The sequence below is a fragment of the Pseudomonas gregormendelii genome (genome assembly GCF_017114825.1).
Lineage (GTDB): Bacteria > Pseudomonadota > Gammaproteobacteria > Pseudomonadales > Pseudomonadaceae > Aquipseudomonas > Aquipseudomonas gregormendelii.
The window spans coordinates 1-56065 of the sequence record NZ_JADEVO010000026.1 but is presented as its reverse complement, the minus strand read 5'-3'; the positions used below and the strand labels follow the sequence as shown (position 1 = coordinate 56065).

The following is a 56065-nucleotide window of genomic DNA, read 5'->3' as shown; positions in this document are numbered from 1 at the left end:
AACTCCGGGCCGCCGTGGCGCGGGCCCGCAGTGAAGGCAAACGTATCGGCTTTGTGCCCACCATGGGCAACCTGCACAGCGGCCATGTCGCACTGGTGACCAAGGCCACCCAGCGGGTGGATTTTGTGGTCGCGAGCATTTTCGTCAATCCGCTGCAATTCGGCGCCGGCGAGGACCTCGACAAATACCCGCGCACCCTCGCCGCCGACCAGGAAAAACTGCTCCAGGCCGGCTGCCACCTGCTGTTCGCGCCGAGCGTCGAGGAAATGTACCCCGATGGCATGGCCGGGCAGACGCGGGTCAGTGTGCCGCAACTGTCCGAAGGCTTGTGTGGCGCCAGCCGCCCTGGGCATTTCGAAGGCGTGGCAACGGTCGTCAGCAAGCTGTTCAACATGGTTCAGCCGGACCTGGCGATCTTCGGCCAGAAAGACTTCCAGCAGCTGGCGGTGATCAAGTCACTGGTTCATGACCTGAATATGCCCATCCAGATCATCGGCGAGCCGACCGTGCGTGCGGCCGACGGCCTGGCATTGTCATCGCGTAACGGGTTCCTCAGTGAAGAACAGCGGGCCGTCGCGCCGATTGTGTATCGCACGCTGAGCGAGATCGCCGAGGCGATCAAGCAAGGGGATCGCGACTATCCGGGGCTGATCCACGCCAAGTTGCAGCAACTGCAAGCGGCCGGGCTGCGCCCTGATTACCTGGAAATTCGCCAGGGGCAAAACTTGCGTCCCGCTACTCCCGAGGATCGGGATGTGGTGATTCTGGTCGCAGCGTTCCTCGGCACAACCCGGTTGATCGACAACCTGCACCTGAACCTGGACGCGCCCGCCTAAGCACCGCGCGCCCCCTGGGAGCGGGTTTGCTCGCTTCCACATGGGATCTGCCTCAGCTTTCACTACCCAATTTCGACCCGGGATAACAAAAAAATGCACGCCATCATGCTCAAGGCCAAGCTGCATCGCGCCGAAGTCACCCACGCTGTTCTCGATTACGAAGGCTCTTGCGCCATCGACGGCGAATGGCTGGACCTGTCCGGCATCCGTGAGTACGAACAGATCCAGATCTACAACGTCGACAACGGCGAGCGCTTCACCACCTACGCGATCCGCGGGGAAGAAGGCTCGCGCATGATATCGGTCAATGGTGCCGCTGCCCACAAGGCCAAGGTCGGCGATCGAGTGATCATCTGCGCCTACGCCCATTACAGCGAAGCCGAGCTGCTCAACTTCAAGCCGCGCATGCTCTACATGGCACCAGGTAACGAACTGAGCCACACCAGCAACGCCATCCCGGTTCAGGTCGCCTGATCGAACCAGAAACACCTTTTCCTTCCGTTTGTCGGCTCGCCCCAGTCTTCATGTATAAAAAAGTACCGGGGACGGGTCAGACAAAGTCAAGACAGATTGCAGCGCGAGAGTTACTGTATTCGCCCTGCGCCACGAAAACGTGACGACGCAGTTGACCGGACGCCCACCCGCAGCGATCCGGTATTTTTAGTGTTCAAAAGCCGTTCAAGTAAAAAGGAAACCCGCAGCGATGGCGTACTACCGCACTCCTCACGACGTGACCGCTCTGCCCGCCTGGCAAGCGTTGAATGATCACCGCCAAGCCATGCAGGATTTCAGCATGCGCGAAGCGTTTAATGCCGATCCGCAGCGCTTCACGCAATTCACCCTCAGCAGCTGCGGCCTGTTTCTCGACTATTCAAAGAATCTGATCAACGCCGAGACCCGCAACCTGCTGGTGGGCCTGGCCAATGAAGTCGACCTCAAGGGCGCGATCAAGTCGCTGTTCGAAGGCGAAATCGTCAACTCGTCCGAAGGGCGCCCTGCATTGCACACCGCCCTGCGTCGCCCCGTAGGCGACAAGTTGTCGGTCAACGGCGTCAATGTGATGCCGGAAGTACATAAGGTGTTGAACCAGATCACCGATCTCGTGGGCCGCATCCACGACGGTCTGTGGCGCGGTTACACCGAGAAGCCAATCACTGACGTGGTGAACATCGGCATCGGCGGCTCGTTCCTCGGCCCGGAGCTGGTGTCCGAAGCACTGTTGTCCTACGCCCAGAAAGGCGTGCGCTGCCATTACCTGGCGAACATCGACGGCAGCGAATTTCACGAACTGACCATGAAGCTGCGGGCCGAGACCACGCTGTTCATCGTCTCGTCCAAATCCTTCAATACCCTCGAGACCCTGAAGAACGCCCAGGCTGCACGCGCCTGGTACCTCGCCCAGGGTGGTTCGGAAGCCGAGCTGTATCGCCACTTCATCGCGGTTTCGAGCAACAACGCCGCTGCCGTGGCCTTTGGTATTCGCGAAGAAAACATCTTCCCGATGTGGGACTGGGTTGGCGGGCGTTACTCGCTGTGGTCGGCCATCGGCCTGCCGATCGCCCTCGCCATTGGCATGTCGAACTTCAAGGAACTGCTGTCGGGTGCCTACACCATGGACCAGCATTTCCAGAGCGCACCTTTCGAACAGAACATGCCGGTGCTGCTGGCATTGCTCGGCGTCTGGTACGGCAACTTCTGGGGCGCGCAGAGCCACGCGATCCTGCCGTACGACCACTACCTGCGCAACATCACCAAGCACTTGCAGCAGCTGGACATGGAATCCAATGGCAAGAGCGTCCGCCAGGATGGCACGCCGGTTAACACTGACACCGGGCCGGTCATCTGGGGCGGCGTTGGTTGCAACGGCCAGCACGCCTATCACCAGCTGCTGCACCAGGGCACTCAACTGATCCCGGCGGACTTCATCGTGCCGATCGTCAGCTTCAACCCGGTATCCGACCATCACCAGTGGCTGTACGCCAACTGCCTGTCCCAGAGCCAGGCACTGATGCTCGGCAAGACCCTCGCCGAAGCCGAAGCAGAACTGCGCGACAAAGGCGTGAGCGAAGAAGACGTACACAAGATCGCGCCGCACAAGGTGATACCGGGCAATCGTCCGAGCAACACCCTCGTGGTAGAGCGCATCAGCCCGCGTCGTCTCGGCGCGCTGGTGGCGATGTACGAGCATAAAGTCTTCGTGCAGAGCGTGATCTGGGGCATCAACGCCTTTGACCAATGGGGTGTGGAGCTGGGCAAGGAGCTGGGCAAAGGCGTTTACAACCGTCTGGTTGGCAGCGAAGAAACGCCGGCTGACGATGCCTCTACACAAGGTCTGATCAACTACTTCCGCGGTCGTCACCGCGGTTAACCTGACGCCGTTCCTGCGGGGGTACTAACCTTATAGGAGCTGCCGAAGGCTGCGATCTTTTGATTTTGCTTTTGAAGACCAAAAGATCGCAGCCTTCGACAGCTCCTACGAGGGTCGCGCTGCTCCCCTCTTGTCGTGCAAACAAGAATAAGGAACCGTCATGTTCGATATCAGCACGTTCCCCAAAGCCGATGCCGTCCGCCGGGCTGCGAATCTCAGTCAAGACGACTATCAGCGCCTGTACCGCCAATCCATCGAACACCCCAGCACCTTCTGGGCAGAACAAGCGACACGCTTCCTCGACTGGAGTGCGCCATGGGAGACCGTGCAGCGCTACAACCTGAAAACCGGCGAAGCCAGCTGGTTCGCCGGGGGCCGGTTGAACGTCAGCTACAACTGCATCGATCGTCATCTGGCACAACGCGGCGATCAGGTCGCCATCATCTGGGAAGGCGACGACCCGGTCGACTCCCTCCAGATCACCTACCGCAAGCTCCACCACCACGTCTGCCGCCTGGCCAATGTGCTCAAGAGCCGTGGCGTGAAGAAAGGCGATCGGGTGTGCATCTACATGCCAATGATTCCGGAAGCCGCCTACGCCATGCTCGCCTGCACGCGAATCGGCGCGGTGCACTCGGTGGTATTTGGCGGATTCTCCCCCGACTCCGTACGCGATCGTATCCTCGACGCTGATTGCCGTACGGTGATCACCGCCGATGAAGGGGTGCGCGGCGGCAAGGTCGTGCCGTTGAAAGCGAAAGTCGACAAGGCGCTGCAAAGTTGTCCTGACGTCAGCACGGTCATCGTCGTCGAGCGCAGCCAGGGTGATGTTGAATGGGTTGAAGGGCGCGACCTGTGGTATCACCAGGCCGTGCGCGAGGTCAGCGACGATTGCCCGCCCGAGCCGATGGACGCCGAAGACCCGCTGTTCATCCTCTACACCTCCGGCAGCACCGGCAAACCCAAAGGCGTCCTGCACACCACCGGGGGCTATCTGCTGCAAGCGGCGATGACATTCAAATACGTGCTCGATTATCGCGACGAAGAAGTCTTCTGGTGCACCGCTGATGTCGGCTGGGTCACCGGCCACAGTTATATCGTCTACGGCCCGCTGGCCAATGGCGCGACCACGCTGATTTTCGAAGGTGTGCCGAGTTTTCCCAGCAGTTCGCGCTTCTGGCAGGTGATCGATAAACACCAGGTCAATATCTTCTACACCGCACCCACCGCCCTGCGCTCGCTGATGCGTGAAGGCCCCGAACCTTTGAAGGAAACCTCCCGCGCGAGCCTCAGATTACTCGGCAGCGTCGGTGAGCCGATCAACCCGGAGGCGTGGGACTGGTATTTCAATACCGTGGGCGAACAGCGCTGCCCGATCGTTGATACCTGGTGGCAGACCGAGACCGGCGGCATCATGCTCAGCCCCCTGGTCAGCGCCCAGCGGATCAAGCCCGGCTGCGCCACTCAACCGATGTTTGGCGTGCAACCGGTATTGCTCGATGACACCGGCAAGGAAATCAAAGGCGCCGGCAGCGGGGTGCTGGCGATCAAGTCCAGCTGGCCGGCGCAGATCCGCAGCGTTTACGGCGATCCGCAGCGCATGGTCGACACCTACTTCAAGCCCTACCCCGGCTACTATTTCACCGGCGATGGCGCGCGGCGGGACGAGGATGGCGATTACTGGATCACCGGGCGCATCGACGACGTGATTAACGTGTCGGGCCATCGTATTGGCACCGCAGAAGTCGAGAGCGCCCTGGTGCTCCACGACAGCATTGCCGAAGCGGCGGTGGTCGGCTACCCGCACGACCTCAAGGGCCAGGGCATCTACGCCTTCGTCACGCCGATGAATGGCACCGAAGCCAATGATCAACTGAAGAAGGAACTGCTGGAGCATGTCAGCAAGGAAATCGGCAGCTTCGCCAAACCGGACCTGATCCAATGGGCTCCGGCCTTGCCGAAAACCCGTTCAGGCAAGATCATGCGGCGTATCCTGCGCAAGATCGCCTGCAATGAGCTCGACAGCCTGGGCGACACTTCGACCCTGGCCGACCCGAGCGTGGTTGAGGATCTGGTGGATAAACGCCTGAACCAATAACGTATTGCCTGTTACCGCGCGTGGTGGGATCCGCCCTGTAGGAGCGAGCTTGCTCCTACAGTACGCGCGCGCACACCCATTTATTTTCCTCAGAGTCACCATGGAATTCATCCGCACCCGCATCGAAACGCAGATCATGAGCCTCACGGGCCTGTCGCTTGGCACGCTCGACCTGGAGAACCCCAAGGGCGATCCTGGCTTGTTTGGCCCCGACTCGGTGAGCTGGCAGGTGCATGGCGACTTCAGCAGCATGTTGATCGGCGGTATCAGTGCACTCATGTTGCAAGCCCTGCATCCCCTGGCGCTGGCCGGAGTATGGGACCACTCAAATTTTCGTGAAGACATGCTGGGTCGATTGCGCCGCACGGGCCAATTCATCTCTGGCACTACTTTCGGCTCGCGAAAGGATGCCGACTGGCTGATCGAGAAGGTTCGCACCATCCATTTGCAGGTCACCGGCACGGCACCCGATGGACGGCCTTACGCCGCCAGCGATCCGTCTTTGCTGACATGGGTTCATGTGGCGGAAGTCAGCAACTTTCTTGCGGCGCATCTGCGTTACCGCAACCCACAGTTGTCGCTGGCCGATCAGGACCGTTACTACGCCGAGATCGCGCTGATCGCCGAACGCCTGGGTGCCCGGGATGTGCCCCGCTCCCGGCTGGAAATATCCCACTACCTGGAGAGTATTCGCCCGCAACTATTGTGCGATGAGCGCAGTCGCGAAGTGTTGCAGTTGCTGCTCAACGCCCCAGCTCCGAGCCGCCTGGCCAAGCCCTTTGGCGGCCTGATGATGCAGGCCGGAATTGACCTGCTGCCCGATTGGGCCAGTGACATGCTAGGCGTAAGTCAAAGCCCGCTGCAACGCAAGCTGATCCGCGCCAGCATCAATCGAAGTGCGCCGATGCTGCGCTGGGCCGTGCGTAATGGTTCGGTGCAGCGGGCAAAGCGGCGGATGGGATTGCTAAGCTAAAAGCATCGCGAGCAGGCTCGCTCCCACAGGGAAGAATAGTCAAAAATCCAACGTGGGAGTGAGCCTGCTCGCAATGGCAGCACCTCGGTTAACAGCCAAGCTGTTAAACTCCCGCGCCAAATTCCCTCTGCAAGGCGCACAGCATGTCTTCCTTGAATCAGGCGCTGCGCGCCGCCCTCGATCATCGCCAGGACCTGCTCGCCGAGCTGCATCAACAAGGCACCGATTGCTACCGCCTGTTCCACGGTAGCCAGGAAGGCGCCGGCGGCCTGACCATCGACCGCTATGGCCCGCAACTGCTGGTGCAAAGCTTCCACCAGTCGCTGGAACGCGAAGCCCTGCTTGGCCTGCACGCGACCATCAACCAGCACCTGGGCCTGGAGACGTTGCTGGTCTACAACGACCGCTCCCGGGGCAATTCGCGCATTGATCGCGAAGACACCGTCTACCGGGCCGACGAAGCAGCGCTGCAGGACCTGATCGGCCACGAGTGGGGCCTCAACTATCGAGTTCGCGGCCGTCATGCCGGACAGGATCCTCTGCTGTTCCTCGACCTGCGTAACACCCGCAGCTGGGTCAAGGCGCACAGCCAAGGCAAAAGCGTACTCAACCTGTTCGCCTACACCTGTGGCGTCGGCCTCTGCGCCGCAGCCGGCGGCGCGCGGGAGGTGTGCAACCTGGACTTCGCCGAGGGTAACCTGGCGGTCGGGCGCGAGAATGGTCTGCTTAACCCGCAACTGCCGACCATGGAATTCATCCAGTCCGATTATTTCCCGGCGATCCGCCAACTCGCCGGCCTGCCCATCAGCCAGCGTCGCGGCCACAAGCTTCCCGCTTACCTGCGCCTGGAGCAGCGTCAATACGACCTGGTGCTGCTCGACCCACCCGCTTGGGCCAAGAGCGCTTTCGGCACCGTCGACCTGCTGCGCGACTACCAGAGCCTGCTCAAGCCGGCGTTGCTGAGCACGGCTGATAACGGTGTGCTGATCTGCTGCAACAATCTGGCGAAAGTCAGCATGGAGGACTGGCGCGAACAGGTTTTGCGCTGCGCGGAAAAGGCCGGCCGACCGGTTCGCGAATGGACCGTAATGACCCCTGGGGTGGACTTTCCGTCGATGGATCAGCAGCCGCCGCTGAAGACCTTGATCCTGCAACTCTGAAATTCTTCGACATTTTCATATAAATCCTGCAAAGCGCGACCACTTCGGAACCAGAATCGCGTGCCATACTCCAAGGCACTCCGATTCAGACAGATGAAGCCGCACATGCCCAAAGGATTGATCCGCGCCATTGGCGCCTTGTTGACTGCTCTGGCTCTCTACAGCCTGCTGGGGTTTCTGGTTTTGCCGGGCATCGCGTTGCGGGTCGCCAATCAACAATTGGCCGATTACGCAACGGTGCCTGCGCACATCCAGCGCATCGAACTCAATCCGTTCAGCCTGGAATTAACGCTGTGGGGACTGATCGTTGGCGAACCGGGCAAGGAGCAGGTCGGTTTCGAACGGCTCTACGCCAACCTGCAGATCGACAGCCTGTGGACCAAGGCGCTGCACCTGTCCGACATTGAGCTGAACAAACCCAAGAGCGAAATCCTGTTCGACAAGGAAGGCAAACTCAATCTGCTCGGTCTCTTCAAAATTCCCGCCAGCGAACCGGTCCCGTCGGATCCGGATGCAAAGCCGTTTCCGCTGCGAATTGAACGGATCAAACTGGCTGATGGCGTGGTGCATTTCAAAGATGCCCGACCCAGCGAACCTATCGAGTTTCTCTACGACAAACTCGACTTCGAACTGAAAAACCTCAGCACCCTGCCCGAAGACAGTGCCGACATGACGCTGGTGGCCGCCGGTCCCAACGGCGGGCAGATCGACTGGACAGGCAACTTCAGCCTCATCCCGATCGCCTCCGAAGGCAAACTGAAGATCACCGACGGCAGGATGAAGGCGTTCTGGCCTTATGTGCGCGATTCGGCACCCTTGGTGCTGGAAGATGGCGTCTACAGCCTGAGCACCGACTACAAGCTCAACCTGTCCAAGCAAACCGAGCTACTGCTGAGTAACCTCGCGCTCAGTGTCTCCCCCTTCGCCATCAAGGCCCCGGACGGGCGGCAATTGGCAAAGCTGCAACGACTGGACGTCACTGAAACCACCATCGATCTGGCCAAACAACAGGTTGTCGTCGGCAAGATCCGCAGCAACAAACTGGAAACATGGGCCGCGCTGGAGTCCGATGGGCAACTCGACTGGCAAAAACTGTTCGCCAGCCAACCGTCCAAAGCGGCCGCCAAAGCCAAGGCCGAACCCGCCAGCACCCCGGCGGCCGCGGACTCGCCGAAACCCGAGCCGGCAGCGCCGGGCAAACCCTGGCAAGTGCTGCTCAAGGACGTGCAACTGCGCAATTACCAGGTGCATCTGGCGGACCGCAAGGCACAGCCCGCCGTAGAGCTGGACCTGAGCCCGCTGAACGTCGACCTGCAGAATTTCGACAGCCTCAATGGCGCGCCTTTCAACCTCAAGCTCGACACCGGCGTCGGCAAGCAAGGCAAGCTCACCGCAGACGGCGTGGTCAACCTGGCCCCGGTCACTGCCAACCTGAAGGTGCAGACCAAGGACATCGATCTGCGGGTCGCCCAGTCTTACATCAACCCGTTCATTCGCCTGGAACTGCGCAGCGGCATGCTGGGCAGTGATCTGGCGGTCGACCTGAAAAGCACCGAGCCGCTCGCTTTCAGCGTCACCGGCCGCGCCCAGGTCGATCAACTGCATACCCTCGACACCCTCAAGACTCGCGACTTCCTCAAGTGGCAACAGGTGGTGGTCGAAGGCCTGAACTACCAGCATGGCGACAGCCTGTCGATCGACAAGGTCAACCTGTTCCAGCCGTACGTGCGTTTCATGATCAATGATGACCGCACCACCAACGTCGATGACCTGCTGATCCCGCAACCGGCCGATGCGAGCACCAAGGGTGCAGCCGCCAAACCGGCCAGCAAGGACAAGCCGCTGGGCATCCATGTGGGCGGCATCGCCATCAATGATGGTTCGGCCAATTTCGCCGACTTCAGCCTGACCCCGAATTTCGCCACGGCCGTCCAGCAGCTCAACGGTTCCATCGGCACCATCGACAGCCGCCAGGCGAAACCCGCCAGCGTTGACGTCAAGGGCAAGGTCGATCGCTACGCGCCGGTGACCATCAAGGGTGCAGTCAACCCATTCGACCCGATGGCCAGCCTCGACATTGCCACCAGTTTCAAGCGGGTGGAACTGACCACGCTGACGCCCTACTCCGGCAAATTCGCCGGGTATCGCATTCGCAAGGGCCGGCTCAACCTCGACCTGCACTACATGATCACCAAAGGCCAGCTGAAGGCCGAAAACAAGGTGGTGGTCGAGCAACTGCAACTGGGCGAAAAAGTCGACAGCCCCGACGCCGTCAGTCTGCCCCTGAAACTGGCGATCGCCCTGCTCAAGGATGTCGACGGCAAGATTTCCATCGAGCTGCCGGTGACCGGCGATTTGAACAATCCGCAGTTCAGCGTGATGCCGATTGTCTGGCAAACCCTGCGCAACCTGATCGTGAAAGCCGCTGCCGCGCCGTTCAAGCTGATCGGCGGCCTGGTCAGCGGTGGCGGCTCCCAGGACCTGGGCACCGTCTCCTTTGCCCCAGGTTCCAGTGAGCTGAGCAAGGACGCCGAGGCCGCCCTGGTCAAGCTCTCGCAAGCCCTCAAGGAACGCCCGGCGCTACGCCTGGAAATTGAAGGCACTGCGGCCGCCAGCAGCGACGGCCCACTGATCGCCGAGCAACGGCTTGAGCGGGAATACCAGTACAACTACTACAAAATGCTCCAGCGTCGCGGCGACAAAGTACCGGCCAACGCCGGGTTGCTGCAGGTACCGGACAGCGAGAAAGGTCCGTTGCTGGAAGGCATCTACCGCACTCGCCTGAAGACCCAGCCGCCTGCCGAATGGAAAGACCTGGGCAAGGAAGAGCGCACTGCGAAGATGCGCGAGGCCGTGATCAGGTTCTGGAGTTCCAACGAAGTGCTGTTGCGTCAGCTTGGTCAGGATCGCGCCAGCAGCATCAAGGATTACCTGGTCGAAAAGTGCCAACTGGCCGACGACCGTGTGTACTTCATCGACGCCACGCTCGGCGAACCGCAGAGCGACGGCCGAGTCATTACACCCCTGCACCTGGATGCCGAATGATGATCCGAATACACGTCCTTGGCCTGGCTCTGCTGGCATTCGCCGGGCAGGCCTGGGCAGCCGACACCCTGCGCTGCGGCAGCCAACTGATCAGCGTCGGCGACCGCACTGCAGAGGTTCTGCAAAAATGCGGCGAGCCGGTCGCCCGGGATTCGCTGGGCTACAAGCGCAGCGTGAACCGGCGCGAGGAGTATCAGGTAGAGGAATGGACCTACGGGCCGAACGGCGGGATGTATCAGTTCTTGCGATTTGAAGGTAATCGCCTGGTGCAGATCACCAGCAAACGCGGCCAGTAGAGGGCGTAGGACGTAGGACGTAGGAAGCTGTATAGGAGCTGTGTAGGAGCTGTCGAGTGAAACGAGGCTGCGATCTTTTCCTACCGACTCAATAGAAATCTTTTCCTCCCGACACAATAAAACAGGCCCCGACACGAATGCCGGGGCCTGTAATGGTCACATCCTTATGACCTTTCGCATGAACTCCAAAGCAGCAACAGACGTATAGCTCGGCCCGTCTGTCGCGCCTTCTCCCGGTCCAGGCGAGAAGCCTTGCCTTACTCGGCTTTCAGGCCATCAGCGGAGACCGCTTTGACGCCTTTGATTTTCTTGGCGATAGCTACGGCCATATCTTTCTGAGCGTCAGTCACAGCAACGGTGGACGACAGGGATACCACGCCTTTGTTGGTCTCGACTTTGATGTCGGTACCAGGAATGCCTTTTTCGGTAACCAGGTCAGCTTTGACTTTGGTGGTGATCCAGGTATCGGAAGTAGCTTCTTTGGCTTCGGTCATTTCACCAGCCGCCAGCACCATTGGTGCTTGGGTAGCCTGGGTAGTTTGTGCAAATGCGGAACCGGCCATGGTCAGGGTCAGCGCGGTAGCAGCAGCGGCAGTGATAGCGAACTTCTTCATACGAGTAACTCCTGTTTTTCTGGAAAGTCTGCTGCGTGTCTTGTCAGCAGGGTTACTGGGTATATTGCGAACGCTGTGCCAACTTTGAAACGAACAAAAAATCCTTATATATCAATGGCTTGGTATTTTGGACAATTTTCGAAATCATGCAAATTGCATGAGTTGGAATTTATCGACATGCAAGTTGCGGGTTTTGGCGTGGGCCTAAGGCCATGAATTGTCGGGTTTTTTTGAAGTCACCTAAAGCGCGCGCAAAAAAATACCCCGCCTTCGTAAAGAATGCGGGGCAGTCGAAGAGCCAAGCAGACGATTAATTCAAGACTTACGTATCTGCGACACCTGTGCAGCCCTTAGGCGCGTATTGCTGTTCGACCTCGGTCGCACAAGTCCAACCAGTTGTAGCCGAGCGTGTGAGCGTGATTTTTTTACCAACGACAGGCGCCGGAGCGTTTGCAATCGTGCATGCAATGGTGCCCACGCCTGAACTGCCTGTACCCGACGATGCCGTGACGCAATTTGAGGTCGTGGCGTTGAACGCAGTATCTGCTGCAGCGATGTTCGTACCTTGATTCATCAAATCTTCAAAAGGAACCTTCAACGCGGAAATCTCCGCCAGCCCCGCCGTCACTTTCGCCTTAGCCTGATACTTCGAATAAGCCGGAATCGCAAACGTCGCCAGAATCCCGATGATCGCCACCACGATCAACAGCTCGATCAGGGTAAAACCTTTTTGGTTATTCATAGACAAGCCCCATGCATGAGTCGGAATCTCATGATCTGGATTATCTCCAGCACAGCCCATGCCAATTGCCGACTCCCCCGCCGGCTTGGGCGCCGGCTTCTGTCAGGCCCTTCCGAAGCCCTGGAAAACCGCACTAACTGACATTTTTTGTCACTTCAACAGTCATGGTTTGGCTCCGTCCCTTGACTAGGCTATAAGTCATGAACTGTCTGCGTCCGGTATCCCAATGAATGACATCGCTCTTAGCGGCCTGGCCAAACAATTGGTCCTGGCCGAACTGCTGACTGATAAAAGCGCGCAACAGGCGTATCAGCAAGCCCAAAGAAACCGTACCTCGCTGGTCACCCATCTGGTGCAGAACAAGCTGGTGAAGAGTCGACAAGTCGCCGAAATTGCTTCCGAGCATTTCGGCATGGCCCTGTTCGATCTCAATGCCCTCGACAAGGAAGTCCTGCCCAAAGGGCTGGTCAGCGAGAAACTGGTTCGTCAGCACCACGTGCTGCCTCTGTGGCGGCGCGGCAACAAGCTGTTCATCGGCGTGTCCGACCCCAGCAATCACCAGGTCATCAATGACATCCAGTTCAGTACCGGGCTGACCACCGAAGCCATCCTGGTCGAGGATGACAAGCTCAGCGACGCCATCGACAAGCTCTTCGACACCCAGTCCACCGGGCTGGAAGACATGGCCGACGTCGACCTCGACGGCCTGGACATCGAATCTGCCGATGACAGCCAGGACTCCGTTGGCGGTCAGGATGCCGATGACGCGCCCGTGGTGCGCTTCGTTCACAAGATGCTGCTCGACGCGATCAAAAGCGGTTCTTCCGACCTGCACTTCGAGCCCTACGAAAAGAGCTACCGCGTGCGCATGCGCACCGACGGCATGCTGCGCGAAGTCGCCAAGCCGCCGATTCAACTGTCAGGACGTATCGCCGCACGCCTGAAGGTCATGGCCAGTCTCGACATCTCCGAGCGCCGCAAACCCCAGGACGGGCGGATCAAGATGCGCCTGTCCAAGAGCAAGTCCATCGACTTCCGGGTCAACACCCTGCCGACCCTGTGGGGCGAAAAGGTGGTGATCCGGATCCTTGATCCCTCCAGCGCGCAGATGGGCATCGACGCGCTGGGTTACGAGCCGGTACAAAAAGACCTGTACATGGCCGCGCTGAAGCAGCCACAGGGCATGATCCTGGTCACCGGGCCCACGGGCTCGGGCAAGACCGTGTCGCTCTACACCGGCCTGAACATCCTCAACACCGTGGACATCAATATCTCCACCGCCGAGGACCCGGTGGAGATCAACATGGAAGGTATCAACCAGGTGAACGTCAATCCCCGGCAAGGCCTGGATTTCGCCCAGGCCCTGCGCTCCTTTCTGCGCCAGGACCCGGACGTGATCATGGTCGGCGAGATTCGCGACCTCGAGACCGCAGAAATTGCCATCAAGGCGGCTCAGACCGGACACCTGGTGTTGTCGACCCTGCACACCAACAGTGCGGCAGAGACCCTTACCCGCCTGCAGAACATGGGCGTACAGGGTTTCAATATTGCGACTTCGGTGAGCCTGATCATCGCCCAGCGCCTTGCGCGCAAGCTGTGCAGCCATTGCAAGAAACCCATTGATATTCCCCGTGAAGCCCTAATCAAGGAAGGGTTTCCCGAGGACCGCATCGGCTCCTTCACCATCTATGAGCCGGTTGGCTGCGATCTGTGCAATGGCGGCTACAAGGGACGGGTGGGGATTTACGAAGTGGTCAAAAACACCCCGGCGCTGCAACACCTGATCATGGCCGAAGGCAACTCGCTGCAAATCGATATCCAGATGCGCAAGGACGGTTTTGATGACCTGCGTACTTCCGGTCTGCACAAGGCCATGCAGGGTATTACCAGCCTTGAAGAAATCAACCGGGTCACCAAGGACTGAACATGGCGGTCAAAGCAGCGAAACTCAGTGTCTACGCCTGGGAAGGCACGGACAGGAAAGGCACGAAGATGACCGGCGAACTGAACGGTCAGAGCCCGGCACTGGTCAAGGCGCAGTTGCGCAAGCAAGGTATCAACCCGGGCAAGGTACGCAAGAAGTCGGTGTCGATTCTTAACCTGGGTAAACGCATCACGGCCCAGGACATCGCCCTGTTCACCCGGCAGATGGCGACGATGATGAAAGCCGGCGTACCGCTGCTGCAATCGTTCGACATCATCGGCGAGGGCTTCGAGAATCCGGCCATGCGCAAGCTGGTGGACGAGGTCAAACAGGAGGTTGCGGCGGGTAACAGCTTTGCCGCGTCGCTGCGCAAAAAGCCGCAGTATTTTGACGAGCTCTACTGCAACCTGGTGGACGCGGGCGAACAGGCCGGCGCCCTGGACACCCTGCTGGAACGGGTGGCGACCTACAAGGAAAAAAGCGAAAGCCTCAAGGCCAAGATCAAGAAGGCCATGACCTATCCGCTGGCCGTGGTGTTCGTCGCCATCATCGTGACCGGGATTCTGCTGGTCAAGGTCGTGCCGCAGTTCGAATCGGTGTTCAAGGGCTTTGGCGCCGAGTTGCCGGCGTTTACCGTGATGGTCATCGGTCTCTCCGAATTCCTCCAGCAATGGTGGTGGGTGTTGCTCGGCGTCCTGATTGCAGGATTTTTCGGAGTCCGCCGCGCCTTCAAGACTTCCGAGGCATTCCGTGATCGCACCGACGTCTGGCTGTTGAAGCTGCCCCTGGTCGGCACCCTGCTGTATAAATCGGCCGTGGCCCGCTACGCCCGCACCCTCTCCACCACCTTCGCCGCCGGTGTGCCGCTGGTGGAGGCCTTGGAATCGGTGGCCGGCGCCACCGGTAACATCGTGTTCAAGCGTGCGGTGCTGCGGATCAAGCAGGACGTATCGACCGGGATGCAGCTGAACTTCGCCATGCGTACTTCCGGGGTTTTCCCCAACATGGCCATCCAGATGGCAGCCATCGGCGAAGAGTCGGGCGCCCTCGACGACATGCTCGACAAAGTCGCGAGCTTCTACGAGGACGAGGTCGACAACATGGTCGATAACCTCACCAGCCTGATGGAGCCGTTTATCATGGTGGTGCTGGGGGTTGTCGTCGGCGGCCTGGTGGTTGCGATGTACCTGCCTATCTTCCAACTCGGCGCAGCGATCTGACATGCCCTTGAATGAAATTCTGCAGCACTCCCCACTGGGCTTCGTTGCTCTGGCCCTGGTGCTTGGCTTGCTGGTGGGCAGTTTCCTGAATGTGCTGGTCTGGCGGCTGCCCAAGATGCTCGAGCGTGAATGGCGCCTGCAAGCGCAAGACATGCTCGGCCATCCCGCTCCTGCACCACTGCCGACTTACAACCTGATGCTGCCTCACTCCCAGTGCCCCCACTGTGGCCATTCGATCCGGGCGTGGGAGAACATCCCGGTCATCAGTTACGTGTTCTTGCGCGGCCGCTGCTCCGGCTGCGCTGCGCCGATCAGCAAGCGCTACCCGTTGACCGAGCTGGCCTGTGGCCTGCTGTCAGGGTTCATCGCCTGGCACTTTGGCTTCGGTTGGCCAGCCTGCCTGGTGCTGTTCCTGACCTGGGGCCTGCTGGCCATGAGCCTGATCGACGCCGAGCATCAATTGCTCCCGGATGTCCTGGTATTGCCACTGATGTGGCTGGGGTTGATCGCCAACAGTTTTACCCTGTTCGTGCCGCTCCACGAAGCTCTGTGGGGCGCGATCGCCGGTTACATGGTGCTGTGGTCGGTGTTCTGGGTGTTCAAGCTGGTGACCGGCAAGGACGGCATGGGGCACGGTGATTTCAAGCTGCTGGCGATGCTCGGCGCCTGGGGTGGCTGGCAGATCCTGCCCCTGACGCTCCTCCTGTCTTCCCTGGTCGGCGCCATCATTGGCGTGACCATGCTGCGTATGCGCAACGCAAAAACCTCGACGCCGATGCCCTTTGGGCCGTATCTGGCAATTGCCGGCTGGATTGCCTTGCTCTGGGGTGGTCAAATAACCGACTTCTATTGGCAGTTTGTCGGTTTGAAATGAATACCCCTGTGGAAAAACCCTGGATTCTTGGCCTGACCGGCGGCATCGGCAGCGGCAAAAGCGCGGCCGCCCAGCACTTCATTGAGCTGGGCGTGCACGTGATCGATGCCGACCATGCCGCGCGCTGGGTGGTTGAAACCGGTCGCCCGGCGCTGGCGCAGATCGCCGGGCACTTCGGTGCCGGCGTGCTGCAAGCCGACGGCCAACTCGACCGCGCGGCGTTGCGCAAACTGATCTTCGAAGTTCCCGAAGAACGTCGCTGGCTCGAGGCGCTGCTGCATCCGCTGATCGCCAGGGAAATCAGCGATCACCTGGCCAAGGCACAATCGCGCTATGCGATTCTGGTTTCGCCATTGCTGATCGAGTCCGGCCAGTACGCCATGACCCAGCGGGTGCTGGTGATCGATGCACCCGAGCAGCTGCAGATAGAACGCACCTTGCAGCGCGACCAGACCAGCGAACAGCAAGTCCAGGCGATCCTCAAGGCACAGTCCAGTCGCCAGGACCGCTTGAGCCATGCCGACGATGTGGTGGTCAACGACCGCGACCTCGCCTGGCTGCACAGCGAGGTCGAGCGCCTGCATCACTTTTACCTAACATTGCGTGGAGGCCAGTCATGAGCCAAACCCCAACCGTCAACTGCCCCACCTGCGGCGCCCCGGTCGAATGGAGTGCTGACAACACCTTCCGGCCGTTCTGCTCGGACCGCTGCAAACTGATCGACCTGGGCGCCTGGGCGTCGGAAGAACACAAGATTCCGGTGAGCCCGGATGCCGAAGACGACCTGTTCAGCGAGGACTTTGAACCTCGTCATTGATGGCCGACCTGCACGACGTCGGCCGCCAGGTGAGGATCATGCCTTGGGGTCGTCGTCTTTCCACGGCGCGGACAGGTAGCGCGTGCGATTGAAGGTTTCGAGCCACTCGGGGCTGAACACCACCAGTGCGCTGACGATCATGCCGTTGATAAACGCTTCGGGGAAAATGATCAGCCACAGGTAACCGACGAAATCCTCCAGCCAGTAAGGCATCACGAAGCGCTCGTCGAACCACAGCAACCACAGCGCCAGCAGCAGGCACAGCAGGGCCGAAAGCGCTGCGGCGAAAAAACCGGATACGAAGATGTAGACGAAGGGATTACGCGGTTGTGCGCGCTCAACCAGGATGGCGCAGCACTCGGTGATCAACACCGGCAGCATGATCAGCAAAGCACCGTTCACCCCCATCGCCGCCAGGTCCTGGCGCCCGAGCATGACCAACCCCGCTTGCGCAACAAACCCGCCGACTATTGCCAGTGGCCAGTCGAGCAGCAGGGTCACCGCAGTCATGCCGAGAAAGTGATAGGACACGCCCGTATCAAAATCCCGCCTGACCAGCCAGAGCATGAACAGGGCGAACACGGTACCAAACAACAGGTGCTGGCGGCGGCGATCGCTGAACAGTTCGACCCAGGGCGAGCGTGCAATGGCCCAGAGCAGAATCGGAACGTAGATCACCCATCCGATGGTCAGGGTTTCAGCTGACATTAGCTCGGCGCCGATCATGGCTGTGCTTGCTCCTTTTCCGTACCGGGAGGATTTTCAGTCTACACCGTGGTGGTTGCACCGCACCGATCGAAGTGGACACCATCGATTGTTACGTAGCCTGCAACGCTGAATCGGCCCCACCCCCCTTTATCCAATGGAAGCAAAGACTAAAATTCAACCAACAGAATCAACCAGGAGAATCCAGATGAAAACCCTCACTGCCCTGCTTTTGGCCTTCGTCGCCACCTCGGCCATGGCCGCCACCAACGAACCCGCTGCCACTCCCTACGACCCGGCACATCCGCTGGACATCGCCAAGGTAGTGTCCGTCAGCGACACCCCGACCGGCTGCGATGTCGTACCGGCCACCATGGTCTACATCGATCATCAGGGCCAGACTCAGCGAGTCACCTATCAAGTCATGGGCAATTGCGACCTGTAATCAACGCATCACAGCAAGGTCCATGTGTAGCTGAGGATCAGGCGATTCTCGTCAATGTCACTGCGGTAGTTTGAGCGCGCCATTGCATTGCGCACACGAACCCCAACGCCTTTGAGGCTACCACTTTGCACGACATATCCAAGGTCAAGATCACGCTCGCGGTCCTTGCCCTCGAACCCTTTCCCGGTGTCGACGTTATTACCGGAAATGTAACGCACGGTACTGGTCAGACCCGGCACGCCTAAAGCGGCGAAGTCGTAGTCGTAACGCGCTTGCCACGAGCGCTCGTCGGTGGAGGCAAACTCATAGGTCGGCACCTCGTTGCCCAGTGGCGATATGTTGGCAAACACCCGTGGAAAGGCGCTGTCACCGAACATCCCCTGGTAACCGACATAGAACGTATGGCCGCCACGCTTGGCCGACAACAGCGAAAAGAACGCCTGGTTGTCGATATTACCCAGCAGTTTTTTGCCATCTTCGCGTGAATCGTAATAACCGATGTTGGCTCCCAGAATCCAGTCGCCCGTCGGCTGACTGTGTTTGAGGCCCAGAAAACGCTGGTTGTAGATATCTTCCAACTGCCCGTACCAGGCGCTGACGGAACTGCGTTTATCGTTGAAGGCGTAATCGCCACCGGCAAAATTGAAGCCGTCGCTGCTGACTTGACGCTGCGGCACGTGACCCAGCATGGCCTGCATTTTTTCGTCGCCCGCTTCGTTGCGCAGACTGGTGGAGTTCAAGTGGCCGCCCTGCAATGTCAGGCCGTTGATCTCACTGGAACTGATGCTCGCACCCTGATAGCTCGGCGGCAGCAGGCGGATATCACTGAACGCCAGCACCGGCACATTTGGTTGCAACTCCCCCACCTTGATTTCGGTTTTCGAGTAGCGGACCTTCAAGGCTGCTTCGAGTCGGCTGTAATCGTTGGCCGCGCGCCCATCATCTTTCACCGGCAGCAAACCGGTATTGACCCGGTCGGGACCGCTGTCGAGCTTGAGGCCGAGCAGGCCGATCACGTCCACGCCAAATCCCACGGGCCCCTGGGTGTAGCCTGATTTGACGTTGAGAATGAAGCCCTGCGCCCACTCTTCAGCCTTCGACTGCCGGTTTGCCCCGACGATGTCGGAGAAGTCCCGGCTGAAGTAGTAATTGCGCGCTTGCAAGGTGGCCGTGGTGTCTTCGATAAAGCCAGCCTCTGCCGCCAGCGCACCGGCGGAGAAACTCGAGACGAGCGCCATGGACAACACCGAACCGGTTGTTGGAACAATCTGTTTCATCGTCTTTTCTCTTGTTTTTATTGATCGACAGTCGGGAGTGCATCAGCCGCTGCGTTTTCGCGGCGGGCGTTTAACAGAAGGTGGGTGGCCATGCCGAAAATCAGGCCCCAGAATGCCGCAGACAGTCCGAACAGCGACATGCCCGAAGCCGTAGCAAGAAAGGTGACCAACGCCGCCTCGCGATCACCCGGCACGGCCATTGCGCCGGCCAAAGCCCCGGCAATTGCAGCGAACAACGCCAGGCCTGCGAGCGTCGCAATCAGCTCCTTGGGAAACGCCGAGAACAACGAAACCAGGGTGGCACCGAAGATCCCCAGCACCAGGTAACACAGACCGCCGACAACGCCGGCCACATAGCGCTTGTGCGGATCTTCATGGGCGTCACGACCGGTGCAGATGGCCGCCGTAATCGCCGCCAGGTTCAGCCCATGGCAACCGAACGGTGCCAACAGCGCCGTGCCCAACGCGCTGCTGGCGATGATCGGCCCGGCAGGCGTGGAGTACCCACTGGCGCGCAAGACCGCCATGCCGGGCACAAATTGGCCGGTCAGTGCCACCATCACCAGGGGCAAGGCGATGTTCAGGGTCGCGCTCAAGGTAAACTCGGGCGTGATCCAGACCGGTGTCGCCAAGCCAATGACCAATGCTTCGCTGCGCAGATCGCCAGCGACAAAGGCTATCGAGCAGCCCACCAGCAGCACCATCAACACCGCATACCGCGGCAGCAGACGCTTGCAGACCAGATAAGTAACGAACATCGCCAGCACCAGCAGCGGCTTGCCCTGCAACGAGACGAACAAACCAGTGCCGAAGCTGAACAAAATTCCCGCCAGCATCGCTGCGGCAATCGCCGCAGGCAGTTTGCTGATGATCCGGTCAAACGCCCCAGACACCCCGACCAGAAATATAATCAGGCTGCTGACCAGATACGCGCCCACCGCCTCCGGCATGGAAATACCCGGCAGCAGCGCCACCAGCAACGCCGAACCCGGCGCCGACCACGCAATGATCACCGGCACGCGGTAACGCAGGCTCAAGCCGATCCCCAGCACCGCACTGCCGATGGAAATTGCCCAGACCCACGACGACAGCACTTCTCGCGAAAGCTGTGCGCTGTCGGCGGCCTGGAAAATAATCACCAGCGGGCCCGCGTAGGAAATAACCGTCGCGATAAAACCGGCGACGGCGGCAGACAGGGAGAAGTCCCGTAGCAATGATTTCATGACGCGTCGCCGACGGCCCCGGCCGGCGCAACGGCGCGCATGGACTGGGCGTGCCTGGCGCTGCGCTGACTGCTGATGGCAAACACGGTCATGGCAATCGCCGCCACCGCACCGGGCAAGGCAAACGCCATGAAGTTGAGCTGCAGTGGCAGGTTGATGCCAAGCAAGGCACCGCCCAGCAGTGGGCCCACGATCGCGCCATTGCGCCCGACACCCGAGGCCCAGCCCAGACCGGTGGAGCGAATCGTCATCGAATAGAATTGCGCCGCGCAGGCGTACAACAGAATCTGCGAGCCGATGGTGGTGGCGCCGGCGATGGCGATCAGCAGGTACAACAACGGCATCGGGCTGTTGAAGCCAAGCAAGGTGATTGATACGGCCGCCATGGCAAAGAACACCGCCAACACCCGTGGCAGGTTCAGTTTGTCACCCAGCACACCGCCTCCGACCGCGCCGAAAATCGCCCCGAAGTTGAGTACCAACAGGAAAGACAGGCTCGAGCCCAGGCTGTAACCGGCGTTGGCCATCAGCTTCGGCAGCCACGAACTCAAGGCGTACACCATCAGCAGGCAACAGAAGAATGCCAGCCACAGCATCAGCGTGCGCAGCGCCCGGCCCTCGCGAAACAATTGCAACACCGGAGTGCCGGTGCCCTTCACTTCGCTCATGTCGAGTTGATCGTCTATTTGCGCGACGTAGGCCGGATCGACCCGCTGAAGAATGTTGCGTGCTTCTTCATTGCGTCCCTGGCGCAGCATGAAACCCACCGATTCAGGCAGGAAGTACATGATCAGCGGCAACAGCAGTAACGGCAGTACCGCGACGTAGAACACTGACTGCCAACCGAAGCTGGGGATCAACACAATACCCAGCCCCGCCGAGAGCATGCCGCCCACGGAGTAACCGCTGAACATGATCGCCACCAGCGTGCTGCGGATTTTCTTCGGCGCGTACTCGTTCATCAGCGCCACGACGTTGGGCATGACCCCGCCAATGCCGAGGCCGGCGATGAAGCGGCACACACCGAACTCGGTGGGATTACGGGCAAACCCATTGAGTACGGTAAACCCGCTGAACAGCATCACGCAGATCGTGATGGCTTTCTTGCGGCCGATGCGGTCCGACAGCGGTCCGAAAAACAGCGCGCCGAACATCATTCCAAACAAAGCGTAACTGCCCAGCGCTCCAGCCTGCAGGGGAGTCAACCCCCACTCTTTCATCAGCATCGGCAGCACCACGCCGTATATCACCAAATCGTAACCGTCGAAGATGATGATCAGGGCACACCAGAACAGCACCATCCAGTGGAAGCGATTGAAGCGTGCGTTGTCGATAACCTCATGTACGTCAATTTTGCGCATGGCGTTTTTCTCTTGTTGTTTTTATTTCAGAGCGTCGCAAAAGCGGCTAACGTCCCGTAAAGCCGAGGGTAAAGCTGGCGGACGCGTGGAAATATCCGCTGCGCGCAGATCACTATCCGTTTTGTGCACGGCCTTGGAGCGGGCGCGAAAAGAGGCTGTCTTGCCGATGGCCTTTGCCCCTGTACAACAAATTGTCTTCTTTGCCAGCGCATTTGAACGCTAAGCTTGGGCCTATGGATGACTCTGATTACTTACGCCTGCTGACCATTGCGGCCGAGCAAGCCAACGCGTTCCTGTCCAATGCCCGCAAATGGGAGCGCGAGCGTTGGGTGTGCCAGCGCCTGCTGCAAGGGCTGAACATTCCCTACCGAGTGGACGAGTTTGCGCCTGCCGGGGAGCCGCCAGATGTGCTGTTTCGCGACGCCAGTTTCGAGGTGTTCTTTGTGCTGGACGAAGGTCGGCGCCTCAACGATGAGTGGCGCGATGAATTGCAGCGTCGGCGCAGTGCGTTTTCCCTGAGCTCGCTGGTGCGTCGGGAGGCGAAGCCCAAGCGCATTCCCGCCAACGAGTTCCTGCTCAGGCTCGCACCAACCTTGCGCAAGAAAGCGCACAACTACAAAGAGCGGGGCATGGACCTTGGGGAGCTCGATATCATCGCCTTCGCCAGCCTCAAGCGCGAAGTGCTGGACCTCAACAGCCATTTTCCACCCCCCACCGAATACTTGCGCCAGGGCTGGCGCTCGTTATCACTGGTGGGGCCGACCTTCGCCAGGGTGCTGTTCGCCCATCCGGATGCTCCCGACTTCCTGCGCAGCAACCTGGGGCGCAGCATCGTCTTCGATGTCGGCATCAGCCTGTGAGTTGCCGGCCCCCATCGGCTATGCTGCGTACACCCTTTATTGAATCAGCTGTAGCTTTCATACATTCACCAACGTCTATCTGACGAGGGCTTTATGACCAGCCGCCTGAACCCCGACGACCAAAAGCATGTCGAAGAGTACCTGCACTTGTCCCAGCACCGAGTCGAGCGCCGGCCATTCCGGCCGTGGATGCTCCTGGTGATGGTATTGGCAGTGACCATTGGTTTGGGCCTGTTGAGCCGATTTATCAGTTACCTGGCGCTATGAGCCGCGTTGCGCTCGCGAGGGTGACTGCACCGATTTCTTTTAGCCTTGCGAGATATCCCCATGACTCATCGTATTGTCATCGTTGGCGGCGGCGCCGGCGGTCTGGAGTTGGCTACCCGTCTGGGTAAGACTCTGGGCAAGCGCGGCACGGCCAGTGTGATGCTGGTCGACGCGAACCTGACCCACATCTGGAAACCTTTGCTGCATGAAGTGGCAGCCGGCTCCCTGAACTCCTCCGAAGACGAACTCAACTATGTTGCCCAGGCGAAATGGAACCATTTCGAGTTTCAGCTGGGGCGCATGAGCGGGCTCGACCGCGCCCAGCAGAAAATCCAGCTGGCCGCCACTTACGACGAAGCCGGCATCGAACTGGTGCCCGCACGGGAAGTGGCGTACGACTCGCTGGTGATCGCGGTCGGCAGCACCACCAACGATTTCGGCACCCAGGGTGCGGCGCAACATTGCCTGTTCCTCGACACCCGCAAACAGGCGGAGCGCTTTCACCAGCAACTGCTCAATCACTACCTGCGAGCCCATGCCGGGCAGACTGACAAAGTCGAGCAGATCAGCGTGGCCATCGTCGGCGCCGGGGCCACCGGGGTCGAGCTGGCAGCAGAGCTGCACAACGCCGCGCATGAACTGGCGGCTTACGGCCTGGACCGGATCAAACCGGAAAACATGCACATCACCCTGATCGAAGCCGGGCCACGCGTCTTGCCAGCCCTGCCGGAGCGCATTGGCGGGCCTGTGCATAAAACCCTGGAGAAGCTTGGGGTCAACGTCATGACCAATGCCGCGGTGAGCGAAGTGACGGCCGACAGCCTGATCACCGCCGACGGCAAAGTCATTAACGCCAGCCTGAAAGTCTGGGCCGCCGGGATTCGCGCGCCGGGCTTCCTCAAGGACATCGACGGCCTGGAAACCAACCGCATCAATCAACTGCAAGTACTGCCGACGCTGCAGACCACCCGCGACGAAAATATCTTCGCCTTCGGTGACTGCGCCGCCTGCCCGCAACCGGGCACTGATCGCAACGTGCCGCCGCGGGCCCAGGCAGCGCACCAGCAGGCATCCTTGCTGGCAAAATCCCTGAAATTGCGCATCGAAGGCAAGGCCTTGCCGGAGTACAAGTACACCGACTATGGCTCACTGATTTCGCTGTCGCGGTTTTCGGCTGTGGGTAACTTGATGGGCAACCTGACCGGTAGCGTGATGCTGGAAGGCTGGCTGGCGCGGATGTTCTATGTGTCGCTGTATCGCATGCACCAGATGGCGCTGTACGGCGCGTTTCGTACTGCGATGCTGATGCTGGGCAGCAAGATCGGCCGCGGCACCGAGCCACGCCTGAAACTGCATTAAGTATTCGGTGCCCGTCAGGGCCTGATCGCGGGTAAGCCCGCTCCCACTGGTTATTGTGTCGACCTTGGAATCCGGGTTCGACACTCAACTTGCGGGTGCGTGGCTTGCCCGCGATATAGGCGCCTCGGTATAACCTGCGAAAACATCCGTTTCACATTGTATCCCCCTCCCCGATTCAGCCCCTTCGCATACAAACTCCCCCTTGCACGACACAGTAGCGATACACCCAACCCGCTAAATGGCCACACCCGGGCAAGGCATCCTGCCTGCTCCGGTGATCAGACCCTTTATCGAGCGGTTGTGTCGTGCAACCCAGGAGAATTGAAATGTCCCGTACCTCTAACACCTTTGGCTTGCTCGGCGCGGTTCTGGCCGGTGGCATGATGCTGTCTGGCTCGGTGTTCGCCTCCCAGCCCCTGGCCCAGGGATATCTGCTGGCGTCGGCTGAGCAGGTGGTGAAAAACCCGGAAGGCAAATGTGGCGAAGGCAAATGCGGTGATGAGTCCATGGCCCAGACTGATACCGATGGGGACGGCAAAGTATCCCGTGCGGAATTCCTGAAAGTGGCCCCCAAGGCTGATTTCGACAAGATCGACACCAACCATGACGGCCAGATCGACGAGCAGGAAGCCTTTGATAACGTAAAGGCCAACTACGAAGCCAATGGCAAGAAAATGCCCAAAGGATTGTTCGAACATCTCAAGGACAACAGCTGAGTCCTGAAGCAGCGAACCTGCGCCCCGCTTCTCCCCAGCGCAAAAGCGGGGCCTTTTTTGCAGGCGCTTTTTGCCCGGCAATTATCAGCAGACAAAAAAAATCCCCGTATCTTTCGATACGAGGATTTTTAATATGGTCGGGGTAAGGGGATTCGAACTCCTGACATCCTGCTCCCAAAGCAGGCGCGCTACCGGACTGCGCTATACCCCGGTAAAAAAAAGGCGACCTTTCAAAGATCGCCTTCTTCGATCAGCGCTTTTGGCCTCTGATCTTAAGATTCGATCCCAGTTTTAACTGGTTTCAAAAATGGTGGGTCGTGTGGGATTCGAACCTACGACCAATTGGTTAAAAGCCAACTGCTCTACCAACTGAGCTAACGACCCAAAAATGGTCGGGGTAAGGGGATTCGAACTCCTGACATCCTGCTCCCAAAGCAGGCGCGCTACCGGACTGCGCTATACCCCGGTTTGAAATTGGCTCCGTGACCAGGACTCGAACCTGGGACCCAATGATTAACAGTCATTTGCTCTACCGACTGAGCTATCACGGAACTACATATTTCAATTACAACATTTGAAGCTTTTACTGCGTCTCTTCGACCCGTCTGCATCGCTGCGTTCGTGTGTCTGAGGCGCGCTATTCTACAATCTTAAGCACCTCTGTCAACCCCCTAATTTGCATTCAAGTTAATGATTTGCAACTTATTTCAGATTCCTGCTTGGGGAGCAGAAACTCTGGCGGGTGACTTGCTGCGGGGCGCACTTTACAAGCCTTTTCCTTTGAGTTCAACAGCCTAACGAAAAAAAGGCCTCGCAAAGCGAGGCCTCCCAGGTTTTGTTGCCATCGTGGCTCAGACAAACACGATTTCGTCGTTCTCCACGACACCTTTGGCAGTGTCACCAGCCATGAACCGACCCGACAGGATCAACTGTGCCAGCGGGTTCTCGATCCAGCGCTGGATGGCGCGTTTAAGCGGCCGCGCACCATATACCGGGTCGTAACCGACAGCGATCAGCTTGTCCATCGCCTCCGGGCTGAGTTCGAGCTTCAGCTCCCGTTCGGTCAGGCGGCTGCGCAGACGACTCAACTGGATCTCGGTAATACCGGCGATCTGATCGCGAGCCAATGGCTCGAAAATCACCACTTCGTCGACCCGGTTGATGAACTCCGGCCGGAAGTGCGTGGAAATCGCATCCATCACCGCCGCGCGCTGCGCCTCACGATCGCCCACCAGTTCCTGGATCTGCACCGACCCAAGGTTCGAGGTCATGACGATCACAGTGTTCTTGAAGTCCACCGTGCGCCCATGACTGTCGGTCAGGCGGCCGTCTTCCAGCACTTGCAGCAGGATGTTGAACACATCCGGGTGGGCCTTCTCGACCTCATCCAGGAGGATCACCGAATAAGGCTTGCGACGCACCGCCTCGGTCAGGTAACCGCCCTCTTCATAGCCTACGTAACCTGGTGGCGCACCAATCAGCCGGGCCACGGAATGTTTCTCCATGAATTCGGACATGTCGATCCGCACCATCGCCTCTTCCGTATCGAAGAGAAACTCGGCCAGCGCCTTGCACAGCTCGGTTTTACCCACGCCGGTCGGGCCGAGGAACATGAACGAGCCGCTCGGACGGTTCGGATCGGACAAGCCGGCCCGCGAACGCCGCACTGCGTTGGATACGGCAATCACCGCTTCGTCCTGGCCGATGACACGCTGGTGCAACAGGCTTTCCATCTTCATCAGCTTGTCGCGCTCGCCTTCGAGCATCTTCGACACGGGGATGCCGGTCCACTTGGACACCACTTCGGCAATCTCCTCCTCAGTGACCTTGCTGCGCAGTAACTGATTTTCGGTTTTGCCGTGCTGGTCGACCATTTGCAGGCTGCGCTCCAGGTCCGGGATCACCCCATACTGCAACTCGGCCATGCGGTTCAGGTCGCCCTTGCGACGGGCTGCTTCCAGCTCCTGACGGGACTGCTCGATTTTCTGCTGGATCTGCGCAGACCCCTGTACTTCGGCTTTCTCCGCGTTCCAGATCTCCTCGAGGTCCGAATACTCACGCTCGAGACGGGCGATTTCTTCCTGGAGTTTTTGCAGGCGCTTCTTCGCCGCGTCGTCGCTCTCTTTCTTCAGCGCCTGGGATTCCACCTTCAGCTGAATCAGACGGCGCTCCAGACGGTCGAGCACTTCCGGCTTGGAGTCGATCTCCATGCGGATGCGGCTGGCGGCCTCGTCGATCAGGTCGATGGCCTTGTCCGGCAACTGACGGTCGGTAATGTAACGGTGACTGAGCTTGGCTGCCGCGATGATCGCGCCATCGGTGATCGCCACCCTGTGGTGAACTTCGTAACGCTCCTTGAGGCCACGCAGAATCGCGATGGTGTCTTCTTCGCTCGGCTCATCCACCAGTACTTTCTGGAAGCGTCGCTCGAGGGCCGCGTCCTTCTCTATATATTGACGGTACTCATTGAGCGTAGTGGCGCCCACGCAGTGCAGTTCACCGCGCGCCAAAGCCGGCTTGAGCATGTTGCCAGCATCCATCGAGCCTTCGCCCTTGCCGGCGCCGACCATGGTGTGCAGTTCGTCGATGAACAGAATGATCTGCCCTTCCTGCTTCGACAGCTCGTTCAGCAAAGACTTAAGGCGCTCTTCGAACTCACCGCGATACTTCGCACCCGCGATCAGCGCACCCATGTCCAGGGACAGCAGGCGCTTGCCCTTGAGGCCGTCCGGCACTTCACCATTGATGATGCGCTGGGCCAGACCCTCGGCGATCGCGGTTTTACCCACACCCGGCTCACCGATCAGTACCGGGTTGTTTTTTGTACGACGCTGCAGCACCTGGATCGTCCGGCGAATCTCGTCGTCACGGCCGATGACCGGGTCGAGCTTGCCGTCTTCGGCGCGCTTGGTCAGGTCGACGGTGTATTTATCCAGCGCCTGGCGCGACTCTTCGTGGTTGGCGTCATTGACGGCATCGCCCCCACGCAGGTTGTTGATGGCATTTTCCAGGGCCTTTTTGCTCACGCCCTGCCCCAGCAACAATTTGCCGAGCTTGTTGTTTTCGTCCATCGCGGCAAGCAGTACCAGCTCGCTGGAAATGAACTGGTCGCCCTTCTGCTGGGCCAGGCGATCGGCCTGGTTAAGCAGGCGCGCCAGGTCCTGCGACATATTGACGTCGCCGGTTGGGTTCTGGATTTTCGGCAGCTGGTCGAGCTCTTTGGTCAGCTCTTTTCGCAGGCTGTTGACGTCAAAGCCCACCTGCATCAGCAGCGGCTTGATCGACCCACCCTGCTGTTCGAGCATGGCCTGCATGAGATGCGCAGGTTCAATGCCCGAATGATCAAGGCCGACGGCCAGGGATTGGGCGTCGGACAGGGCTAACTGTAATTTGCTGGTTAAACGGTCTATACGCATAAGTCACCTTCCTTTTGAGCAGGCCGGACCTATAAACATCCTGAATGAAGAAACCTGCCAGATACCCCATTAGATGTGGTCGATTCTGGGAGATTCAAGCGTCGTGAGGTTGACGCAGGTCAGGGAAGTCTAGCGGTTAAGCCAAATAAGGGAGGCAAATCTTCCCGTGCGCGGGTTGCGACGGTAGGAAAAGAAACGCGGATCGGTCACGGTACAGAAACCGCCACCGTAAACAGCCGTGACACCGTGAACGGCCAGGCGCAAACGCGCGAGCTGGTAGATGTCAGCCATGAATTTGCCGGCACTGACGCCTGGCGTGAAGGCAACGGCTGCTTCAGGCAACTGCGCCACGAAGGTTTCGCGTACCTCCGGCCCCACTTCGAAGGCCTGTGGGCCTATCGCTGGGCCGAGCCAGACCAGCACTTCTGCTGCCGGCAGCGCCAGGGTATCAAGCGTGGCTTCCAGCACTCCCGCCGCCAACCCGCGCCAACCGGCGTGAGCCGCCGCCACGCGAGTGCCCGCACGGTCGCAGAACAGCACCGGCAGGCAATCGGCCGTCATCGCCGCGCAGGCAATGCCGGGGGTTGCCGTCCAGCTGGCATCGGCCGTAGCGACCGTGCCCGGGTCAGCGTGAGACACGGCAATGCCATGCACCTGCTGCAACCAGGCTGGCTGAATAGCGAAATGTTCAGTGAGACGTCGGCGATTCTCCGCAACAGCCAGGGGGCTGTCGTCGACATGATCGCCCAGGTTGAGGCTGTCGAACGGCGCCAGACTGACGCCGCCCGCTCGGGTGGTAACACAGGCTTTCACCCCGGCAGGCGCAGGCCAGTCGGGAATCAGCCAGTCACTCATCCGATGAACGCCTCGCGGTCTTGCTTGAGCAGGGTCAGCAACCAGACGAAATCGTCCGGCAGTGGCGATTCCCAGCTCATGCGCTTACCGGTCGTCGGATGATCCAGCTCCAGGAACCGCGCGTGCAGAGCCTGGCGCGGAAACGCCTTCAGCGACTCGACCATGGTCACACTGGCTGCCGGCGGGATACGGAAGCGTCCGCCGTAGGCGGGGTCTCCAACCAACGGGTAGTTGATGTGGGCCATGTGCACACGAATCTGGTGAGTACGCCCGGTTTCCAGCTTGACCCGCACATGCGTGTGGGAGCGGAAACGCTCAAGCACGCGGTAATGGCTGACGGCTTGCTTGCCCCCTTCCATCACGGCCATGCGTTGGCGTTGCTGGCCGTGACGACCGATCGGCGCGTTGATCTTGCCGCCGGCGGTGACCACACCAATCACGATGCACTCGTAGATCCGGCTGACGCTGCGGCTTTGCAGCTGGGTGACCAGCTGAGTCTGCGCCTGAATGGTCTTGGCCACCACCATCAGACCGGTGGTGTCCTTGTCCAGGCGATGCACGATACCGGCGCGGGGCACATTGATGATGTCCGGCACGTGGTGCAGCAAGGCGTTGAGCAAAGTGCCGTCAGCGTGACCGGCAGCCGGATGCACCACCAGGCCCGCAGGCTTGTTGATCACCAGGATGTCGTCATCTTCATAGACGATGTCCAGCTCGATGTCCTGAGCGATCCATTCGCCCTGAGCTTCCTGCTCGGCAGTCAGTTCAAGAATGGCGCCACCGTGAACGATGTCTCGCGGGCGGATAACCGCCCCATCCACAGTCAGGCGGCCGTCTTTGATCCAGGCGGAAAGGCGCGAGCGCGAGTGCTCAGCGAATAATTGTGCGGCGACTTGATCGAGGCGTTGGCCGCCCAATTCGGACGGCACCTCTGCGCGAAGTTCAATTTTATCGGACATGCTCAGACTAGGCGTCGGCACAGCTTTTGGTTTCGGCTGCGCGCTTGTGGTTAAATACGGCGTCTTTTGCCCCGAGGCTATGCAACGGGGCGCTCATCATAACAGGACGGCCCCGCCCAAGACAGCGGCCGTCATAGGGACGCAAGCCGCCATGCAAGTGAAACACCTGCTGCTGATCGCCATCCTCGCATTGACCGCTGCTTGCTCATCGAAGGAAGTCGTTGACGAAAACCTGAGCGAGGCCGAGCTGTACCAGCAGGCTCAGCACGATCTGGACAACAATAGCTACACCGCCGCCACAGCCAAGCTGAAGGCGCTGGAGTCGCGTTATCCGTTCGGTCGCTACGCCGATCAGGCTCAACTCGAGCTCATCTACGCCAACTACAAGAACACCGAGCCTGAGGCTGCGAAATCCGCCGCCGAGCGCTTCATTCGCCTGCATCCGCAGCATCCGAATGTCGATTACGCCTATTACCTGAAGGGTCTGACGTCTTTCGACCAGGACGTCGGCCTGCTGTCGCGTTTCCTGCCGCTGGACATGACCAAGCGTGACCCGGGCGCTGCCCGCGACTCCTACAACGAGTTCGCCCAGCTGACCAGCCGCTTCCCGAACAGCCGTTATTCGCCTGACGCCAAGCAGCGCATGATCTACTTGCGCAACCTGCTGGCCGCTTACGAAATCCACGTGGCCGACTACTACCTGACCCGTCAGGCTTACGTAGCCGCTGCCAACCGTGGCCGCTATGTAGTGGAAAACTTCCAGGAAACCCCTTCGGTCGGCGACGGCCTGGCGGTAATGGTCGAATCCTACCAGCGCCTGCATCTGGACGAGCTGGCCAACACCAGTCTGGAAACGCTGAAGCTCAACTACCCGAACCACCCAAGCCTGGAAGACGGTCAGTTCAAGCCTTCGGTGGACGAAGCGGACAACCGCTCGTGGCTGAGCAAGGCGACTCTGGGCCTGATCGAATCCCGTCCGCCTCTGCCACCGGGTGAAACCCGCGCCAACCAGGACGTGCAGAAGCAATTCCAGGATGCCAAGGATGCAATCCCGAGCGATCTCAAGCCCAGAGATGAAAACGGCGACGTGATCGAGGAAGAAGAACAGGAGTCGGAAGGCAACAATGACGACCGTTCCTGGTTCAGCTACATGACCCTCGGCGTGTTCGACTGACATCTGCAGGCTCTGCAGGAGCGAGCTTGCTCGCTCCTGCAATAGAGAAGCGTCTCGCAGCGTTATATCGCTGTGCGCTGATCAGCTCCTTGGCTAAACTGCTTCATCACTCGCCATAAAGCAGCTCAACATGCTTCGTTTATTGTTCTGGATCGCCCTGATTGCCGCCGCCATCTGGTTGTGGCGCAAGTTCAAGGGCCAGGCGGCAGCGCCTCGCTCGCCTGCCGAGCGGGAAGCGGCCCCCATGGTGCGTTGCGCTCATTGCGGCGTGCACCTGCCCCGGGAGCGAGCCCTGAGCCTTCAACAGCAATGGTATTGCAGCCAGGCTCACCTCGAGCAAGGCCCGGGCTCCAGTGACCGCTGAGACCACCCGTCCCGGCCACAAACAAGCCCAGCGACTGCTGCGTCTCTATCATCTCTACCGCCTGAGCGTCGGCATCACCCTGGTGCTGCTGATTTCCAGCAACATGGACAGCCAGCTGCTTTCGCTCGCCAATGGCGAGCTGCTGCGCAGTGGCAGCTGGCTGTACCTGGTATTGAACATTCTGCTGGTAGTGTTCCTGGAGAACACCCGGCGCCCTGGCCAGCTTCTCACCCTGGCACTGGTCGACGTGCTGCTGTTGTGCGCGCTGTTCTACGCCGCCGGTGGCGTGCACAGTGCGATCGGCAACCTGCTGATTGTCTCTGTGGCCATCAGCAATACCCTGTTGCGACGACGCATCGGCCTGCTGATCGCCGCCATCGGCGCGCTCGGCATCGTAGGGTCGGGCTTTCTGCTGAGTTTCAGCCAAACCACCAGCCCCAATGATTACTTGCAGGTCGGCACGCTGGGGGCGCTTTGCTTTGCGGCAGCATTGCTGGTGCAAGGCCTGATCCGTCGCCTGGAGGTCAGCGAGACCCTGGCCGAACAGCGTGCCAGCGAAGTGGTGGGGCTTGAGGCTCTCAACTCGCTGATTCTGCAGCGCATGCGTACCGGTATTCTGGTGGTCGACGATTTACGGCGCATTCGACTGGCCAACCACAGCGCGCTGAAACTTCTGGACCATGGCGCGCTTGAAGGGCGCTCGCTCGACCAGGACTTTCCAGAACTGGTCGAACGCCTGCAACTATGGCTAAACAACCCGACATTGCGTCCCCAGAGCCTGAGAATCGACAGCAATGGCCTGGAGCTGCAGCCCAGTTTCATTGCCCTTGAACGAAGTCCAAGGCAGCAAACCCTTATATTCCTTGAAGACCTGGCGCAGATCGCCCAACAGGCCCAGCAACTCAAACTTGTTGCGCTGGGGCGTCTTACCGCGAGCATCTCCCATGAAATTCGCAATCCACTGGGCGCCATCAGTCACGCCGCCCAGCTATTACAGGAATCCGAGGAACTGAACAGTGCCGATCGGCGTCTGACGCAGATCATTCAAGATCACTCCCAGCGGATGAACCGGGTCATCGAAAACGTCCTGCAATTGTCCCGGCGCCAACAAACAGTACCCCAGCGGCTCGATCTGAAGCCTTGGCTTGAGCAGTTTGTCGCTGAAGCCCGCGAGGCCGCGACAGAAACCCGGCAGCTTCATCTGAGCATTGCACCGGGAGACTTCAGGACCTTGATGGATCCCAATCAGCTGACCCAGATTCTCGACAATTTGTTGCGCAATGCCTGGCGCCACAGCGCCCAGATAAATGCCCAGGCGCAGGTCTGGCTGGAGTTGTTCCTGGACCCGCACAGTCAGCTGCCGACCCTGGAGGTCCGCGACAACGGCCCCGGGGTCCCGGCACCAGCCCAGGCTCATCTGTTCGAACCTTTCTTCACAACGAGCCCCCAAGGCACAGGCCTTGGGCTTTATCTGTCCCGTGAGCTGTGCGAAAGCAACCAGGCCCGCCTAGACTTCAAACCACGCCAAGGCGGCGGCTGCTTTCGCATCACCTTTGCTCACGGACGGAAACAAAGTTGAACATGAGCCCACTGCAAAAAATTCTGATCGTCGACGATGAACCGGATATCCGCGAACTCCTGGAAATCACCCTGGGCAGGATGAAGCTCGACACCTTCAGTGCCCGCGACCTTGGCGAGGCCCAGGCCTTGCTGGCGCGGGAAACCTTTGACCTGTGCCTGACCGACATGCGCCTGCCGGACGGCACGGGGCTGGAGCTGGTGCAATACATCCAGCAACGTTATCCACAGCTGCCAGTGGCCATGATCACGGCGTATGGCAGCCTGGAAACGGCCATCAACGCGCTCAAGGCCGGTGCTTTCGACTTCCTGACCAAGCCGGTCGACCTGACCCGCCTGCGTGAGCTGGTCACCACCGCGCTGCGCCTGTCACCCGTGGGTGGCACCGCGATTTCAATCGAACGCCGGTTGCTGGGTGAGTCCCTGCCCATGCGCAACCTGCGCAAACACATCGACAAACTGGCACGCAGCCAGGCCCCGGTGTACATCAGCGGTGAATCCGGCAGTGGCAAGGAACTGGTCGCTCGACTGATCCACGAACAAGGCCCGCGCGCCAACCAGCCATTCGTTCCGGTGAACTGCGGGGCGATTCCGTCCGAGCTGATGGAAAGCGAGTTTTTCGGGCATCGCAAAGGCAGCTTCAGTGGCGCCATCGACGACAAACCCGGACTGTTCCAGGCCGCCAATGGCGGCACCCTGTTTCTCGACGAAGTGGCTGACTTGCCGTTAGCCATGCAGGTCAAGCTGCTGCGGGCGATTCAGGAGAAAGCCGTGCGCAGCGTCGGCGGACAACAGGAAACCGTGGTGGATGTGCGAATTCTCTGCGCCACCCACAAGGACCTCGACGCCGAAGTTGCCGCTGAACGCTTTCGCCAGGACCTGTATTACCGCCTCAACGTGATCGAATTGCGGGTGCCAGCGCTGCGCGAACGTCGTGACGACATCGAATCCCTGGCGAGCCATATGCTCAAGCGGCTGGCCAGCAACAGCGGCGAGCCAGCGGTGAAACTCCACCCCCACGCGCTGGAAGCCTTGAAGAACTATCGCTTTCCGGGCAACGTCAGGGAACTGGAGAATGTTCTTGAGCGCGCTTATACCTTATGCGAAAACCAGCAGATTGAGTCCAGCGACCTTCGGCTCATGGAGGGCAATTGCACAGCGGATGGAGACTTACCGGACCTGACGCAGATCGACAACCTGGAAGATTACCTGGAAAACGTGGAACGCAAACTCATCCTCCAGGCGCTGGAGGAAACCCGCTGGAACCGCACGGCAGCGGCTCAGCGGCTGAATCTGTCATTCCGCTCGATGCGCTACAGGCTCAAGAAATTGGGGCTGGATTAAAGCAGGAAGATCGCACTCCCCGTAGGAGCTGCCGCAGGCTGCGATCTTTTGATCGTCTGTCAGAGCCGCCCGGTTGGCGCATAGGGCGCCGGATCAATGATCGGCTCGCGCCCCAGCATCACATCCGCAAACAACTGACACGACGCCGGCGCCAGTACCAGGCCGTTGCGATAATGTCCGCAATTGAGCCACAGCCCCTCGAACCCGGGCACCTGGCCAATGTACGGAATACCCTCCGGTGAACCCGGACGCAATCCAGCCCAATGCCCGACGACTTCAGCGTCCGCCAATGCCGGAATCAACTCCACCGCTGAAGCTTTCAGGCTCTGCAGCGCCGTCTCGGTCGGCGTCTTGTCGAAGCCCTCGTGCTCCAGCGTACTGCCGATCAGAATATGCCCATCGCGGCGAGGAATCGCGTATCGCCCCTTGGCCAGCACCATGCTCGGCAAAAAATCGGCAGCGCATTTGTACAAAATCATCTGGCCTTTCACCGGCTCCACCGGCAGCTCAAGCCCGAGGGTCTTGAGCAGATCCCCGCTCCACGCCCCCGCAGTCAGTACCACCTGGTCAGCCGCAATCGCGCCCGCCGAAGTCCGCACGCCCACCACCTGCTCGCCTTCACGAATGAACTCGCGCACCTCGCACTGCTCATGAACAGTCACATTCGGCAATGCCAGCAACGCAGCCTTGAGGGACTTCACCAGCCGCGGATTGCGCACGTTGGCGACATCAGCCATGTAGATCGCCCGGGAAAACCCCGGCCCGAGCACAGGCACGGCATCATGCACCGCCGAGAGGTCAACCGCCCGCAGCGGCCGGTGTTCGCGTAGCGCCCAGGCCAGCGCTTCGGCTTCATCGTCCAGGTCCAGCCAGTACAGGCCGGTGGTGTGCACTTCGGGGTCCACACCAGTGGCCGCGAACAGGCGCGCGCCAAGTTGTGGATAAAAATCCTGTGACCAGTGCGCCAGCGCGGTAACCGCCGGGCTATAACGCCACGGGTACAGCGGCGAAACGATACCGCCACCGGCCCAGGACGCTTCCTGGCCCACATTTGATCGATCCAGCAGTACAACGCTTTGTACTTCAGAGGCGAGATTGAATGCCGTCAGCAGGCCAATCACTCCGCCGCCGACGATCACCACGTGCTGTTGCCTGGTCATGTTCTGATCCAACCATTAGATAGACAGGGGCACAAAACGCACCCGAAAAAAACTCAGCGCCCCCAGCAATCCTTGGTGGTCAGCCCGGCTGCGGCATTTTCCATGCCTCTGGCGCCGGTGTTGGTAATCGTGAAATCCCCACACTTGTCAGTGGCCATCGCCGAACCGACTTTCCGGGTGGCCGTCAGTTTGAAAGTCTGATCGGCCAGGGTGGGCACGATGGTGTAGTAGTCGTTGCCCGCGCTCAAGGTCGCGCCGGTGTACACACTGGTTTTCGAGTTGGAATAGAACCGCTCGAGTATCTGCGCCTGCTCGGAGAGCAAACCTGCCACTTCAGCCCGGCGGCCCTTTTTTACATATTCGGTCAGGCTCGGATAGCCAATGGTGATGACGATACCGATGATCGCAATCACGATCATGATCTCGATCAGGGTAAAACCGCGGTTCGATCTACGCATGCCTGCACTCTCGCTTACTGAATTTGTCGCCACATGATGCGCCGGCTGCCTCCGCCGCTGCCGCCACCTAGTGGGAATGATTCGGAGTTGCCATCGGATTTGCTCACTACGGCCATCGTACCTCCATTGACGATACCGTTTAGCGTCGCAATACCTCCGGCAAACACTACGCCGCTGGTTATCGTGTCACTGCTGTTGACTACACCATCATTATTGGTATCGAGCACCGCATAGTTGAGCATCTTACCGCTGAACGCATCCAGCACGACCAGCTTGCCGGTGCCGAAACTGGCGCATGGGTCCGTGGTGTCCACACTGGCAGTGGTAAAGAAGATTCGCCCCAGCGACAGGACGGCCTGATTGATCACCCGCTCGCCGGTCAACGCAGTGTTGTAAACCAGTGGCAGATACCAACCCTTCTCCGCTGGATAGGTCACTGCGTTCTGAGTGGTAGTGATGAACTGCCCCGAACTTCCCGAGAACGTACCGGTTACCGACTGAGCCTGCAAACTGGCCGTAGTGATCTGGCCCGAGCCTCCGTCCGCGTCCCACACCGCATAAAACGCCTGCAGATCCTTGTTGGTCTTGTCGGCGGTCTCGTTGAATTTGCCGGTGCCGAAAAATACCACTTTGCCGCCCAGGGAATGGTCAGCCAGCAACGGCTGCGCGGTAATCGGCTGTGTTACACCGCCCGGAGCCGTGAATAAGGGCTTGCCGGAAAACGCCACGCCCCAGTCGTCCGTACGGGTGGAGCTCAAATCGAACTTCCATAGCCGTCCCTTCAGATCCCCGCCATAAGCAGCCTGTACCACATTCTGCGAGTTGACCTTGAGCTTCACCGAGGACAGACCGTTGGTGGTCTCCTTACTATCCACGACGATTTTCTTGATCAATGAACCTTTTCGCAGATCCACCACGTACAACGCCGCCACACCCGAACTGCTGCCATAGCCGTTAGAAATGAACGCAGCCCAACGACCGTCGTCCAAGCGTGCAACTTCCGGACGCGCGTAGGCATAACCCAGATCATTGAAAACGTTCGCAGGATTTGCCGGCACTGGAGCACTGATCTCCCAAAGCGCCTGGATCGCGTTACTGGGGGAAGGGTCAAACAGCTGAAGCGCGTAGAACGTTTTGCCACCCGCGCCTGTCCCACCGACCGCCAGGGTTTTCCAGACTTTCTCCAGCTGGGCGTCGAAAACGGCGACCTGGCCATCGACCAGAAACTTGTGGCCGACGCCGTTGATGTAGTTGGTGTCGGCGATGGTGCGCAACGATGGCAACACACTGGAGGGCATGTAGGCGTAGCGTCTGGTACCGTTGCCAGGGTTGATGACGCTGACAAAACCATCGTTGGCGTTGACCACCAGATTGGTGTTCATGCTTTTTGCTTTGAGCGCCAAATAGATGCTGTAGCTGGGGTCATTCACCACATCAGCCGCAGTTTGGTCTGTTCGCGACGCCAGTACCAAGGGTGAGTTGATAATGTCGCCAAGCAAGGCACTGCGCATCCTCAAGCCGGTCTTGTTGGAGCCTTTGCTCCACTCCACCAAATCGGTGGCCGTGATTCCGTTGGGTAGCCCCTGACTCAGAACGGTCTTCTGCACGGGCGAGAAATTGTCGTAAGCAAGGGTGATGGCCGTATTGCTTTCGCTTTGCCAGGACTGGTAAATCGGCGCCGTCGCGCCGGGTACGATGGTGGTGTCAGTGCTCCAAAGCGCTGAGGCCGAATTCACCTGGCCTGTGGCGGTGAATGCAAATGATTTGATGGTGCCGCGCCAGTCCTTGGGGTCGTAGGTGGTCTGGTAAAAAGCGGAACCCACTCCGACTATCGGGCCGCTCGTGGTACCGCCTCCCCCTGAACCGGCTTTCGAGGTGATGTCGCTCAAAGCAGATGCCAGCGCGATATTGAGCCCGGTGCTGTCGGTCGCCTGATAGTACTTGCCCTGACCGTTGGTCGCGGCGCTCGATAACATCTGGTTCGCGGCGGTGAAACCAACGGTGTAGGTGTTCATGTTCTGGACGGGAAAATCCACGTTCCAGTTTTTGCCGCTGGCGTCCGTACCGGTACTGCGCATGTCGATGTCGAAGGCGAATTTGGCAATGTCATCCAGGTACAGCGTGTCGCCCTCGCCATCACCGTTGAGGTTGTCACCATCGTTGGCGCTGTTGCCGTCCCAGTTTGGTAGACGTGCGCCACCGAGCGGATCGTTGGTCGGGAAGGTCCGGTCAAACGTCGGCAGGCCGTCGGTGACAACCACTCCGTAGTTTTTCTGGCAGCGATACTGGATCGGGCTGGTGTAGGTCGTCGGCGTCGAGTTGTAGTAAGGCGCCATGCCGCGCATATACCGTGTGATTTCGTAATAGGTTTCTGCCAAGGGGGTGTTGGCGATTGCACTCAAACCGTTGATCGAGGAAATCAAGGCGTTGTAGTTGCTGTCGGCCTGGACCTGGGTGACGCTGCCACTGACCGGAGAAAGGTCACTGACAGCGCGGGCGATAAAACCGCCCGGCCCTGAGTTATTGCCGGTAGGCGGGTTGAATGTCGCCAGGCCTATGCGCAACGAACGATTACTGGTGACCAGCGTCGTGGAAACATCCTGCGCAACACTCATGCGGTAATCATTGGGAATCGCACCAGTGCCCGTGGTGTAGTCCCTGTTCGAACCATTTGCCTGATTCACCAGGTAAGACAGGTAGTTAGCCGTATACCGCGTATTTTCTTTGCCCACTGGGTCGGGGAGTTTCAGACATATCGAGGACTGCCCCAAGAACCCCCGATAAAAACCGTACCAGTTGCCGTTGGTGGAGCAGCCTCCGCGATTGAGGCTGGACAAGGCGATATTGGTATCGCTCATGTCCAGACCCTGCCCGCTGAAACAAGATGAGTTGGAGCTGCAGTTGGCGATTTGCGGGTAACTGTCCGTTGGTTTGAAACCAGCAGCCCAAATGATGTTGTTCATGCTGCCCGAATCATCGATCAGCAGCACGAGGTTAGGAGAGACGGCTGCCGCACTCAGCAGCGGCGATTCCGAGGGTGTGAAAGCGTAGGTCGGAGCCGCCAGATAAAAACCCAGCACGACGCCTATCAATAACTTCCACACTCCGCAGCGCCTATCAATACTTGGCATAGATGCTCTCCACCACACTGCGCACGTTGTTGCCCACGATGGCCACTGCCGTTACCCGGTACAGCGTCGCAGAGGTGTTGCTCGGCACATTGACTGCATTCAGCGTGGTTCCGATGTTCTGTACTCCGTAGAAGCCACTGCCGGCGGCGATCCAGGTCACTCCTGACGTCGTATTGAACCCGGCGCCAGTCATCAAGGTGGACTCTGCGGGCGGCGCACACTGGATGGTCCCACTGCACACGGCCAAGGTATAGGTGGACAGTTGCACCGCATTTTCGCCCATGCGTAATGCCGCTTCTGCATTCTGGAACGACTGATTGCGCAACGACACGCTGGTGGCCATTTTTTCCTGCAGGGTGGCGCTCTGCATCGAGGAAAGACCAATCAGCGTCAGCAGTAGCAGAAATACCAGGCTGACCAACAGCGCCATACCGCGCTGGGAGCGAGGAACCGCATCAGGAATACTCATCGGCCCCTCTCTCATTGCAGGCGATTGCGCAAGGCGGCAACCACGTTGAAGGTTTGATCACGCACCCTTTTTTCAGGGTCGGTAAGGGTCAACGTCAGGCGCACGCTGCGAATACGCGCCGGATCAGAGGGGTTACTGCTGTAGCTGGAAGCGGCCACTTCGCTGGCAGAGCTGGCGAGGCCGAAGCTGACGTCGAAGGCACTGACATTGTCCACCAGTACGAATTGGGTGGGCGTACCACCATGTACGCCCATCGTCAGCTGTCCGTTTTTCAGGCTGTAGACAAGTCGCCGGATCGGAAACGCCAACTGCCCCGCGACCGGGGCCTTCGCCTGACTGTAGGCCGTGGCGCTGTTTCGACAATCGGAAATCACTGTCCAGGTGGGCGCTCCACCATTTACGCCGACATCGCCAGTCACCAGCGTGAGCTTGAGGTTGGTGCTGTCCCAGCTGATGGGCGTGATCTGGCTGGCACTGAAGTCGCTCGCAGAACTGGAATCAGTGATGATCCCGAGGCAACCGAACATGCCGACCATGCGAATTTCCTGAATCATTTTGCCCAGCACGAACCGGGCGTCTTCCTGCATGTTGGAGGCGTTGTTCTGACTGACGTAAGTGTTCTTGGCGGCGATAAAAATCTGCGCCACGCCCAGGACAACCACCAGGCTCAAAGCGAGGGCGATCAATAGCTCGATCAGGCCAAAACCTTTTTGAGCGCGATTCATGGCGTTGATACCGGGTCGACGGTGGCGCGACTGGTTAATACAAAACTGCGGCGAGTGTTGGTATTGGCGGCGCGTGAGTCATCCCAGGTGATCGTGATGGTGTACACCCGTTGGCTCAAGGCAATGGTACCCGTGGCAGTGGCACCCAAGGCGCTGGCGATGTTGCCGGTGAAGTCGAAAAGGTCCTGATCCCGGGCCACGCTCAGGTTGCCCGAGGTCGGGGGCGTGATCGTATAATCGGCACCGGAGTTGGCGCGAATGCGGTCCATCATGTCGTAGGCAATGAAGCTCGCCTGGCTGGTCATCCGCGAACTGTCGGTGTATTTCAGGGCATTGAGCTGAATCGCCGCTGCGCCCAATAGCCCCACGGTCAGAATCAACACTGCAACCAGCACCTCGATCAGCGTCATGCCCTCCTGGGCACGCTTGCTCCCTTGCCTCATCCGCAGTTTCCACCCAATAGAATACGTCCGTTCAAACACACATTCAGCGTTCGGCTCTGTGCCCCCAGCGCATAAGTGATCGCCACTGCAGTAGCAGGTGCCGCCAGCCCGCCCAGGTTATTGAAACTGATGGCGGTCACTCCAGAGGTTAGCGCCAGACTCGCCCCGCTGCTCATTGCAGGAACAACCCGCAATACATTGGCTGGCGAGCTGGAAATGTCGGAAACCGTCAATTCGCCGGTCCATGCGCCGCCTTTCGGAAGAACCTGAGTGGTAATGCCTCGGTCAATCGCCTCCAGCCTCGCGTAACTCAGGGCCCGTCGCAGGTCCCCAACCTCGGTGTCGGCCTTGGTACGTTGCACTGAACTGGTAAACGCCGGCACGGCCATGGTGATCAGGATCAGAAAAATGGCCAGTGCAACCAGCAACTCGATCAGCGTGAAACCTTTTGTACCACGATCCATCAGTGCCCTCCGTTGCCGTCGGCTATACCTGCTGCTACACGCTAGAACATTCAGCCGCAAGATGTTCGGTTGTTTTGCCTTCACTCGCGCAGGGAATGCGCATGATCACACTCCAGGGACGCAATGACATGCATCAGCGAGGCTTCAGCCTGGTCGAATTGCTTATGGGACTGACGATCGCCGGGATTGTTCTGGCGTTGGTCACCCCGGTGTACGCGACGCTCACCGAGTCAATTTATCGCGAAGAGGCGGCGAAGTCGCTGGTCGGTGGCTTGCGCAGCGCGCGAAGCGAGGCAATCACCCGCAGCCAGACGATCATGATCCACGGTATTAACGGCGATTGGAGCCAGGGATGGCGAATCATTGTCGATGCCAGCAGCCAGGGCTATGAAGACAGCAGCAATCCACTGCTGGTCGAACGTCAGGGTAGCGCAGGTACAAAGGTGGTCGGCAACAAGAATGTCAAAAGCGCGATACGGTTCAGCCATCTTGGCGAACCGCTGCAAGGCGGCTTTCAAGCGGGGACGTTGCATGTGTGCGCGTCACGCGAGCCGGTCAGCCAGTATCAGGTGGTACTGGCCTCAACCGGTCGAGTCAGCCTTCGCAGCAACAAGCTGCAACAGGCCCTCTGCGTCGGCGCAGAAGATTCAGAGCAAGGAGCGGACGCGTAATTCCTTGGGCATGGAGAACGTCACATTCTCCTCACGACCTGCCAATTCGTCGGCACCGGTAGCGCCCCACGCCTCCAACTGCTGGATCACACCGCGCACCAGCACTTCCGGTGCCGAAGCGCCTGCGGTGATGCCGATCCGCTGAACGCCGTCGAACCAGCTTTTTTGCAGGTCCTCGGCGCCGTCGATCAGATAGGCCGGAGTGGCCATGCGTTCAGCCAGTTCACGCAAGCGATTGGAGTTGGAGCTGTTCGGGCTGCCCACGACCAACACCACGTCGCACTCATCGGCCAGTTGTTTGACTGCATCCTGGCGGTTTTGCGTCGCGTAGCAGATATCGTCCTTGCGCGGACCACCGATCGCCGGGAAACGCGCTCGCAGGGCATCGATGACCCGGCTGGTATCGTCCATGGACAAGGTGGTCTGGGTCACGAATGCAAGCTTCCCGGGATCACGCACCTGCAAGTTCGCGACGTCTTCTTCGTCTTCGACCAGGTAGATCGCGCCCCCATTCGTGCCGTCATACTGGCCCATGGTGCCTTCGACTTCCGGGTGCCCGGCGTGGCCAATCAGAATGCACTCACGACCGTCGCGGCTATAACGCGCCACTTCGATGTGAACCTTGGTCACCAGCGGACAAGTGGCATCGAACACTTTCAGGCCACGGCCGGCGGCTTCGGTACGCACAGCCTGGGATACGCCGTGGGCACTGAAGATCACGATGACGTCGTCGGGCACCTGTTCGAGTTCCTCGACGAAGATGGCTCCGCGGGCGCGCAGGTCTTCGACCACGAATTTGTTGTGGACAACTTCATGGCGCACGTAGATCGGTGGCCCGAAGACTTCCAGGGCGCGATTGACGATTTCAATCGCACGGTCCACACCGGCGCAGAAGCCACGGGGGTTGGCGAGTTTGATTTGCATGCTGTGCCTCGTGTCTTGCCCTGTAGGAGCGAGCTTGCTCGCGAAAAACGAGCAGGCACCGCGTACATCCAGGATGTAAGCGTTATCGTTGACGACCATCGCGAGCAAGCTCGCTCCTACAGAAAGCCGATTTGTTAGTTACAGCGATACGACGCTGATGATCTCGACGTCAAAGGTCAAGGTCTTGCCCGACAGCGGGTGATTGAAGTCGATGGTCACCTGCTCGTCATCAAACTCTTTTACCACGCCTGGCAGTTCGGTATTGGCCGCATCGTTGAAGATCACCAGCAAACCTGGCGACAGGTCCATGTCCTGGAACTGCGAGCGCGGGATGACCTGCACATTCTGCGGGTTTGGCTGGCCAAACGCGTTTTCCGGTGCAATCGACAGCGTGCGCTTGTCACCGGCCTTGAAGCCGAACAGCGCCGCTTCAAAACCCGGCAACAAATTGCCATCGCCCACCTTGAAGGTCGCCGGGGCTTTGTCGAAGGTGCTGTCGACGGTGTCGCCGTTCTCCAGGCGCAGGGCGAAGTGCAAAGTGACTTCGGTGTTCTGGCGGATGCGTTGCTCAGCCAATACGTGCTCAGTCATGAACGGCTTCTCCGGTCTTTTTACTTTTGAACATATCCAGCGCCAGCATCACGGCACCGACAGTGATGGCACTGTCGGCGAAATTGAATGCAGGGAAGTACCAGCGGTTCTGCCAGTGCACCAGGATGAAATCGATCACATGGCCATAAGCAATGCGGTCATACAAATTGCCCAACGCGCCACCCAGCACCAGTGCCAGGGCGACTGCCAGCCAGGTCTCGTTGCGTCCCAGACGCTTGAGCCACACGACCAGCACTGCACTGACCACGATAGCGATCAGGGCAAACAACCAGCGCTGCCAGCCGGAGCTATCAGCCAGGAAGCTGAACGCCGCGCCAGTGTTGTAGGCCAGGGTCCAGCTGAAGTAATCAGGGATCACCACGATTTGCTGGTACATGCTCAGGGAGCCTTCGAAGTAGAACTTGCTGGCCTGGTCAATCACCAGGACCAGCAAGCTCAACCACAGCCAGCCCAGCCGTCCGAAACGGCCAACGGCGTTAGGCATAGTGACGAACCTCGCCAGCGCCGCTGATGTTATCAACGCAACGGCCACAGATTTCCGGATGCTCCGGGTTCACGCCGACGTCTTCGCGGCAGTGCCAGCAACGGGCGCACTTGGCGAAGGCGGACTTGACGATCTTCAGTTTCAGGCCACTGACTTCGGTGACTACCGCGTCCGCCGGGGCCTGGACAAAAGGCGCCACGCTGGCGGTCGAGGTGATCAGGACGAAGCGCAGTTCGTTGCTCAGTTGGGCCAGGTCTGCGCTCAGCGCGTCTTCGGCAAACAGGGTCACTTCGGCCTGCAGGTTGCCACCGACGGCCTTGGCCGCACGCTGGATTTCCATTTCCTTGTTGACCGCCACCTTCACCGCCATGATCCGCTCCCAGTAGGCGCGACCCAGTTCGACGTTGTCCGGCAGCTCGGTCAGGCCTTCGTACCAGGTGTTGAGCATCACCGATTCGTTGCGCTCGCCCGGCAGGTATTCCCACAGTTCGTCGGCGGTGAACGCGAGGATCGGCGCGATCCAGCGCACCAGCGCTTCGGAGATGTGGTACAGCGCGGTTTGCGCCGAACGACGGGCCTTGCTGTTGGCGCCAGTGGTGTACTGGCGGTCCTTGATGATGTCGAGGTAGAAACCGCCCAGCTCCTGCACGCAGAAGTTGTGGATCTTGGAGTAGACGTTCCAGAAACGGTATTCGCCGTAATGCTCTTGCAGCTCGCGTTGCAGCAGCAAGGTACGGTCCACGGCCCAACGGTCCAGCGCCAGCATGTCTTCGGCCGGGAGGATGTCGGTGGCCGGGTTGAAACCGGTCAGGTTGGAAAGCAGGAAGCGCGCGGTGTTACGGATGCGCCGGTAGGCGTCCGCACTGCGTTGCAGGATCTGCTCGGAAACCGCCATTTCACCCGAGTAATCGGTGGAAGCCACCCACAGGCGCATGATGTCGGCGCCCAGGGTGTCGTTGACCTTTTGCGGCGCGATCACGTTGCCCAGGGATTTGGACATCTTGCGACCGGACTCGTCGACGGTGAAGCCATGGGTCAGCAGCTCGCGGTACGGCGCGTGATTGTCGATGGCGCAACCGGTCAGCAGCGACGAGTGGAACCAGCCACGGTGTTGGTCCGAGCCTTCCAGATACAGGTCGGCACGCGGGCCGCTCTCGTGGCCCATCGGGTGCGAACCGCGCAGGACGTGCCAGTGCGTGGTGCCCGAATCGAACCAGACGTCGAGGGTGTCGCTGATCTTGTCGTACTGCGGCGCTTCATCACCGAGCAACTCGGCAGCGTCCATCTTGAACCAGGCTTCGATACCTTCGACTTCGACGCGCTTGGCGACTTCTTCCATCAGCTCGGCAGTCCGTGGGTGCAGCTCGCCGCTTTCCTTGTTCAGGAAGAACGGTATCGGCACGCCCCAGTTGCGCTGGCGGGAGATGCACCAGTCCGGACGGTTGGCGATCATCGAGTGAAGGCGCGCCTGGCCCCAGGCCGGAACGAACTTTGTTTCCTCGATGGCCTTGATCGCCCGCTTGCGCAGGGTGTCGCCGGTCACTGGCTCTTTGTCCATGCCGATGAACCACTGCGCGGTAGCGCGGTAGATCAGCGGGGTCTTGTGCCGCCAGCAGTGCATGTAGCTGTGTTCGATGATGGTGGTATGCAGCAGCGCACCGACTTCGGTCAGCTTGTCGACGATTGCCGGATTGGCCTTCCAGATGAACTGGCCGCCGAAGAATTCCAGCGCCGGAACGTACACGCCGTTGCTCTGAACCGGGTTGAGGATGTCGTCGTTGACCATGCCGTATTTCTTGCAGGTCACGAAGTCGTCCACGCCGTAGGCCGGGGCGGAGTGAACCACGCCGGTGCCAGCGCCCAGTTCCACGTACTCGGCCAGGTAAACGGGCGACAGGCGATCGTAGAACGGGTGACGGAAGTTGATCAGTTCCAGTTCTTTACCGGTGGTGGTCGCAATGACCGAACCTTCCAGGCTGTAGCGGGCCAGGCACGACTCGACCAGCTCTTCAGCCAGCACCAGCAGCTTGTCGCCGACGTCGACCAGGGCGTAGTTGAATTCCGGGTGAACGTTAAGCGCCTGGTTGGCCGGGATGGTCCACGGGGTGGTGGTCCAGATCACGATCGAAGCCGGCTTGCCCAACGATGGCAGACCGAAAGCGGCAGCCAGCCTGGCTTCATCGGCAATCGGGAACGCCACATCGATGGTCGACGACTTTTTGTTCTCGTACTCGACTTCCGCTTCGGCCAGGGCCGAACCGCAGTCGAAGCACCAGTTCACAGGCTTCAAGCCCTTGAACACGAAGCCGCCCTTGACGATTTCAGCGAGGGCGCGGATTTCACCGGCCTCGTTCTTGAAATCCATGGTCTTGTACGGGTTGGCGAAGTCGCCCAGCACGCCCAGACGGATGAATTCGGACTTCTGGCCTTCGATCTGCTCGGTGGCGTAGGCACGGCACAGTTCGCGGGTCTTGTCCGCGCCCAGGTTCTTGCCGTGGGTCACTTCGACTTTGTGCTCGATCGGCAGGCCATGGCAGTCCCAGCCCGGAACGTATGGCGCGTCGAAGCCCGACAGGGTCTTCGAGCGGATGATCATGTCCTTGAGAATCTTGTTCAGCGCATGACCGATGTGAATCGTGCCGTTGGCGTACGGAGGACCGTCGTGAAGCACGAACTTCGGACGATCCTTGCCAATCTCGCGCAACTTACCGTACAGGCCAATGCTGTCCCAGCGCTGCAGAATTTGCGGTTCGCGCTGAGGCAGGCCGGCCTTCATTGGGAAGGCGGTGTCCGGAAGGTTTAGCGTGGCTTTATAGTCGGTCATTTAAGGCTCTTCATTAGCGATTGGCGCTAGGTGCGACAGGGCACGGGCGGCGGCAACATCCGCATTGATTGCCGTCTTAAGCGCCTCCAGAGAGGCGAAACGCTGCTCTTCACGCAGCTTGTGGTGGAAGACCACCGTCAAACGCCGGTCATACAGATCGCCGGCAAAATCTAAAAGATGAACCTCGAGATGGGCTTTGCCATCCCCCTGGACCGTGGGGCGCACACCGATATTGGCGACGCCGGGCCAGGTCTTGCCGTCGATATCGACATTGACCAGGTACACCCCGGTCAATGGAACACGACGACGCTTGAGCTGAATGTTGGCCGTGGGCGTACCCAGTTGGCGCGCCAGCTTCTGGCCGTGCAAGACCCGCCCGGCGATACGGAACGGCCGGCCGAGCAGCCGTTCAGCCAGGGCGAAATCGGCGGCGGCCAGCGCATTGCGAACCTGGGTGCTGCTGACGCGAATACCTTCAAGCTCCACGGTTTGTGCCGCCTCGACGGTAAAACCGTGAACCAGCCCGGCTTGCTGCAGGAATTCGAAATCGCCGATGCGATCACAGCCAAACCGGAAATCATCGCCGACCTCCAGGTGCTGCACGCCAAGCCCGTCCACCAGGATGGTTTCGACGAACTCGCTGGCGCTGAGCTTGCTCAGCCGCTGGTTAAAGGCCAGGCACAGGACCCGGTCGACGCCTTCGTCGGCCAACAGCTGCAGTTTGTCCCGCAGCCGGGCCAGACGGGCCGGGGCCGTGTCCGGGGCGAAAAACTCCCTGGGCTGCGGCTCGAAAATCACCACGCAGCTGGGCACGCCCAACTCGAGCGCACGCTCACGCAGCCTCGCCAGGATTGCCTGGTGGCCACGGTGAACACCGTCAAAGTTGCCAATAGTGGCGACACAGCCCCGATGCTGGGGGCGCAGGTTGTGGAGGCCTCGAACCAGCTGCATAACGCGCTTCTTGCTCATAAAGTGGTCGATTATAACCACACCCGGCGGCCGACGACAGGCAACACCGTAACCAAAGTCATCAAGCCGACCAAAACACCGGCTCGCCCCTGTTCTTGCGTCCTCAGCTGAGCGCCCTGCGGTTGAAGTCGCGCAAACGGAAGCCCAGTACAAACAACATGCCGAAATAAGCGATGACACCGGCGGCGACCAACGCCCCCAGGCGCAGGAAGCGTTCCAGCATATGTCCCTGATCCCAGACCGGCATGAAATGCATGCCCGCCAGCAACACGGCAGACATGACCAGCACGGCCACTACCAGCTTCAGGGCGAACGTCCCCCAACCAGGTTGCGGCTGATACATCTGCTGCTTGCGCAGCTGGTAAAACAGCAGGCCGGCGTTGATGCAGGCGCCGGCGCTGATGGCCAGGGCCAGTCCGGCATGCGCCAACGGCCCGATCAGCACCAGGTTGAACAACTGCGTGATGATCAGGGTAAAAATCGCGATTTTCACCGGGGTACGGATGTTTTGTTGCGCATAAAAGCCCGGCGCCAGCACCTTGATCACAATAATGCCCATTAGACCGACGGAATAGGCGATCAGGGCGCGCTGGGTCATGGACGCATCAAACGCCGTGAACTGGCCATATTGGAACAACGACACGGTCAACGGCTCGGCGAGGATACCCAGCGCCAGGGAGCACGGCAGCACCAGCACGAAGCACAGGCGCAGGCCCCAATCGAGAATCCGCGAATACTCCTGGCGGTCCTTGCTGGCGTATGTCTTGGCCAGGGTTGGCAGCAAAATCGTGCCCAGCGCCACGCCCAGCACACCGGATGGCAACTCCATCAAGCGGTCGGCGTAATACATCCAGGACACCGAACCGGCCACCAGGAACGAGGCGAAGATCGTGTTGATGATCAGCGAGATCTGGCTCACCGACACCCCCAGGATTGCCGGCAACATCTGCTTCATCACCCGCCACACGCCCGTATCGCGCAGGCTCAGGCGCGGCAGCACGAGCATGCCGATCTTTTTCAGGTGCGGCAGTTGATACAGCAACTGCGCCAGGCCACCGACCAGCACTGCCCAGCCGAGCGCCATGACCGGCGGATCGAAGTACGGCGTGAGGAACACCGCAAAGATGATCATGCTGACATTGAGCAGCGTCGGTACGAAAGCCGGCACCGAGAAACGGTTGTAGGTATTGAGAATCGCGCCGGCCAGCGACGACAAAGAGATGAGCAGAATATAGGGGAACGTCACCCGCAAAAGGCTGGTGGTGAGCTCGAATTTTTCCGGGGTGTCGGTGAAACCGGGGGCCGTCGCCCAGATAACCCAGGGCGCGGCGAGCATACCCAAGGCCGTAACCAGCGACAGCACCAGGGTCAGCAGGCCCGAAACGTAGGCAATGAACGTGCGGGTGGCCTCCTCCCCCTTCTGGCTTTTGTATTCGGCAAGAATCGGCACGAAAGCCTGGGAAAACGCGCCCTCGGCGAAGATCCGGCGCAGCAGATTGGGCAGCTTGAACGCGATAAAGAAGGCATCAGTCGCCATTCCGGCGCCGAATGTGCGTGCGATAAGCGTGTCACGAACGAATCCCAGAACCCGGGAAACCATTGTGATAGAGCTGACGGCGGCCAACGATTTGAGCAGATTCATTGAAAGAGTTTGTGCCTGTCGATAAACAGCAGGCGAACAAAGCGCCTACTTATGCGATACTCCGCGCCGCAGCAGCACAGAGCCAAAGCTCGCGAGTTTACAGGTCAAGCGCCGGAAATAAATATCCCGCCTCTTTATACCTACCACTTAGCGGAACGTTTCAACCGCCCTTGACAAGACATCAACTCATCGGCATGATTCGCGGCCTATTTTGTTTGCTATTTCCTAAAAAGTCTTTCGAGGAGCTCGACGGTGGCCAACACACCTTCCGCCAAAAAACGTGCAAAACAGGCTGAGAAGCGTCGCAGCCACAACGCCAGCCTGCGTTCCATGGTTCGTACCTACATCAAGAATGTAGTTAAGGCCATCGACGCAAAAGACGCTGAAAAAGCTCAAGCTGCTTACGTTCTGGCCGTGCCAGTTATCGACCGTATGGCCGATAAAGGCATCATCCACAAGAACAAGGCTGCTCGTCATAAGAGCCGCCTGAACGGTCACGTCAAGGCTCTGAACCTTGCTGTTGCCGCTTAAGCGATAAGCTTGTTGAAAAACCGACCTCAGGGTCGGTTTTTTATTGCCTGCGATTTGATGGGAGCGCAAAAAAAACTGCAGGAGCGAGCTTGCTCGCGAAGGTCGTCAACTATTACGTGCGCCGCCTGAATGTACGCGGCGCGCTCTGGTTTTTCGCGAGCAAGCTCGCCCCTACTGGGCCCACGGCAGGATCGGGATAGCCGTCACCGCATTCTGCGGACTGCCTTCGATCAAGCGATCGCTATAGACCAAGTACACCAGGGTATTGCGCTTCTTGTCGAGAAAGCGCACCACCTGCATGGTCTTGAATACCAGCGAGGTGCGCTCCTTGAACACCTCATCGCCATCCTTCAACTCACCCTTGAAGCTGATCGGCCCGACCTGGCGGCAGGCGATAGACGCCTCAGCGCGATCCTCCGCCAATCCCAGCCCACCCTTCACTCCGCCAGTCTTGGCGCGCGACAGGTAGCAAGTCACGCCCTCAACCTTCGGATCATCAAACGCCTCGACGACGATGCGGTCGTTCGGGCCGACGATCTTGAACACCGTCGACACCTGGCCAATCTCTTCGGCCGAGGCCAGCAGCGGCATCGCCAACAGCAGACCCAACAATCCTTTTGCCACACGCATTCGAATATTCCCTCAGACCAGAATCAGGTTATCGCGGTGAACCAGCTCCGGCTCCGCCATGTAACCCAACAGACCGACAATCGCCTCAGACGACTGACCAATGATTTTTTGTGCCTCCAGCGCGCTGTAGTTGGCCAGGCCGCGGGCGATCTCACGACCATCCGGCGCTACGCACACCACCATTTCGCCTCGCCGGAAACTGCCCTGCACCCGCTTGACACCCACCGGCAGCAAACTCTTGTTGCCCTGGGACAAAGCGGTCACCGCACCCGCGTCCAGCACCAGGGTGCCACGGGTTTGCAGATGCCCGGCCAGCCACTGCTTGCGCGCCGCCAGCATGCCGCGCTCAGGTGACAACAACGTGCCAATGCGCTCGCCCGCCTTCAGACGATCCAGCACGCGCTCGATACGCCCACCAACAATGATAGTGTGAGCACCAGAGCGCGCGGCCAGTCGTGCGGCACGCAACTTGGTTTGCATGCCGCCACGACCCAGGGCACCACCCGTGCCGCCAGCAACCGCATCCAGCGCCGGATCATCGGCCCGCGCCTCGTAGATAAGGTTGGCATCGGGGTTGTTGCGCGGATCAGCGTCGAACATACCGTCGCGATCAGTCAGGATCACCAGCAGATCAGCCTCGACCAGATTGGCCACCAGCGCCGCCAGGGTGTCGTTGTCGCCGAAACGGATTTCATCAGTGACCACGGTGTCGTTTTCATTGATCACCGGGATGACTTTCAGCTCGACCAATGCACGCAAGGTACTGCGGGCGTTGAGGTAGCGCTTGCGGTCGGACAGGTCGTCGTGGGTCAGGAGGATCTGCGCGGTGTGCCTGCCATGCTCGGCGAAACTCGACTCCCACGCCTGCACCAGGCCCATCTGACCGATGGCAGCCGCCGCCTGGAGCTCGTGCATGGCACTGGGTCGTACGTTCCAGCCCAAGCGACTCATCCCCGCTGCCACCGCCCCTGAGGACACCAGCACCAGCTCAACACCAGCCTCATGCAAAGCCACCATCTGCTCGACCCAGACACCCATTGCCGCGCGATCCAGGCCCTTGCCATCCGCCGTCAGCAAAGCGCTGCCGATCTTCACGACCCAACGCTGCGCACCTGTCACCTTGCTCCGCATCATCTTCAACCTTAGCTTGAGGACAGCGCGACCTGGCACTGCCCGTGACGTTATTCGTGGTTATTCGTGACCAACAATCGATTTCCAGATACTAAAACGCCGCTCGATTGAGCGGCGTTCAAGTTTATAGCAACAGATCAGTCACGCACGTAAATGATTTCCGGACCGTCTTCATCATCCACGTCTTCTTCGTCCCAATCATCGTCACCGATGTCATGGACCGACTTCACGCCGCTGCGACGCAGGGCACGCTGGTCATCCAGAGCCTGCAGCTGGGCACGGGCTTCGTCTTCGATGCGCTGATCGAGCTCGGCCAGCTCTTCCTTGTAGGCTGGATCATTGGCCAGACGATCTGCACGATCTTCCATGTAACGCATGATGTCATGGCAAAGGCGCTCGGTGCCCAGCTTGGAAATGGCGGAAATCACGTAAACCGGACCCGTCCACTCCAGGCGATCAACGATCTCCTTGACGCGCTCATCATGCTCTTCTTCAAGAATCTGGTCGCACTTGTTCAGCACCAGCCAGCGATCACGCTCCGCCAGGGACGGGCTGAATTTGGTCAGCTCGCTGACGATCACTTCAGCAGCATCCGGAGCACTGGCGTCATCCAGCGGCGCCATGTCCACGAGATGCAGCAGCAGACGGGTACGCGACAAGTGCTTGAGGAAGCGAATCCCAAGGCCAGCACCGTCGGAAGCACCTTCGATCAGACCGGGAATGTCCGCAACCACAAAACTTTTCCAGCGATCGACACTGACCACACCCAGGTTCGGTACCAGCGTGGTGAACGGGTAGTCGGCGACTTTCGGCTTGGCGGCCGAAACCGAGCGGATGAAAGTACTTTTGCCAGCATTCGGCAGACCCAGCAGGCCCACGTCAGCCAACACCTTCATCTCCAGCTTCAGGTCACGTGCCTCACCCGGCTTGCCCGGAGTGGTCTGGCGCGGAGCACGGTTGGTACTGGATTTGAAACGGGTGTTACCCAGACCGTGCCAGCCACCATGAGCCACCAGCAGTTTCTGGCCAGCCTTGGTCAGGTCGCCAATGACTTCCTGGGTCGCCGAATCGATAACCGTCGTGCCTACCGGAACGCGCAGCACCAACTCTTCACCTTTCTTGCCGGTGCAGTCGGTGCTGCCACCGTTGGAGCCACGCTCAGCATCGAAGTGGCGGGTGTAGCGGTAGTCCACCAGGGTATTGAGGTTTTCGTCGGCGACCATGTAGACCGAGCCGCCATCACCACCGTCACCGCCGTTAGGACCACCATTCTCAATGAATTTTTCGCGACGGAAGCTCATGCAACCGTTGCCGCCGTCACCGGCCTTTACTCGAATCGATACTTCATCAACAAACTTCATAACAAAACGCCTCTCGTCATGCGGACGAGCCGAAAAAATCCAGACATAAGACTCTTGCAAAAATGAGCGCAGCGACCTCAATCAACGACCGCAAATCCAGCGCTGGAGCTCATTACAAACAGCTTTGCAAGAGACTCACCCCACAAACGAAAAAGCCCCGTCGCGAGACAGGGCTTTTCCAGCGATCGCGCAATTAAGCGGCGACAACGCTCACGTAACGGCGGTTGAAAGCGCCCTTTACTTCAAACTTGATCACGCCTTCGATTTTCGCGAAGAGGGTGTGATCCTTACCCATGCCAACGCCATAACCGGCGTGGAATTGGGTGCCGCGCTGACGCACGATGATGTTGCCCGGAATGATTTTCTGGCCGCCATACATCTTCACGCCAAGGCGTTTGGCTTCTGAGTCGCGACCGTTACGGGTACTACCACCAGCTTTTTTGTGTGCCATGAGTCAATTCTCCTAGTGAGGAATTAGGCTGAAATTAAGCCTGAATACCGGTGATTTTGATCTCGGTGTACCACTGGCGGTGGCCCATACGCTTCATGTGGTGCTTACGACGACGGAACTTGATGATACGGACTTTATCGTGACGACCTTGGGAGATCACTTCAGCCACAACGGTAGCGCCAGCAACAACTGGAGCGCCGATATTCACGTCGTCGCCATTGGCAACCAACAGAACGCGATCAAAAGTAACGGATTCGCCGGTAGCGATTTCCAGTTTTTCGATCTTCAGGTATTCACCTGGAGCAACTTTGTACTGCTTGCCACCAGTAACGATTACTGCATAAGACATGGTATTTCTCCGATAATCCTGCTCACCCAGCTCTTTATAAGAAGAGGTATTGGCTGGCATGGCTGCATTGGGCTGGAAGGCCCTATTGCAATTGCGTAAGGCAGGTGCTGCCCAGGAAGTTCAGGGTGCGCGATTGTACGCAAGCTGCCGGGCTGATGCAAGAGGCCGTCCATCGTGCCTTGACACCCGCCGACGTGGGTCCTAGCATGCCGCGCAACCCTTCTGGAGCAACTGTCGCTGATGCAACCCCAAGCTTTCTACCGCGCGGTGGCGGACGATTTTAGCGCCGTCGACGGCATCATCAAGAAGCAGCTGACTTCCCGAGTGCCGCTGGTATCGAAAATCGGCGATTACATTACCTCGGCTGGCGGCAAACGCCTGCGGCCCTTATTAGTGTTGCTGTGTGGCAAGGCCCTCGGCCGCGAAGGCGATGACATGCGTCTGCTGGCCGCGACCATCGAGTTCCTGCACACCGCCACCCTGCTGCACGACGACGTGGTCGACATGTCCGGCATGCGTCGTGGCCGCTCGACCGCCAACGCCATGTGGGGCAACGCCCCGAGCGTACTGGTGGGCGACTTCCTGTATTCGCGCTCCTTCGAAATGATGGTCGAACTGGGCTCCATGCCGGTGATGAAAATCCTTTCGCAAGCGACCCGCATCATCGCCGAAGGCGAAGTGTTGCAGCTGTCGAAGGTCCGCGACGCCAGCACCACCGAAGAAACCTACATGGAAGTCATCCGCGGCAAGACCGCCATGCTCTTCGAGGCCTCGACCCACAGCGCTGCGGCCCTGGCAGGTGCGACACCGGAGCAGAGCGAAGCCCTGCGCACTTTCGGTGATCACCTGGGGGTTGCCTTCCAGCTGGTCGACGACCTGCTCGACTACAAGGGCGATGCCGAGACCCTGGGCAAGAACGTCGGCGACGACCTCGCTGAAGGCAAGCCGACCCTGCCGCTGATCTACACCATGCGCGAAGGTACGCCGGAACAGGCGGCCCTGGTACGCAAGGCGATCCAGAAAGGCGGTATCGAAGACCTGGAAAGCATCCGAGAAGCAGTGGAGGCGTCAGGCTCGCTGGAATACACAGCGCAACTGGCACGGGACTACGTAGCCCGCGCGATCAAATGCCTCGAGGCGCTGCCAGCCAGCGAATACCGCGATGCATTGGTTGAGCTGAGCGAGTTTGCGGTAGCCCGCACGCATTAAAGGCAAACGCAAAATCAAAAGATCGCAGCCTTCGGCAGCTCCTACAGGTGTACACAAAACCCTGTAGGAGCTGCCGAAGGCTGCGATCTTTTGCCATGACACCCTCTTCGAACAAAACCCTATATAATGTGCGACTTTTAGCGATCCTCAATCCAAGGAGCCCTAGTGAGCACGTTGCCACCCTGCCCGAAATGCAATTCCGAATACACCTACGAAGACGGCGCGCAGCTGATCTGCCCTGAGTGTGCCCACGAGTGGTCGACTGGCGGCGAAATCGAAGTGGCGGCCGATGACACCGTAAAGAAAGATTCGGTCGGCAACGTCCTGCAGGACGGCGATACCATCACCGTGATCAAGGACCTCAAGGTCAAGGGCACTTCGCTGGTGGTCAAGGTCGGCACCAAGGTCAAGAACATCCGCCTGTGCGATGGCGACCACGATATCGATTGCAAGATCGACGGCATTGGCCCGATGAAACTCAAATCCGAGTTCGTCAGAAAAGTCTGATCCTGCTGTAGCCCATCCTGCGCTCTGCGCCGGATGGCGCCCCCCCCCCC

53 protein-coding genes and 4 tRNA genes (1 of these 57 cut by a window edge) are annotated in these 56065 nt (G+C 59.4%); 26 read left to right on the top strand and 31 right to left on the bottom strand.

Annotated features, from left to right (window positions below):
* The 8 genes from panC to IMW75_RS18015 all read left to right on the top strand — a co-directional run.
* Positions 1–836 carry the 3' portion of a pantoate--beta-alanine ligase gene (gene panC, locus IMW75_RS18050; RefSeq protein ID WP_045059394.1) on the top strand. 25 nt of this gene lie to the left of the window's left edge, so 836 of the gene's 861 nt are visible here — the last part of the coding sequence; the start codon falls outside the window, past its left edge; its stop codon occupies positions 834–836.
* 93 nt (positions 837–929) lie between these two features.
* Positions 930–1310, top strand: a complete 381-nt coding sequence (panD, locus tag IMW75_RS18045) for an aspartate 1-decarboxylase (RefSeq protein ID WP_003228271.1) — start codon at positions 930–932, stop codon at positions 1308–1310.
* A gap of 229 nt (positions 1311–1539) precedes the next feature.
* Positions 1540–3204, top strand: a complete 1665-nt coding sequence (gene pgi, locus IMW75_RS18040) for a glucose-6-phosphate isomerase (protein WP_122839035.1) — start codon at positions 1540–1542, stop codon at positions 3202–3204.
* A 160-nt stretch (positions 3205–3364) separates the two neighbouring features.
* Complete coding sequence (gene acs / locus IMW75_RS18035; RefSeq protein WP_205893382.1) at positions 3365–5302, top strand: acetate--CoA ligase; 1938 nt, start codon at positions 3365–3367, stop codon at positions 5300–5302.
* Positions 5303–5402: 100 nt separating this feature from the next.
* Positions 5403–6275: an oxygenase MpaB family protein gene (locus IMW75_RS18030; protein ID WP_045059390.1), complete on the top strand. Its 873-nt coding sequence runs from the start codon at positions 5403–5405 to the stop codon at positions 6273–6275.
* 143 nt (positions 6276–6418) lie between these two features.
* On the top strand, positions 6419–7435 hold the full coding sequence (locus tag IMW75_RS18025; protein ID WP_205893381.1) for a class I SAM-dependent rRNA methyltransferase: 1017 nt from the start codon (positions 6419–6421) through the stop codon (positions 7433–7435).
* 93 nt (positions 7436–7528) lie between these two features.
* Positions 7529–10480: a DUF748 domain-containing protein gene (locus IMW75_RS18020; RefSeq protein ID WP_205893380.1), complete on the top strand. Its 2952-nt coding sequence runs from the start codon at positions 7529–7531 to the stop codon at positions 10478–10480.
* Complete coding sequence (locus IMW75_RS18015; RefSeq protein ID WP_414704655.1) at positions 10480–10776, top strand: DUF2845 domain-containing protein; 297 nt, start codon at positions 10480–10482, stop codon at positions 10774–10776. Before IMW75_RS18020 ends, IMW75_RS18015 begins: the two co-directional genes overlap by 1 nt.
* 257 nt (positions 10777–11033) lie before the next feature.
* Here IMW75_RS18015 and IMW75_RS18010 read toward each other — a convergent pair whose 3' ends face one another.
* Both IMW75_RS18010 and IMW75_RS18005 read right to left on the bottom strand, forming a co-directional pair.
* Positions 11034–11390 carry a BON domain-containing protein gene (locus IMW75_RS18010; RefSeq protein ID WP_045059387.1) on the bottom strand — a complete coding sequence of 119 codons (357 nt, stop codon included), beginning with the start codon at positions 11388–11390 and terminating at the stop codon, positions 11034–11036.
* 322 nt (positions 11391–11712) lie between these two features.
* Positions 11713–12132, bottom strand: coding sequence for a pilin (locus IMW75_RS18005; RefSeq protein ID WP_205893378.1), 420 nt, complete (start codon positions 12130–12132; stop codon positions 11713–11715).
* A gap of 226 nt (positions 12133–12358) precedes the next feature.
* Between IMW75_RS18005 and pilB the strand changes: the two genes are divergently transcribed.
* Genes pilB through yacG form a run of 5 tightly spaced genes read left to right on the top strand, consistent with a single transcriptional unit; the run spans position 12359 to position 16967 of the window.
* A complete protein-coding gene (gene pilB, locus IMW75_RS18000; protein ID WP_205893377.1) occupies positions 12359–14056 on the top strand; it encodes a type IV-A pilus assembly ATPase PilB in 1698 nt (565 codons plus the stop codon).
* Positions 14057–14058: 2 nt separating this feature from the next.
* A complete protein-coding gene (locus IMW75_RS17995) occupies positions 14059–15276 on the top strand; it encodes a type II secretion system F family protein (protein ID WP_205893376.1) in 1218 nt (405 codons plus the stop codon).
* 1 nt (position 15277) lies between these two features.
* The gene (locus tag IMW75_RS17990; RefSeq protein ID WP_205893375.1) at positions 15278–16150 is read left to right on the top strand and encodes a prepilin peptidase; all 873 of its coding nucleotides are present in this window, start codon (positions 15278–15280) and stop codon (positions 16148–16150) included.
* Positions 16147–16770 carry a dephospho-CoA kinase gene (gene coaE, locus IMW75_RS17985; protein ID WP_205893374.1) on the top strand — a complete coding sequence of 208 codons (624 nt, stop codon included), beginning with the start codon at positions 16147–16149 and terminating at the stop codon, positions 16768–16770. The genes IMW75_RS17990 and coaE overlap by 4 nt, the downstream gene beginning before the upstream one ends.
* On the top strand, positions 16767–16967 hold the full coding sequence (gene yacG, locus IMW75_RS17980) for a DNA gyrase inhibitor YacG (RefSeq protein ID WP_045059381.1): 201 nt from the start codon (positions 16767–16769) through the stop codon (positions 16965–16967). Before coaE ends, yacG begins: the two co-directional genes overlap by 4 nt.
* Before the next feature lie 36 nt (positions 16968–17003).
* Here the strand turns inward: yacG and IMW75_RS17975 are convergent, their stop codons facing one another.
* On the bottom strand, positions 17004–17693 hold the full coding sequence (locus tag IMW75_RS17975) for an energy-coupling factor ABC transporter permease (protein ID WP_205893373.1): 690 nt from the start codon (positions 17691–17693) through the stop codon (positions 17004–17006).
* A 187-nt stretch (positions 17694–17880) separates the two neighbouring features.
* On the opposite strand from IMW75_RS17975, the gene IMW75_RS17970 reads away from it, so the two are divergent.
* Positions 17881–18117 carry a DUF2790 domain-containing protein gene (locus tag IMW75_RS17970; protein ID WP_045059379.1) on the top strand — a complete coding sequence of 79 codons (237 nt, stop codon included), beginning with the start codon at positions 17881–17883 and terminating at the stop codon, positions 18115–18117.
* Between the two features lie 8 nt (positions 18118–18125).
* On the opposite strand, the gene IMW75_RS17965 is transcribed toward IMW75_RS17970, so the two are convergent.
* The 3 genes from IMW75_RS17965 to IMW75_RS17955 are packed head-to-tail and all read right to left on the bottom strand — an operon-like array spanning position 18126 to position 21978.
* Positions 18126–19394: an OprD family porin gene (locus IMW75_RS17965; protein ID WP_045059378.1), complete on the bottom strand. Its 1269-nt coding sequence runs from the start codon at positions 19392–19394 to the stop codon at positions 18126–18128.
* A 17-nt stretch (positions 19395–19411) separates the two neighbouring features.
* Entirely contained in the window at positions 19412–20617 is a 1206-nt protein-coding gene (locus IMW75_RS17960; RefSeq protein ID WP_205893372.1) for a benzoate/H(+) symporter BenE family transporter, read from the bottom strand.
* Positions 20614–21978 carry an aromatic acid/H+ symport family MFS transporter gene (locus IMW75_RS17955; protein ID WP_045059376.1) on the bottom strand — a complete coding sequence of 455 codons (1365 nt, stop codon included), beginning with the start codon at positions 21976–21978 and terminating at the stop codon, positions 20614–20616. The genes IMW75_RS17960 and IMW75_RS17955 overlap by 4 nt, the downstream gene beginning before the upstream one ends.
* A 233-nt stretch (positions 21979–22211) precedes the next feature.
* On the opposite strand from IMW75_RS17955, the gene IMW75_RS17950 reads away from it, so the two are divergent.
* The 4 genes from IMW75_RS17950 (at position 22212) to IMW75_RS17935 (ending at position 25180) form a co-directional block, all read left to right on the top strand.
* Entirely contained in the window at positions 22212–22838 is a 627-nt protein-coding gene (locus IMW75_RS17950) for a DUF1780 domain-containing protein (protein ID WP_045059375.1), read from the top strand.
* A gap of 93 nt (positions 22839–22931) precedes the next feature.
* Positions 22932–23105: a DUF3094 domain-containing protein gene (locus IMW75_RS17945; protein WP_045059374.1), complete on the top strand. Its 174-nt coding sequence runs from the start codon at positions 22932–22934 to the stop codon at positions 23103–23105.
* Positions 23106–23165: 60 nt separating this feature from the next.
* Positions 23166–24464, top strand: a complete 1299-nt coding sequence (locus IMW75_RS17940; protein ID WP_045059373.1) for an NAD(P)/FAD-dependent oxidoreductase — start codon at positions 23166–23168, stop codon at positions 24462–24464.
* Positions 24465–24790: 326 nt separating this feature from the next.
* Entirely contained in the window at positions 24791–25180 is a 390-nt protein-coding gene (locus IMW75_RS17935; RefSeq protein WP_205893371.1) for an HvfA family oxazolone/thioamide-modified RiPP metallophore, read from the top strand.
* A gap of 134 nt (positions 25181–25314) precedes the next feature.
* Here the strand turns inward: IMW75_RS17935 and IMW75_RS17930 are convergent.
* The 7 genes from IMW75_RS17930 to rluD form a co-directional block, all read right to left on the bottom strand.
* Positions 25315–25391 (bottom strand) — tRNA-Pro (locus IMW75_RS17930).
* Positions 25392–25488: 97 nt separating this feature from the next.
* Positions 25489–25564: transfer RNA gene (locus tag IMW75_RS17925), tRNA-Lys, on the bottom strand.
* Positions 25565–25569: 5 nt separating this feature from the next.
* Positions 25570–25646, bottom strand: a tRNA-Pro gene (locus IMW75_RS17920).
* A 9-nt stretch (positions 25647–25655) separates the two neighbouring features.
* A tRNA-Asn gene (locus tag IMW75_RS17915) sits at positions 25656–25731 on the bottom strand.
* Between the two features lie 300 nt (positions 25732–26031).
* Positions 26032–28596 (bottom strand): ATP-dependent chaperone ClpB, encoded by a 2565-nt coding sequence (gene clpB, locus IMW75_RS17910; RefSeq protein ID WP_045059371.1) that lies wholly within the window; start codon positions 28594–28596, stop codon positions 26032–26034.
* Between the two features lie 129 nt (positions 28597–28725).
* Complete coding sequence (gene pgeF / locus IMW75_RS17905; protein ID WP_205893370.1) at positions 28726–29451, bottom strand: peptidoglycan editing factor PgeF; 726 nt, start codon at positions 29449–29451, stop codon at positions 28726–28728.
* A complete protein-coding gene (rluD, locus tag IMW75_RS17900; protein ID WP_007942311.1) occupies positions 29448–30410 on the bottom strand; it encodes a 23S rRNA pseudouridine(1911/1915/1917) synthase RluD in 963 nt (320 codons plus the stop codon). Before rluD ends, pgeF begins: the two co-directional genes overlap by 4 nt.
* Positions 30411–30561: 151 nt before the next feature.
* Here rluD and IMW75_RS17895 point away from each other — a divergent pair, with 151 nt between their 5' ends.
* The 4 genes from IMW75_RS17895 to IMW75_RS17880 all read left to right on the top strand — a co-directional run bounded on the left by IMW75_RS17895 (position 30562) and on the right by IMW75_RS17880 (position 34870).
* Positions 30562–31584 (top strand): outer membrane protein assembly factor BamD, encoded by a 1023-nt coding sequence (locus tag IMW75_RS17895; RefSeq protein ID WP_045059369.1) that lies wholly within the window; start codon positions 30562–30564, stop codon positions 31582–31584.
* Between the two features lie 130 nt (positions 31585–31714).
* The gene (locus IMW75_RS17890) at positions 31715–31948 is read left to right on the top strand and encodes a PP0621 family protein (RefSeq protein WP_122839012.1); all 234 of its coding nucleotides are present in this window, start codon (positions 31715–31717) and stop codon (positions 31946–31948) included.
* Positions 31938–33527, top strand: a complete 1590-nt coding sequence (locus IMW75_RS17885; RefSeq protein WP_205893369.1) for an ATP-binding protein — start codon at positions 31938–31940, stop codon at positions 33525–33527. Before IMW75_RS17890 ends, IMW75_RS17885 begins: the two co-directional genes overlap by 11 nt.
* A 2-nt stretch (positions 33528–33529) precedes the next feature.
* Positions 33530–34870, top strand: coding sequence for a sigma-54-dependent transcriptional regulator (locus IMW75_RS17880; RefSeq protein ID WP_045059366.1), 1341 nt, complete (start codon positions 33530–33532; stop codon positions 34868–34870).
* A gap of 59 nt (positions 34871–34929) precedes the next feature.
* Here the strand turns inward: IMW75_RS17880 and thiO are convergent, their stop codons facing one another.
* The 7 genes from thiO to IMW75_RS17845 are packed head-to-tail and all read right to left on the bottom strand — an operon-like array spanning position 34930 to position 41720.
* Complete coding sequence (gene thiO / locus IMW75_RS17875) at positions 34930–36030, bottom strand: glycine oxidase ThiO (protein ID WP_045059365.1); 1101 nt, start codon at positions 36028–36030, stop codon at positions 34930–34932.
* A 53-nt stretch (positions 36031–36083) separates the two neighbouring features.
* Positions 36084–36488, bottom strand: coding sequence for a type IV pilin protein (locus IMW75_RS17870; protein ID WP_045059364.1), 405 nt, complete (start codon positions 36486–36488; stop codon positions 36084–36086).
* Between the two features lie 14 nt (positions 36489–36502).
* Entirely contained in the window at positions 36503–39619 is a 3117-nt protein-coding gene (locus tag IMW75_RS17865) for a pilus assembly protein (RefSeq protein WP_205893368.1), read from the bottom strand.
* Positions 39606–40088 (bottom strand): pilus assembly PilX family protein, encoded by a 483-nt coding sequence (locus IMW75_RS17860; protein WP_205893367.1) that lies wholly within the window; start codon positions 40086–40088, stop codon positions 39606–39608. The genes IMW75_RS17865 and IMW75_RS17860 overlap by 14 nt, the downstream gene beginning before the upstream one ends.
* A gap of 11 nt (positions 40089–40099) precedes the next feature.
* Complete coding sequence (locus tag IMW75_RS17855; RefSeq protein ID WP_205893366.1) at positions 40100–40813, bottom strand: PilW family protein; 714 nt, start codon at positions 40811–40813, stop codon at positions 40100–40102.
* Complete coding sequence (gene pilV, locus IMW75_RS17850) at positions 40810–41256, bottom strand: type IV pilus modification protein PilV (protein WP_045059360.1); 447 nt, start codon at positions 41254–41256, stop codon at positions 40810–40812. The genes IMW75_RS17855 and pilV overlap by 4 nt, the downstream gene beginning before the upstream one ends.
* Entirely contained in the window at positions 41253–41720 is a 468-nt protein-coding gene (locus IMW75_RS17845) for a GspH/FimT family pseudopilin (RefSeq protein WP_205893365.1), read from the bottom strand. The genes pilV and IMW75_RS17845 overlap by 4 nt, the downstream gene beginning before the upstream one ends.
* Before the next feature lie 128 nt (positions 41721–41848).
* Here IMW75_RS17845 and IMW75_RS17840 point away from each other — a divergent pair, with 128 nt between their 5' ends.
* Entirely contained in the window at positions 41849–42391 is a 543-nt protein-coding gene (locus IMW75_RS17840; protein WP_045059419.1) for a GspH/FimT family pseudopilin, read from the top strand.
* On the opposite strand, the gene ispH is transcribed toward IMW75_RS17840, so the two are convergent.
* The 6 genes from ispH to murJ form a co-directional block, all read right to left on the bottom strand.
* A complete protein-coding gene (gene ispH / locus IMW75_RS17835) occupies positions 42368–43315 on the bottom strand; it encodes a 4-hydroxy-3-methylbut-2-enyl diphosphate reductase (protein WP_045059418.1) in 948 nt (315 codons plus the stop codon). The two genes, IMW75_RS17840 and ispH, sit on opposite strands and share 24 nt — an antisense overlap.
* A gap of 138 nt (positions 43316–43453) precedes the next feature.
* Positions 43454–43906: an FKBP-type peptidyl-prolyl cis-trans isomerase gene (gene fkpB / locus IMW75_RS17830; RefSeq protein ID WP_414704654.1), complete on the bottom strand. Its 453-nt coding sequence runs from the start codon at positions 43904–43906 to the stop codon at positions 43454–43456.
* Entirely contained in the window at positions 43899–44411 is a 513-nt protein-coding gene (lspA, locus tag IMW75_RS17825) for a signal peptidase II (RefSeq protein ID WP_045059357.1), read from the bottom strand. The genes fkpB and lspA overlap by 8 nt, the downstream gene beginning before the upstream one ends.
* Positions 44404–47235 carry an isoleucine--tRNA ligase gene (gene ileS, locus IMW75_RS17820; RefSeq protein WP_205893364.1) on the bottom strand — a complete coding sequence of 944 codons (2832 nt, stop codon included), beginning with the start codon at positions 47233–47235 and terminating at the stop codon, positions 44404–44406. Before ileS ends, lspA begins: the two co-directional genes overlap by 8 nt.
* On the bottom strand, positions 47236–48186 hold the full coding sequence (ribF, locus tag IMW75_RS17815) for a bifunctional riboflavin kinase/FAD synthetase (RefSeq protein WP_205893363.1): 951 nt from the start codon (positions 48184–48186) through the stop codon (positions 47236–47238).
* Positions 48187–48307: 121 nt separating this feature from the next.
* Positions 48308–49846: a murein biosynthesis integral membrane protein MurJ gene (gene murJ / locus IMW75_RS17810; RefSeq protein ID WP_205893362.1), complete on the bottom strand. Its 1539-nt coding sequence runs from the start codon at positions 49844–49846 to the stop codon at positions 48308–48310.
* 252 nt (positions 49847–50098) lie between these two features.
* On the opposite strand from murJ, the gene rpsT reads away from it, so the two are divergent.
* Positions 50099–50377: a 30S ribosomal protein S20 gene (rpsT, locus tag IMW75_RS17805; protein ID WP_008154937.1), complete on the top strand. Its 279-nt coding sequence runs from the start codon at positions 50099–50101 to the stop codon at positions 50375–50377.
* Between the two features lie 171 nt (positions 50378–50548).
* On the opposite strand, the gene IMW75_RS17800 is transcribed toward rpsT, so the two are convergent.
* From IMW75_RS17800 to rplU, 5 genes are all read right to left on the bottom strand, one after another.
* Positions 50549–51007 (bottom strand): CreA family protein, encoded by a 459-nt coding sequence (locus tag IMW75_RS17800; RefSeq protein ID WP_045059353.1) that lies wholly within the window; start codon positions 51005–51007, stop codon positions 50549–50551.
* 12 nt (positions 51008–51019) lie between these two features.
* Positions 51020–52138, bottom strand: a complete 1119-nt coding sequence (proB, locus tag IMW75_RS17795) for a glutamate 5-kinase (RefSeq protein WP_045059352.1) — start codon at positions 52136–52138, stop codon at positions 51020–51022.
* 137 nt (positions 52139–52275) lie between these two features.
* Positions 52276–53499 carry an Obg family GTPase CgtA gene (gene cgtA / locus IMW75_RS17790; RefSeq protein ID WP_045059351.1) on the bottom strand — a complete coding sequence of 408 codons (1224 nt, stop codon included), beginning with the start codon at positions 53497–53499 and terminating at the stop codon, positions 52276–52278.
* A 193-nt stretch (positions 53500–53692) separates the two neighbouring features.
* Positions 53693–53950: a 50S ribosomal protein L27 gene (rpmA, locus tag IMW75_RS17785; RefSeq protein ID WP_003176049.1), complete on the bottom strand. Its 258-nt coding sequence runs from the start codon at positions 53948–53950 to the stop codon at positions 53693–53695.
* Between the two features lie 34 nt (positions 53951–53984).
* Positions 53985–54299, bottom strand: coding sequence for a 50S ribosomal protein L21 (rplU, locus tag IMW75_RS17780; RefSeq protein WP_003176051.1), 315 nt, complete (start codon positions 54297–54299; stop codon positions 53985–53987).
* Between the two features lie 240 nt (positions 54300–54539).
* Between rplU and IMW75_RS17775 the strand changes: the two genes are divergently transcribed.
* Both IMW75_RS17775 and IMW75_RS17770 read left to right on the top strand, forming a co-directional pair.
* Entirely contained in the window at positions 54540–55508 is a 969-nt protein-coding gene (locus IMW75_RS17775) for a polyprenyl synthetase family protein (RefSeq protein ID WP_045059350.1), read from the top strand.
* Between the two features lie 165 nt (positions 55509–55673).
* Positions 55674–56015: a zinc ribbon domain-containing protein YjdM gene (locus tag IMW75_RS17770; RefSeq protein WP_045059349.1), complete on the top strand. Its 342-nt coding sequence runs from the start codon at positions 55674–55676 to the stop codon at positions 56013–56015.
* Positions 56016–56065 lie beyond the last annotated feature (50 nt).

Excerpts from the sequence above, each read along its gene's own strand:
- panD (WP_003228271.1), top strand. The coding sequence starts at position 930 with ATGCACGCCATCATGCTCAAGGCCAAGCTGCATCGCGCCGAAGTCACC.
- pgi (WP_122839035.1), top strand. The coding sequence starts at position 1,540 with ATGGCGTACTACCGCACTCCTCACGACGTGACCGCTCTGCCCGCCTGG.
- acs (WP_205893382.1), top strand. The coding sequence starts at position 3,365 with ATGTTCGATATCAGCACGTTCCCCAAAGCCGATGCCGTCCGCCGGGCT.
- IMW75_RS18030 (WP_045059390.1), top strand. The coding sequence starts at position 5,403 with ATGGAATTCATCCGCACCCGCATCGAAACGCAGATCATGAGCCTCACG.
- IMW75_RS18025 (WP_205893381.1), top strand. The coding sequence starts at position 6,419 with ATGTCTTCCTTGAATCAGGCGCTGCGCGCCGCCCTCGATCATCGCCAG.
- IMW75_RS18020 (WP_205893380.1), top strand. The coding sequence starts at position 7,529 with ATGAAGCCGCACATGCCCAAAGGATTGATCCGCGCCATTGGCGCCTTG.
- IMW75_RS18015 (WP_414704655.1), top strand. The coding sequence starts at position 10,480 with ATGATCCGAATACACGTCCTTGGCCTGGCTCTGCTGGCATTCGCCGGG.
- IMW75_RS18010 (WP_045059387.1), bottom strand. The coding sequence starts at position 11,390 with ATGAAGAAGTTCGCTATCACTGCCGCTGCTGCTACCGCGCTGACCCTG.
- IMW75_RS18005 (WP_205893378.1), bottom strand. The coding sequence starts at position 12,132 with ATGAATAACCAAAAAGGTTTTACCCTGATCGAGCTGTTGATCGTGGTG.
- pilB (WP_205893377.1), top strand. The coding sequence starts at position 12,359 with ATGAATGACATCGCTCTTAGCGGCCTGGCCAAACAATTGGTCCTGGCC.
- IMW75_RS17995 (WP_205893376.1), top strand. The coding sequence starts at position 14,059 with ATGGCGGTCAAAGCAGCGAAACTCAGTGTCTACGCCTGGGAAGGCACG.
- IMW75_RS17990 (WP_205893375.1), top strand. The coding sequence starts at position 15,278 with ATGCCCTTGAATGAAATTCTGCAGCACTCCCCACTGGGCTTCGTTGCT.
- coaE (WP_205893374.1), top strand. The coding sequence starts at position 16,147 with ATGAATACCCCTGTGGAAAAACCCTGGATTCTTGGCCTGACCGGCGGC.
- yacG (WP_045059381.1), top strand. The coding sequence starts at position 16,767 with ATGAGCCAAACCCCAACCGTCAACTGCCCCACCTGCGGCGCCCCGGTC.
- IMW75_RS17975 (WP_205893373.1), bottom strand. The coding sequence starts at position 17,693 with ATGATCGGCGCCGAGCTAATGTCAGCTGAAACCCTGACCATCGGATGG.
- IMW75_RS17970 (WP_045059379.1), top strand. The coding sequence starts at position 17,881 with ATGAAAACCCTCACTGCCCTGCTTTTGGCCTTCGTCGCCACCTCGGCC.
- IMW75_RS17965 (WP_045059378.1), bottom strand. The coding sequence starts at position 19,394 with ATGAAACAGATTGTTCCAACAACCGGTTCGGTGTTGTCCATGGCGCTC.
- IMW75_RS17960 (WP_205893372.1), bottom strand. The coding sequence starts at position 20,617 with ATGAAATCATTGCTACGGGACTTCTCCCTGTCTGCCGCCGTCGCCGGT.
- IMW75_RS17955 (WP_045059376.1), bottom strand. The coding sequence starts at position 21,978 with ATGCGCAAAATTGACGTACATGAGGTTATCGACAACGCACGCTTCAAT.
- IMW75_RS17950 (WP_045059375.1), top strand. The coding sequence starts at position 22,212 with ATGGATGACTCTGATTACTTACGCCTGCTGACCATTGCGGCCGAGCAA.
- IMW75_RS17945 (WP_045059374.1), top strand. The coding sequence starts at position 22,932 with ATGACCAGCCGCCTGAACCCCGACGACCAAAAGCATGTCGAAGAGTAC.
- IMW75_RS17940 (WP_045059373.1), top strand. The coding sequence starts at position 23,166 with ATGACTCATCGTATTGTCATCGTTGGCGGCGGCGCCGGCGGTCTGGAG.
- IMW75_RS17935 (WP_205893371.1), top strand. The coding sequence starts at position 24,791 with ATGTCCCGTACCTCTAACACCTTTGGCTTGCTCGGCGCGGTTCTGGCC.
- clpB (WP_045059371.1), bottom strand. The coding sequence starts at position 28,596 with ATGCGTATAGACCGTTTAACCAGCAAATTACAGTTAGCCCTGTCCGAC.
- pgeF (WP_205893370.1), bottom strand. The coding sequence starts at position 29,451 with ATGAGTGACTGGCTGATTCCCGACTGGCCTGCGCCTGCCGGGGTGAAA.
- rluD (WP_007942311.1), bottom strand. The coding sequence starts at position 30,410 with ATGTCCGATAAAATTGAACTTCGCGCAGAGGTGCCGTCCGAATTGGGC.
- IMW75_RS17895 (WP_045059369.1), top strand. The coding sequence starts at position 30,562 with ATGCAAGTGAAACACCTGCTGCTGATCGCCATCCTCGCATTGACCGCT.
- IMW75_RS17890 (WP_122839012.1), top strand. The coding sequence starts at position 31,715 with ATGCTTCGTTTATTGTTCTGGATCGCCCTGATTGCCGCCGCCATCTGG.
- IMW75_RS17880 (WP_045059366.1), top strand. The coding sequence starts at position 33,530 with ATGAGCCCACTGCAAAAAATTCTGATCGTCGACGATGAACCGGATATC.
- thiO (WP_045059365.1), bottom strand. The coding sequence starts at position 36,030 with ATGACCAGGCAACAGCACGTGGTGATCGTCGGCGGCGGAGTGATTGGC.
- IMW75_RS17870 (WP_045059364.1), bottom strand. The coding sequence starts at position 36,488 with ATGCGTAGATCGAACCGCGGTTTTACCCTGATCGAGATCATGATCGTG.
- IMW75_RS17865 (WP_205893368.1), bottom strand. The coding sequence starts at position 39,619 with ATGCCAAGTATTGATAGGCGCTGCGGAGTGTGGAAGTTATTGATAGGC.
- IMW75_RS17860 (WP_205893367.1), bottom strand. The coding sequence starts at position 40,088 with ATGAGTATTCCTGATGCGGTTCCTCGCTCCCAGCGCGGTATGGCGCTG.
- IMW75_RS17855 (WP_205893366.1), bottom strand. The coding sequence starts at position 40,813 with ATGAATCGCGCTCAAAAAGGTTTTGGCCTGATCGAGCTATTGATCGCC.
- pilV (WP_045059360.1), bottom strand. The coding sequence starts at position 41,256 with ATGAGGCAAGGGAGCAAGCGTGCCCAGGAGGGCATGACGCTGATCGAG.
- IMW75_RS17845 (WP_205893365.1), bottom strand. The coding sequence starts at position 41,720 with ATGGATCGTGGTACAAAAGGTTTCACGCTGATCGAGTTGCTGGTTGCA.
- IMW75_RS17840 (WP_045059419.1), top strand. The coding sequence starts at position 41,849 with ATGCATCAGCGAGGCTTCAGCCTGGTCGAATTGCTTATGGGACTGACG.
- ispH (WP_045059418.1), bottom strand. The coding sequence starts at position 43,315 with ATGCAAATCAAACTCGCCAACCCCCGTGGCTTCTGCGCCGGTGTGGAC.
- fkpB (WP_414704654.1), bottom strand. The coding sequence starts at position 43,906 with ATGACTGAGCACGTATTGGCTGAGCAACGCATCCGCCAGAACACCGAA.
- lspA (WP_045059357.1), bottom strand. The coding sequence starts at position 44,411 with ATGCCTAACGCCGTTGGCCGTTTCGGACGGCTGGGCTGGCTGTGGTTG.
- ileS (WP_205893364.1), bottom strand. The coding sequence starts at position 47,235 with ATGACCGACTATAAAGCCACGCTAAACCTTCCGGACACCGCCTTCCCA.
- ribF (WP_205893363.1), bottom strand. The coding sequence starts at position 48,186 with ATGCAGCTGGTTCGAGGCCTCCACAACCTGCGCCCCCAGCATCGGGGC.
- murJ (WP_205893362.1), bottom strand. The coding sequence starts at position 49,846 with ATGAATCTGCTCAAATCGTTGGCCGCCGTCAGCTCTATCACAATGGTT.
- IMW75_RS17800 (WP_045059353.1), bottom strand. The coding sequence starts at position 51,007 with ATGCGTGTGGCAAAAGGATTGTTGGGTCTGCTGTTGGCGATGCCGCTG.
- proB (WP_045059352.1), bottom strand. The coding sequence starts at position 52,138 with ATGCGGAGCAAGGTGACAGGTGCGCAGCGTTGGGTCGTGAAGATCGGC.
- cgtA (WP_045059351.1), bottom strand. The coding sequence starts at position 53,499 with ATGAAGTTTGTTGATGAAGTATCGATTCGAGTAAAGGCCGGTGACGGC.
- rpmA (WP_003176049.1), bottom strand. The coding sequence starts at position 53,950 with ATGGCACACAAAAAAGCTGGTGGTAGTACCCGTAACGGTCGCGACTCA.
- rplU (WP_003176051.1), bottom strand. The coding sequence starts at position 54,299 with ATGTCTTATGCAGTAATCGTTACTGGTGGCAAGCAGTACAAAGTTGCT.
- IMW75_RS17775 (WP_045059350.1), top strand. The coding sequence starts at position 54,540 with ATGCAACCCCAAGCTTTCTACCGCGCGGTGGCGGACGATTTTAGCGCC.